We start from the raw sequence: 57,671 nt of genomic DNA, 5'->3' as shown, positions 1-57,671 counted from the left end.
AATAAATCTATGGGGCATGTCCCCTAAATATGATAAAGAGGCAGAAGCATACAAAAAAGACTCTTAGATCAGCACGATTGGCTTCTCCAAGAGTCTTCCCCATTATACACGCATTCCGAAAAAGCGTTTCACTTTTGTTAATAAGCCTGGGTCTTCCTCCAAATTAAGCAGAGGAACAGATTCTCCCAGAATCCTTCGGGCAATGTTACGGTATGCCAGAGACGCTTTAGTATCAGGCTTAAGAGCTACAGGCTCTCCTTTATTAGAGCCTTTAATCACTGCATCATCGTCCGTTACGATGCCGAGCAGATCGATGGATAGAATATTGACAATCTCATCTACATCGAGCATCTCTCCATTTTTCATCATATGAGTTCTAATTCGATTAATAATAAGTTTTGGTGCTTCCATGTCTTCCTGTTCAAGCAGGCCGATAATTCGATCCGCATCTCGGACACTGGATTTCTCAGGGGTAGTAACGACAATCGCTTTATCTGCGCCTGCTACTGCATTTTTGTATCCCTGCTCAATTCCTGCCGGACAGTCAATGACTACATAATCATAGTCCTGCTTCAGCTCTTCAATAATATTCTTTACAGCTTCAGGAGTAACCGAACTTTTATCTGATGTTTGAGCCGCCGGGAGCAGGTGCAGGCAGTCGAATCGTTTATCCGTAATTAAAGCTTGCTTTGTTTTACAGCGTTCCTCCACGACATCGACAATGTCATAAATGATCCGGTTTTCAAGTCCCATGATGACGTCCAGGTTTCTTAAACCGATATCAGTATCCACTAGACAAACCTTTTTATTTTGAAGTGCTAATGCAGTTCCAAGATTTGCGGTCGTTGTCGTTTTACCAACACCGCCCTTGCCCGAGGTAATGACAATCGCCTCACCCATTAAGCATTCTCCTTTCAAAGCTGACCAAGTCAGGCTTTCTTTTCACAACTTCCTGCAATGGGACTACACGAATTTTATTCTCTGTCTCATCTATGCAGCCGCATTCGATATATACACCTTCTTCATTATCTTCCGGTGCGCGTGACAGATGATCGGCTATCCGAAGCTGGTTCGGTTTCATATAAGAAGCCGCGATCACGGCTTCTGTATCTCCATTGATCCCTGCATGAGCGACACCGCGCAAATGTCCAAGTATAAAAATATTGCCTGTCGCTGTAACTTTCCCGCCCGGGTTTACATCGCCGATCAGCAGCAGGTCACCTTTTACTTCTACCACCTGGCCTGAGCGGACCGTTCGAACAAGCGGGGTAACATCTGTATTTTCCTTCCATTCTAACGCGTGGGCTTTTGTTATCACATTTGATTCAATGCGCTCTACCACTAATTTTTGCTTTTCACGGACAATTTCCCTTAGCTGTTCCTGCTGATCAACGGTTAAGAAACGATTTCCAAGTTGAATCGTTACCCGGATCATCGGCTCTTCCGCTTCTTCCCCGCCGCTTACGGATAACTTCTCCTCCAGCTCCTTAAGGATCGCCTGATAGGAGCACTGATCATTTAACCGTAGAGTTAACCCGTCTCTAGTTCCTTTAATTGTCACTATTTGCTGAGTATTAACTGACACAAACTCTCACCTCTAACCTTGCCCATGAATTAGTGTAATGTTAAGCATTCTCTAAAAAGATTCCCCATCGCTCCACTCGATTTTTTAACAATGGATATAAGATAACAAAAAAGATGACATTTGCAAGTATAGTTGGAAGCAGCCGTAATATAACGTAATTGCCTCCACTCATTTCCGTTATTTGAACAAAGGAATAAATGATATACAGGATCGTATCTGCTAACGCTACGCCGGCAATCGCCAACAGCAGCGAAGCGATAAAATTAGCATGAAATAGCTTTTGCAGACCATGGATCACGTAAGCAGTAAATCCGTAAGTCACCATATATACGCCAAGAACTCCCGTATAGACCACATCGATCAGGAGCCCGAACAGGATGCCGTACCATACACAATGATAGGTGTTATCTTTATCAAAAAATATCGCAATCAGCAGTAGCATGCAGAGCATCCAGTGGGGCGTGACGAGCAATTCCGAATAGACGATTTGAGAAGGCAGCAGGCTCATCGCCATGCCTTGAAGAGCTAATAAGATGATTAAACTCATTGAGATTAGAAAACGAATCATTGCTCTTCGCCTTCCTCACTGTCCGTATTCACTGTGTCCATTTCCCGGTCTACAACCATCACATGATTGATATCAAATAAATCGGCAAAAGGTTCTACATAAGCTGTCTTTGTTAAACCAGAACGGTCATTTTCCACTTTATCTACTGTACCAATCCGAAGATCGCTTGGAAACACTCCGCCAAGACCGGCCGAAATAACAACATCGCCTTCTTTAAGTTCTTCATCAAGATTAATTCCTTCAAGAAGCAGACGGCCGCTTTCACTGTCATAACCTTCGATTAAGCCAAATACATTATCCTCCCCTTCTCTTACAATATAGGAAGAGATTTTGTTCGACTCATCAAAACCGCTGAGCAGCTGTACATTTGAGTGAAAGGCGCCGGCTGACTGAACTTTTCCTACCATCCCATCACTCGTGATGACAGCCATATCCTTTTGGACCCCATGCTCTTCACCTCGGTTGATCGTCATCTGCTCAAACCACCGGTCAGAGCTTCGAGCAATGACGGTACCATGTATTGGAGTGTATTCTCTCATCGATTCTGCTTTATCTAACGTGGCTCTCAGCTCCCTATTATCTTTCTCGAGCTGCTGATTTTCCTGAATAAGCCCTTTATACTCGTCTAAACGATTCTTTAAAACTTCATTCTGTTCATATACATTCAGCATATTCTGTATATTTTGGTAAGTATTATCAACTATCTGGACGGGAGCATGGAAAATCGTTTGCACCCACCCTATGGAATCCTGTAAGAACTTTTCTGGAACCGAAAGTGAATCCCGGTCTCTCATAGAAAAACCGATAAGTGCCGCTAATATGATAAAACCGATTAAAACGATCATTAGTCCTCTTCTGCGAAACATTGATGGCATACGAAGACTCCTTAATCCGTATTAGGACGGGCGGCCACATTAGGCTGAGACCGAAAATGCTGAATGTATTCCAAAGATTTACCGGTTCCAATCGCGACACAGTCCAGTGGTTCATCGGCAATAAACACTGGCATGTTAGTTTCTTCACTAATCACTCGATCAATATTTTTCAGCAGGGCTCCGCCGCCGGTTAAAACGATCCCACGCTCCATGATGTCTGCAGCCAGCTCTGGCGGTGTCTTCTCAAGCGTATTTTTCACCGTTTCGATGATAGAATCTACTGTATCTTTTAAAGCCCGCACGATTTCTTCTGAATTAATCGTAATCGTTTTAGGAAGTCCGCTGAGCAGATCACGCCCGCGAATCTCCATTTCTTCTTTATCTTCAATGGCCCCTGCTCCGCCGATTTCCATTTTGATATCTTCTGCGGTACGTTCGCCAATCATGAGATTATACTTCTTGCGCACGTGCTGGATGATCGCATCATCCATTTCGTCACCCGCTACTCTAATAGATTGACTGGTTACGATTCCACCCAGTGAGATAATGGCAACCTCTGTAGTTCCGCCGCCAATGTCTACGACCATGCTTCCTGTAGGCTCCCAGACAGGAAGGCCTGCACCGATTGCCGCTGCAAATGGCTCGGCAATTGGGAAAGCTTCTTTAGCCCCCGCCTGTTTCGTTGCATCAATAACGGCACGTTCCTCTACCATTGTGATACCCGAAGGCACACACACCATCACATTAGGCTTGCTGGCGAAAGAAGATCGGTTTTTTAAAGCCTGCTTAATATAATATTTCATCATCTGAGCCGTCGTATCATAATCAGCGATAACTCCATCTTTCATAGGGCGAATGACAGATATGTAGTTCGGAGTACGTCCGATCATGTTTCTTGCATCGTTACCCACTGCTTCAATTTCACCCGACTGATTATTCTTGGCGACTACGGAAGGCTCTCTTAAAATAACACCTTTATTTCTTAAAAATACTAATGTATTGGCTGTTCCCAAATCTATTCCTAAATCCTGCTGAAAACCAAATAAACCCAATAAAATCTTCCTTTCTGCCAAACACTTCAATGTACGTAACGTTCACTATTTAATATATCACGAGAAGAGCGCCATTTTATAAGAATAAACCTTATAAATGGCGCTTATTTTTATACATCTATTCAATTATACGAAAAATATTTAAAAATAGATAGTCTTACAGATACCCTTTTTCTTTAAGAGAAATAAATTTCCGATCTCCAATAACGAGGTGATCGAGAAGTTCAATTCCGATCATTTTTCCGCATTCATTTAATCTTCTTGTTACTTGTATATCTTCCTGTGAAGGTGTAGGATCCCCTGATGGATGATTATGGGCACAAATAATAGAGGCTGCCGAACGCTTAACGGCTTCTTTAAAGACCTCTCTCGGATGGACGATCGATGCGTTTAAACTTCCGATAAATATCGTCTGCCGCTGAATCACTTGATTTTTTGTATTTAAAAACAGGCAGACGAAGTGCTCCTGTTTCAATTCTCTCATTTCTTCCATAATGTACTCAGCACCATCTTCAGGACTGCGAATTACATAGCGTTCCGACGGCTTCATCTGTTGTATCCTCCGGCCAAATTCGATCGCTGCCAGCAATTGGACCGCTTTAGCTGTTCCGATTCCTTTTATAGCCGTCAGCTCTTCCAATGTTGCCCCTTTTAACAGGTCAATTCCTTCAAAATGGACGAAGATTCTTTTGGCCAGCTCTGTTACTGATTCCTGCCTTGATCCGCTTCCCAGTATGATGGCGAGCAGTTCCTGGTGCGACAGATGTGCTGGACCATATTGCATAAACCTTTCCCTGGGACGGTCTTCTTTCGGTATATCACGAATCATTAAACTGTTTGTCACTTATAACTCATCCTCTCTTTTTCCGTTACCCTTTACAGGGGTATCTTCAGTTTATAAAAAGAGAACAGTTTGTTTTAGTCAGCTTTTTTCTAATATTGCTCTCTGTTAACCTGCTAAGTTTTAATTTTAAAAAAGATAAAGCATTACTTTCAAGCTCTCAGAGTAATAAAATTACTCATTCTTCATTGAATTTAAAGCCTGAGCAAATGCTAACCAGCTTACACCGTTCTCTTCACCGGTATTCCACTCTTTTAACGCTTCTAAAAATTGCGGAGCAGGCCCATCACTCTGCTGATAGGATAGTAACAATTGTTCCCTTTCTTCTGCAGGGACAGTGTGAAGACTCTGAGCTTGTAAATGTTCAATAATTGTCTCAACCACTGCTGACTGCCCATCCATAACAGAAACCTGCCCTCCGCTTACCTCCCATTCCTTCGTATAGGTTGGGATGTTCTTAGCAGAATAGTCTTCGGCTAATCCTTTCATATCTGAAGAAAGATCTTCACTTCCTGATAAAAGAAAATACTGATCATCTTTCTTCCATATAATGGATGATATCGACTGGTCTTGAAGGTTTGACTGCCATTCCTCTGCTTTTTCTGCACTAGAAAAAACACCGCTTTGGATAACTATGGTCTGCAGACCAGGAATTTCCAAAGTTACCTGCCCTGCTTGTCCGGCAGCTGTAGCCGTTCCTTCCGGCGTCAAGGGCTGCGACAATGTGCCGCCGTCTGTTGCTGCTACAAAGATCTTTAACAAAATAAAGCCCAGCACCAAGCTGACAACCAACGCGGTGACAATAGATAGAGTCACATGCTTAATCGAGGAGGGAGCCAAGCTTTTACGAAGGGTGGAAGTTAAAGGTCTCGCCTTTTTTACATGTGTCTTTGTTTTATGGTACTCTTCTATGCTTTTTATCTGTGCAGCCGCTTGTTCTTCCTTTGCCTGAATAATTTGCTGGTTTTTTTCTTTATCTTTGTAAGAAATGATAATTTTGTTTCTTTCACCCACACCATTCACTCCTCTTCTTTTTTCCAAATCTATCACAGCTTTCTTAAAAAAGTCGTTAGTTTTTGTCAATGAGCTTCGACAATCTTTTGCTTAAATATTTTTCACGAGAAGGTTTTCAAGTTCCAACGCTCGTAGAAAGGGAAGGGAATTGCGACATTCCTGCATTAAAAATGGGCTAGAGTCCCGCAAGCCAGGTAACAAGCGAGGAGGATTGACGGTTCGTCCGCTAAGATTCATCTCAGCCTAACCTTTAGTAAATAAAATTAGTGAGGTACTTATAGTGCCCTCACTAAATCTCAATCTCTCTATATTCTTACTCACCTTTCATGCAATATATGAGTATTTATGAGAGAAAGTATAAAAGATACCACCGCGCGATGAGTTCACCATAGAAAAAAGCAGCCATACCCCCAATTGCTATAAAAGGGCCAAACGGAAATCCGCTCTTACGGTTCGCACTTGTAAACGCCATAAGAAAAACACTGAGAAAGGTCCCTAGTAATACAGCTGTCAAAAAAGTTATGAGAAGAAGGTGCGGGCCAAGTATAAAACCGACGAGTCCCAGCAGTTTCATATCACCTCCGCCCATACCTCCTCTGCTGATTATAATAATAACCGCTATGCCTCCCGAACCGAGCAGACCCCCAACCAGGCTCAACCACCAGGGATCTAACGGATAAATCAATCGAAAAAGGAAGAAAACCGTAAAAAAGAATAGAAGTACCTTATTTGGTATCACCATATACTTTAAATCGCTGACAACAATAATATGAAATAGAGCATACAGCAGAAGGACGAGCAGGAGATCTTTATGTAGACCTATAATGGAATAAGAGAAGGTAAATATTAATCCGCTGAGAAGTTCCATGACGGGGTAAAGGATGGAGATTTTTGCAGAACAGTGGCGGCATAACCCTTTTTGATGGATGAAAGACCCAATAGGGATCAGCTCGTACCAGGAAAGGGTCGAATGACATGTAGGACAATGTGACCTGTGCTGGGTAAAAAGGGTTCGCTTTGGCACTCTAAGACCGACTACGTTATAAAAAGAGCCGAGCGTTATACCGATGAGGAAGAAATAGAACATGAACATTATGGCTTCATCACTCCCATTGAATAGACGTTTAGAAAAGGAATAAATAAGGGGCATAAAAAGAGGTAACACAAGCAGCTTATCGCTCTGCTGCTTGTGTCAGTAAATCATAACTGGCGACTTTGTCCCGTCCTTGCTGTTTAGCTCCGACATACATCGCCCGATCAGCATGGCGGGTGAGCTCAAGCAAGTCATCGCAATGCTCGGGATATGAAGCGACACCCATGCTGACTGTTATAGGTATGCATTTAGGCTGAGGGTCATTTAATATATGCTTCCAGGAGGTAAAAGGTGACTGATTTATGGCAGACTTAATTTTTCCGGCCACGTGAAGAGCTTCCACGCTCGCCATCCCAGGCAGCAAAACGGCAAATTCTTCACCCCCGTACCGTGCGGCCACACCACGGTCACCAATGAGAGCTTCAATCCGTGCCCCCAGCTCACAAAGAATCTCATTACCTGTTTTATGGCCATAATAGTCATTCACAGATTTAAAGTAATCGATGTCGAGCAGTATTTGAGAAACGGGCTGTACAGCTTCCTTCTTGTTTTGTGCAAGAGTATGCAGGTAGTTTTCAAAATATCGATAGTTATAAAGGGAAGTTAATGGACAGCGCTCGCTTTCATCTTTCTTTTTTTCATAGTATCTGGCATTCTCTATCGCTACCGCTAAATAACTCCCCAAAATATTGACGATCATGTATTGGTATTTGAAAAAAGCTCTATGCTTAGAGGAATACACAGTAATGACGCCTACAATTTCATTTCTTCTATACACCGGTACAGAAAGTACACTTTCGGCGTCTTCTGGAGTCAAGTCATCAACAAGGGGCTTCCATTTCTTTCGCTGATGAAAATGCTTGCCTGTTCCTTGTCGAAGCGTGTCTTCGCTTAGACTCTCTTTTGAAGCTCCATTTAACTCACGAAGTTTGGAGTCAGAACGACGATCATAAAAGCGAATCAGCTTCAGCACCTGCTTGTCTGTCACGTCAAATACATACATATAATCGATCGGCAAAAGCATTGTCAAACGTTTGGCAAAGACATCCAATACTTCTTTCACGCTCAAACTCCCCGTTAGTTCATGGCCAATATCACCCGTTTTTTTGAGGTAATCATTTAACTGGCTGGTTTTATGATACTGCCGCAGCATGATAGATATCAGCAAGAAAGGAAAGCCAATTAAATAGACAGCAGCTGAACCTGTTTGTGAATAGACGAAATAAAGAATAAGACCGACAGGAGCAATTAATAATGTTGTTACCAGCTCCCATTTAATTCCCTGATCAAAAAGCTTTTGCTTCTTCCCATAAATATATCGGCCGATCATCAGCAGGAAAAAATGATTCGCTATAATTTGAACGAAAAGATATGTAAGAACAGGGAGAATGTCATTCCCCTCGTCTATTGCTTCACTTCCATGATCTCCGCCTAACAGGAAATAGAGAGAGGCTGAAATGATAGATATCGCAAGAAACATCAGCATATTTAAAGGGATCCGAAAGAGTTCCTTTCTGCCGATTCCAATCTTCAGTAATAAACTAAACAGCGAAATTTGAATAACTATTATTTCTACTATTAATCCAAAGTACAAAAAAGCAGCAAAACTGACGCCGTTTGTAAGAAAAACTGGATGATCTCCCATTAGCAGAGGGAAAAAAGCAACGATCGAAGCTAATATGACAAATAAAAGAATATCTGTCTTATATTCGAAAATAGAGTAAGGGGTGTTCATATAAATATAATAGATGGTAAGAGGCCAGATTGCAGCCCACATCCCATAAACGGTCAGCTTCTTCCCAACGGAGATCAATCAGGCTCTCCCCCTTCCTCCATCCCATTAGTTGAAAATTCAAACTATTTATATGATAGCATAGTCCTGCTTTTTATTCAAAATTTTTCCTTATTTCAGAAATAAAATATAAAGAACCAGAAATCACTAGGACATCTTCCTTTGACATCTTTTTTAGAATTCTTTCTACAGCTGCCTGGCAGTTACTTTCAACATACGTCGGCTCAATCGGAGACTGATCCCCCAGCTCTTTTGCAGGAAGGACTCTTGGAAAATCAAACTGAGTAACCCAGGCTTCTTTTACGACAGGCTTAAGCTGGTTAAGCATTTTCCCTGCTGGTTTGTCAGCTAATGCCGCATACAAAAGATAAATAGTTCTGCCGTTATAGTGTTGTTTTAAAGTATTCGCTAAGGCTTCTGTCCCTTCTTCATTATGAGCTCCATCTATAATCACGACCGGTTCTCTCTTTATCGTTTCAAACCTGGCCGGCCAGAACGTGGAGCCAATCCCTTCCGGGTAGAAAGTTCGCTGAATCAAGAACCCTTGATCAATTAAAAGCTCAGCCGCAGCCAGCGCTAAAGATGCATTATTTACTTGATGAAGCCCCTTAAGAGGGGAAGTCATAGAAGGAGAAACATAATCAGCCATTTGAAACTTAAATTCTTCTCCGCGGTGGGTGCTCGCAATATGCTCCGACTTAAAATGCTTCTGATACAGGAATAAAAGAGAATTATTCTGCTCGGCTTCTTTTTTGATCACAGATAAGGCTTCCGCTTGGGTAACAGCAGTTAAAACTGGCACTTCAGGCTTAATAATGCCGGCTTTTTCGAAAGCAATTTTTTCATATGTGTTTCCTAAGATCGACATATGGTCTTTTCCGATATTCGTTATAATGGATAAGATCGGAGTGATGACGTTCGTTGAATCATACCTTCCCCCAAGCCCCGTTTCTACTATTGTAAAATCTACAGCTTTATCAGCAAAATAAAGAAAGGCCATAACGGTAATCGTTTCAAACTCTGTCGGTTCCCCTATCTCAGAGCCTCTCAGCTTCTCGACGAGCGGCTTAACCTTATCTGCCAGCATGGCTAACTCATAATCCGCGATTGCTTCTCCATCAATACTCATTCGTTCATTAAATTTAACGATATAAGGAGATGTAAACGTTCCAATAGAATATCCTTGTTTCTGAAGCAGATTCCTTAGGAAAGAAACAGTGGAGCCTTTACCGTTCGTTCCTGCTACGTGGATGGCTCTCAGCTTCTTTTCTGGATGACCTAACTGTTCAAGCATCCATTGCATACGCTTTAGACCTGGTTTAATTTTGAATTTTTCTCTTGAGTGAATCCAATCTATTGCTTCTGTGTAATTCATTAGGTTCTTCCCTCACTTCATAAAAGAGGAGAGTATTCAGATGAATACCCTCCGTTTTACTTTTAAGCCTTTAATTCTTTAATACGAGCTTCTACTTTACCACGTTTATCTAAATAATCATTTTCTTTTTGGCGTTCCTCTTCTACAACATGTTCAGGCGCTTTCTTAACGAAGCCTTCATTAGAAAGTTTCTTTTGAACGCGGGTAACTTCACTGTCCCACTTCTTCCATTCTTTTTCAAGACGCTGAATTTCATCGTTAATATTGATTAAACCAGCGAGCGGCAGGAACAGCTCAGCACCTGTAACAACAGCTGACATAGCTTTTTCCGGTGCTTTTACCTGTGTGGAAATTTGCAGTTCACTAGGATTACAGAAGCGTTCCAGGTAGCTTCGGTTATTCTCCAGCTCTTTTACAATCATATCATCTTTCGCCTGAATCAGAAGCTGAATTTCTTTGGACATTGGTGTATCCACTTCAGCCCGTATGTTTCTTACTGAGCGAATAATGGAAACAAGTCTCTGCATTTCCGTTACAGCCTTTTCATTATGAAGGTCTTTTCTTACTTGAGGCCAGGAAGCCTGCGTGATTGACTCTCCTTCATGCGGAAGGTGCTGCCAGATCTCTTCAGTAATGAATGGCATGAACGGGTGAAGCATTCTCATAATCTGATCCAGCGTATAAGCCAGAATAGAACGTGTGGTATGAATTCGGCCTTCATCTTCGCCATACAGAGGTAGTTTAGCCATTTCAATATACCAGTCACAGAACTCATCCCAAATGAAGTTGTATAGGTGACGGCCGGCTTCACCGAATTCATATCGATCAATATTTTTCGTTACCTGCTCAATCGTTTCGTTCAGGCGTGTGAGAATCCAGTCATCAGCTACCGACTTTTCACCAGTTAGATCAATATCTTCATATTTTAAATCTCCCATGTTCATTAAGGCAAAGCGGGAGGCATTCCAGATTTTATTTGCGAAATTCCATGTGGATTCTACCTTTTCCCATTGGAAACGAAGGTCCTGCCCTGGTGAAGAGCCTGTAGAAAGGAAGTAGCGTAAAGAGTCGGCACCGTATTTCTCGATGACATCCATCGGGTCAACTCCATTTCCAAGCGACTTACTCATTTTTCTTCCTTCAGCATCTCGTACCAAGCCGTGGATCAGTACGTCTTCAAATGGACGGCGGTCTGTGAACTCGATGGATTGGAAGATCATCCGGCTTACCCAGAAGAAAATAATATCGTATCCGGTTACTAACACGTTTGTAGGGAAATAGCGCTTGAAATCTTCACTGTTTTCATCCGGCCAGCCCATAGTGGAAAACGGCCATAAAGCAGAAGAGAACCATGTATCTAATACATCTTCATCCTGTTCCCAATTTTCCGCGTCTTTAGGAGCTTCTTTTCCAACAAAAATTTCACCGGTTTCTTTATGGTACCAGGCCGGAATACGGTGGCCCCACCAAAGCTGACGGGAAATACACCAGTCGCGGATATTTTCCATCCAGTTTAAATACGTTTTTTCAAAACGATCCGGAACAAAGCTTACTTTATCATCACCGTATTGAAGCTTGATTGCCTCTTTCGCCAACGGCTCCATATTAACAAACCATTGTGTAGACAAGTAAGGCTCTACTACAGCGCCGCTTCTCTCCGAATGTCCGACAGAGTGCATATGGTCTTCGATTTCAAAAAGAACGCCGCTTTCCTGAAGGTCTTTTACGAGCTGCTTCCGGCATTCAAAGCGGTCCATGCCTTGGTACTTGCCGGCATTCTCGTTCATCGTACCGTCTTCGTTCATAACAAGCACGCGCTCTAAGTTATGGCGGTTTCCGATCTCAAAGTCATTAGGATCATGAGCCGGAGTAATCTTAACAGCACCAGATCCAAAGTCCCTATCTACATAGTCGTCTGCTACAATTTCGATTTCACGACCGATAATTGGAAGAATGGCTTTCTTGCCAATCAAATGCTTATAGCGGTCATCTTTAGGATGAACAGCTACAGCTGTATCTCCAAGCATTGTTTCCGGACGCGTTGTGGCGATTTCGATGTGTCCTTCTTCGTCTTTAAGCGGGTAGCGCATATGATAAAAAGCACCCTGGACGTCTTTATATTCTACTTCAATGTCAGACAGTGCGGTCTTCGTTGAAGGATCCCAGTTAATAATATACTCCCCACGGTAGATCAGTTTCTTTTCGTAAAGCTTTATGAAAACTTCCTTAACCGCTTCAGATAAGCCTTCATCTAAGGTGAAGCGTTCGCGTGAGTAGTCTAAGCCAAGTCCAAGCTTTTCCCACTGGGTACGAATGAACTGAGCATATTCCTGTTTCCATTCCCACGATTTCACAAGGAATGCTTCACGCCCTAGGTCATAGCGCGACTGCCCTTGTTCCTTCAGCTTAGCTTCTACTTTTGCCTGTGTGGCAATACCGGCATGGTCCATACCCGGCAGCCATAATACATCATATCCCTGCATCCGCTTTACGCGTGTTAAAATATCCTGAAGCGTCGTGTCCCAGGCGTGCCCAAGGTGAAGCTTCCCTGTTACGTTGGGAGGCGGAATAACTACTGTATAAGGCTCCTTACTTTCATCTCCTGAAGCTTCAAAAAACTTGCCGTCGACCCAATACTGATAACGGTCTTTTTCAATTGACGATGGATCGTATTTAGTCGGCATTGATAAATCTTTATGTTCCATGATTGACTTCCTCCTTCACATACTCTGTGAAAAATAAAAAACCCCTTCATCCTAAAAAGGACGAAAAGGGTTTGCTTTTCCGTGGTACCACCTTTGTTTACAGAAATAAATCTGTACACTCATCGCAAATAACGGCTTTTAACCGGCTTCTTTTACTCATCTTTTCAAAGAAGCTGCATCCCGGGCGACCTTCCACTCACCTGATTCCTAGAAAACTCACAGCATTTGTTTTCCTCTCTGAAGGAACGGAGAATGTACTCTTCCCATTCACGGCATTTCACATATAGTAGTTAGTATTCATATTGTATATAGAATTCGCCGTTTTAGTCAACTCTTTTTGAAAAAATGTAGAAAGTCAGGTGTTGAGAATGAGCCGCTTTTACCGTTACCGGCTTCCACCATGGTGCCGCCAATTTCTGTATGTGATTGAAGTAGCCTGTGTGCCTATTTTGATTTATCAATTGCTGCGCACATTAATCTTCCCTACAACCTTGGACGTTCTTCTGCTTGGAATTTGGCTCGGTTTATGTTTAGCGTTCAAGTATAAGTGGATTTAGTTAGGAATATAAACAACCTGACCTGCCGTTACATCATCTTCTACTTGGTTAACCTTTTCTAATTGCTTAACGGGTACCTCATACCGCTCAGCAATCATTTCAATCGTTTCGTCTTCCTGAACAATATACATTTTCATTTGTGTATAGGTCTCATCACGGTTTGGGAATAGGTGTTGAAAAATCTGTTTAAATCCATTGACGGACGGAGGAGATTCTTCCTGTTCCTCCTGTTGGGTATCATCCCCTTCAGCGCCTTCCCCTTCTGTTTCTTCTTCCACGTACTCCTGCTCAACCTCTGCTTCAGGCTCTTTTGTTTGGAAAAAGTCCGCTAATGTCTGGTGTGTCTCTTTACGGCTGCTCTCCTCAAGCTCTGCGTTGACCGTGCGGATTTCGTCTTCCTTTTCCTCTTTATAAACGACAGGCCCTAACGTTATGATATCTTCCTGCTCTGCCTCTTCCCGGTTTACAGATCGTTCCTGAAGAATGCCGTTCATGACAAGTTCAGCATGTAAGCGAAGCTGATTCGACTCAGGAAGCTCATAGTCAAAGCTTTCAATATTAATAACGACATCTTCCATGTCAGCCACCCGGTCTTTTGAAACCGTAATTTCTACTGGAAACATATGAAAAAACTCAGAAACATCTTCGTCCTCCGCAGACCTTTCCACCTTCTGGATCATCCTTCCTGCCTGGCGCACATCATCATCTCTATACATCTCTTTCTGATCTTTTGCCAAATACTCTCCAGACAGCTGAACAAAACCATGTAAGCGAACGTCTTCGCCTAAATCCGATATGGACACTTGCGGCTCTAATGAGATGCCAAGCAGCTCATTAACTCCCTGTCCTTCCTTAAACCATAACGATTCCTCTAGAAAAAAAGTGAACTCCTGATTATTTTCCATTCCTTACGTCCCCTCCCTATTTCTTGCAATAAAAAAGTCATCTATTACACTCTATGCAATAGATGACTCGTTATACATCGGGAGAGAAAGAAAATAGACATAGCTTCTGCTTGATTTCCTCTCTACAATATTGTTTAACAAAATCTTAATTTATAAAGTCTGGAAAACTTTCTCCACGGCTTTAATTGTCGCTTCAATATCTTCATCTGTATGGGCAGCAGATAAGAAAATACCTTCAAATTGTGAAGGAGGGAGAAAAATACCTTCCTGCGCCATTCCCTGATAATAGGCCGCAAATCTATCTAAATCTGATGCATTAGCTGTTTCGAAGTTGATGACCGGCTCATCGGTAAAGAATAAGCCGACCATGGAACCTGCACGGTTAACAGTTAGAGGAATATTATATTTTTCTGCAGCATTTTCATAGCCTTCAATTAAACGATCGACCTTCTTATTAATTTGGCTGTAGGATTCTTCATCCATGGCATTAAGCGTTTCATAACCTGCAGTCATCGCAAGCGGATTTCCTGACAGCGTACCAGCCTGATAAATATCACCTACAGGGGCTACACGTTCCATAATTTCTTTCTTGCCTCCGTATGCACCAACAGGCAATCCGCCGCCAATCACTTTACCTAAACAAGTCATATCCGGAGTGACACCGAAATGACCTTGAGCACTGTTATAGCCGACACGGAAACCAGTCATTACCTCATCAAAGATAAGAACTGTTCCATTCTCTTCGGTTAATTGACGAATACCCTGTAAAAATTGCTCTTGTGGAGGGACGACACCCATATTCCCGGAAACAGGTTCCATGATTACAGCCGCCAGGTCATCTCCATAGTTTTCAAATACATAACGGACACTTTCAATATCATTATATGGAACCGTGATCGTATTTTTAGCAATTGATTCAGGCACTCCCGGTGAATCAGGCAGCCCAAGAGTTGCCACACCGGAACCTGCTTTAATCAATAGTGAATCCCCATGACCATGATAGTTTCCTTCGAATTTAAGAATTTTATCTCTGCCTGTGTACCCTCTGGCTACTCTCAGTGCACTCATTGTAGCTTCCGTTCCTGAGTTCACCATACGAAGCATTTCTATTGACGGAACACGGTCGATCACTAGCTGGGCAAGTTCGTTTTCAATTTCTGTCGGTGCGCCAAAGCTTGTACCCATTTCTGTCGTTTTCTTTAGTGCTTCTACAACTCGGTCGTCTGCATGACCAAGAATTAACGGACCCCAGCTTAGTACATAATCAATATACTCATTGCCATCGATATCATAGATTTTGGAGCCTTTTCCCCGTTCCATAAAGATCGGATCCATCTTTACGGATTTAAAGGCTCGCACCGGGGAATTTACTCCCCCCGGCATATAATTAACCGCTTTTTTATAAGCTTCGATTGATCGATCAAATTTCTTCATATAATGGATACATCCTTTCATCTACAGCTTTATTGTTGGTCAATGTATCTTGCAGCATCTTTTGCAAAGTAAGTGATGATTAAGTCTGCGCCGGCACGCTTCATGGAGGTGAGTTTTTCCATGACGATCTCTTGTTCGTTCACCCATCCATTAGCTGCTGCTGCTTTAATCATGGAGTATTCGCCGCTTACATTATAGGCGACTAAAGGTAAATGAAAACGATCTTTCACCTCGCGCATTACATCTAAATAAGACAAGGCCGGCTTCACAATTAGGAAGTCAGCTCCCTCTTCTACATCAGACTGTGCCTCACGAATAGCTTCCCTACGGTTGGCCGGATCCATTTGGTACGCACGGCGGTCTCCGAACTGCGGAGAGCTGTGGGCCGCATCGCGAAATGGGCCATAAAACGCAGAAGCATATTTAACGGCATAGGACATGATCGGGATATCGCTGTAGCCTGCGTCATCCAGACCTTGGCGGATCGCTGCAACGAAACCGTCCATCATATTGGATGGAGCAATAACATCAGCTCCTGCTTCCGCCTGGCTCACTGCTGTTTTCGTAATGAGTTCAAGAGATTCATCGTTGATAATCTCCCCATTTCTTACAACACCGCAATGACCATGATCTGTATACTGGCATAAGCAAGTATCCGCTACGACTGTTAAACTCGGGTGAGCTTCCTTAATGTGGCGAATGGATCTCTGAACAATCCCTTCTTGCTGATAGGCCTGGGTGCCGACTTCGTCTTTCTCACTCGGCACACCAAATACAATAACCGAACGCACCCCTAAGTCTTCCAGTTCATTCATTTCCTCAGACAAGTTGTCTAAGGACACTTGGTGGACGCCAGGCATTGAAGCTACAGGGTTTTTAATTCCCTCTCCTTCTAACACAAAAATTGGGTAAATTAAATCCTCTTTTCTTAAATGAGTTTCTTTCACAAGTGCACGCATCGAGTCTGTTCTTCTTAATCTCCGGTGTCTTTTAAATTCAAGGTCTTTCATGTTATTATCCTTCTTTCTGAAAGTACTCGAGTATTTTTTCTATTATTCCTTCAACTGTATACTCTTGTGGAACATATATGAAGTGAAAACCTTTAGCTTCTGCGGCTTCTGCAGTAGAAGGCCCAATGCAGAAACATGGAATTTTCATTGCTGTATTTTCATAAGAAGTGACCACTTTTACAAAAGCCTCGATAGTTGAGGGGCTCGTAAATGTCAGTGCATCTAAGTATGGCAGCTGCTCGGTAATTTCCTTTGATTCTTTTACTAGTAGGGTATCATATACGGTTAAAGAATCAAAAAGAATACGTTGTTGAACAAACGCTTCGGGCAGTACGTCTTTCGATAAATTCCCCCGGATGTAAAGGATTTTCCCCGGTTCCTTATACGTGGAGAAGAATTCAGATTGCATCGCCTCTGCGTGATAGCTCGACGGAACAAAATCTGCCTGTATTTTATACTCAAGGAGAGCCTGCTCTGTTTTTGAACCGACGACTGCCCACTTCAAATCAGGAGGGATCTGGACATTGAGCTGTTTGATCCAATCGAAAAAAAACTTCACGCCATTAAAGCTCGTTATAAAAACCCAGCTGTAGTCGTGAAGGTCTGTGAGAATTTTTTCAGTTTTTTCAGATCTGTGCCGCTGAAATTTAATAAGAGGTATATGGAGAGGCTCTGCCGCACAGCTTTTAAGCTTATGGACAAAAGCCTCTGCTTGGGGCAGCGCACGTGTGACGAGGATTTTTTTACCCTCTAACGGTCTGCTCATTACTCGCCATACTCCTCTTTAGCTTTCTCAACAATGTCTACAGCGCCTTGTGCTTTTAGACGGTCGGCTGCTTCTTTTCCTACTGCAATCGGATCTTCCCCGGTAACCGTCTCATGTAAAATCGTCTCACCGTCAGGCTTGCCAACAAGAGCTGTCAGGGTCAATTGATTCCCTTTCATATATGCATAGCCGCCGATCGGCACCTGGCAGCCTCCATTTAGATCATGCAGGAACTTGCGCTCAGCTGTTACCGTTTTTTCTGTATATTCGTCGTTAATTTTCTTTAATAAATCCACAAGCTCCTGGTCGCCTTCCCGGCATTCAAGAGCCAATGCGCCTTGCCCTACGGCAGGAACACATACGTCAGGCTCGAGGTATTCCGTTACGACATCATCATCCCAGCCCATTCTTTTTAAGCCGGCGGCGGCTAAAATTATCGCGTCGAATTCTTCTTCTCTAAGCTTTCGAAGACGCGTATCGATATTTCCGCGGATCCAGCGTATTTCAAGATCCGGACGGAACGCTTTAATCTGCGACCCGCGACGCAGACTGCTCGTGCCGACAACAGCCCCTTCTTTTAGATCCTTCAGCAGCACATTGCCGTTTGATACGAAAGCATCCCGGTGATCTTCGCGCTCTGGGATAGAAGCAATCGTTAAACCTTCGGCTACTACGGCTGGCACGTCTTTCATGCTGTGGACTGCCATATCAATTTCTTTATCGTACATGGCCTGCTCGATTTCTTTAATAAACAAGCCTTTTCCTCCGACTTTAGAAAGGGTGACGTCTAACACTCTGTCTCCCTTGGTTGATATCCTTTTAATTTCGAAATCATAGGAAGGAGCTATTTCTTTTAACCGATCGATCACCCATTCCGTTTGTGTAATAGCTAAATTACTTTTTCGTGATCCTATGACAATTTTTCGCATCTTACATCCTCCTCAAGCTAAAAATGAAAGTTCGATAATGATCCAAATAGTAGAAAATTTATGAGAAGAAACAAGAAAGCTGCACTATTAAATATGGAAATAGACCTTCCTTGGTATCCTTTGACTACCCTTAAAAATAAATAAATTCCGTAAACGAGCAGCACCAAAATGGAGCCCAGTGTTTTCGAATCATACCAGTAAAATGCATCACCGGACGTATAGCCCCAAGTGACACCGAGTATTAAAGCAATAAGCAGCAAAGGCACGCCTAAAATGACAGCAATGTATGAGAAATGATCAAGCTTTGTTAAATCACCCAATCTCAGCAGCTTCGCGCTCCATTTTTTCTGCTTGAGCAGTCGATACTGAAGCAGATACATAATAGAGAAAATAAAAGAAAACGTAAAGAAACCATATGAGATAAGAGCCAGCGTAATATGAACAACCAGCATCTCATGAACGAGAGCCACTCCCTGGTCCTTTAACGTGTCCTGTGCCCTGGTCGAAATATAAAGCAGCATCACCAGGAATCCCAGCAGGTTTGTAAAAAAAACGAAGAAATCGACTCGAAACAGCCGGTTGATAATAAGTGAAAAGGTAACTAATATCCACGCATAAAAATATAAGCTGTCGTACACATTAACAATTGGAAAATTTTCTTCAATAAAAACTTGAGCCAATAAAAAAAAGGTTTGTAAACCCCAAACCATACTAAGTAACCAGAAGGCCAGACGGTTAGCCTTCCGGTTATTTTGAATAAAATCAATAAAATATCCTATTAAACTTACACAATAAAGCAAAAGGATTAGTTCATAAATCCATTTAAGCTCAAACATTCGCTGCTTCCACCCTTATGAATTCACAATCTTGTGAAGTGCTGGGAGGGAAAAGCTTTCACTTGATTCAGGAGCTTGTGATTTTATGTTTTTTTTCTCTTGCTCATCAAGTTCCTTTTCCACTTCTTCTTCGATGCCAAAAATTTGAGTGAAGAGACGCAATGATTCTTCGGCATCCGGCTTGGCACTTAATTCCTTGGCTTGAAGAATTGGTTCTTTCAGCATTTGGTTAATAATGCTCTTTGTGTGTTTACGAAGCACTTTCTTTTCACGCTCCGTTAAGTTAGGCATTTTCCGCTCGATGCTCTGCATCGTTTCCGCCTGAATCCCCAAAGCCTTTGCTCTTAGTGCAGAAATAACCGGAACGACACCAATCGTCTGAAGCCATTCTTTAAACTCCACGATTTCAGCTTCAATCATAATCTCAATTTCTTCTGCAGCCTGCTTACGCACAGCTAAATTAGCATCGACAATTCCCTGCAAGTCATCAATATCGTACAAAAATACACTTTCTAAATCTTCCATTCCCGGGTCTAAATCTCTAGGAACGGCAATATCTACGAAGAAGAGGGGTTTCCCTTTTCGTTTTTTATGCACAGGCTCCATTTGGCTTCTTGAGATCACGTAATCAGAAGAACCAGTTGAGCTTATGACGATGTCAGCTTCTGTCAGGACATCTTCAAGGTCGTCCATCGTGCGGGCCTGTCCCTGAAACTGGTCTGCGACGACTTTCGCTTTTTCATGTGTCCGGTTAATGACAGTAACTTGCTTGACACCTGACCCGTGTAAATTCTTGGCTGCTAATTCTCCCATTTTGCCCGCACCGATAATGACGACATGTTTATGAACTAAGTCACCGAATATTTTTCTGGCAAGTTCCACAGCTGCATAGCTTACAGAAACCGCATTTTCCCCGATTCCTGTATCTTTATGAGCTTTCTTAGCTAAAGTAACTGCCTGTTTAAACAGCTGGTTAAATATGGTGCCTGTCGTCGAGGCTTGTTGAGCGGTTTGAAAAGCCTGTTTTATCTGCCCAAGAATTTGTGTCTCTCCAAGAACCATGGAGTCAAGCCCTGAAGTTACTCTAAACAAGTGCTCCATCGCTCCATCTCCCTCTGAAATAGAGAGAAAAGGAGAAAACTCTTCTTTGCTGATTTGAAACCACTCTGCCAGAAACTGTTTAATATAGTAACGGCCGGTGTGAAGCTGATCGACCACTGCATAAATTTCCGTACGGTTACACGTAGAGATGATGACGTTTTCGAGAACACTTTTTTGGTTATTAAGGTTCTGCATCGCCTCTACCAATCGATCTTCAGAGAATGTAAGCTTTTCCCGAATTTCCACAGGGGCTGTCTTATAGTTTAATCCGATTGCTAATACATGCATTATCTATACCCCCATTTAAAACGTCCTTTACAATCACATATGGCTCATTATAACATAAAAATTGCTGTAGTTTTATTAGATAATATGAACAGATTTTGAAATCCTTATGATAGGATATACATATATAAATTAATCCTGCTAACAAATTAGAACAATTCTAATTTGTAACCCGTCATTAATATATCAAATCACGACGTTATTCGCAAGACACACCTGTTATGTAGCTGTGGAGGAATGAAATTGAAGAAACAAAATTCTTTTGCCGGATTTCTGCTTATAGGGTTAGGAGCATATTTTCTCCTGCGTCAGTTCAATATTCCCTATTTGAGTGCATTATACTCATGGCCTACTATTTTAATTATTATTGGGGCCGCTCTATTATTACATAATTATTTTTCAAAAGATCCATCGACATTGCTTCCTGGAGTAATATTATTAGGCTTTGGCATACATTTTCACGGACTTGAGCAATATCCTAACTGGATTGACCATTGGGCAGTCTACACATTAATCATCGGCGCGGGGTTTTTGATCAAATATTTAAAAGCCAAATCTGGATTGGTCCCGGCGCTTGTCCTGCTTGGCCTTTCAATATTCGCCCTGTTTTCCACCTCAAATCCAGGGTGGTTCAGTTACATCTCCCGGCTGTTTACATTGATTGAACGTTTCTGGCCTATCGTCTTGTTAGTAGCCGGTTTTTACTTATTAAAGAAAAAATAATTATTCAACAAGCCGCGGCAGGTGACCGCGGCTTGTTGAATATTCATCTTATAACCGATGCTGGGCGCAGAAACTCAAACAAGTTATTTCTAGTGTGCGAACATCGAACTCCCCACATCATACGGGGGCGTGGAAAACGAGGATGATCGTTAATTAAAGAATAGAGCTTAAGAATGCACGGGTTCTTTCTTCGTGAGGGTGGTCAAATAAATCACTTGGACGTCCTTCCTCCACTATCTTTCCATCATGCATATAAATGACCCGATCAGCAACTTCACGCGCAAATCCCATTTCGTGTGTAACCACAACCATCGTCATTCCTTCTTTAGCCAGCTGCTTTATAACTTGAAGCACTTCCCCAACGAGCTCAGGATCTAAAGCGGAAGTAGGTTCATCAAACAGCATGATTTCCGGCTGCATGGCTAATGCTCTGGCAATGGCTACCCGCTGCTGCTGCCCACCTGAGAGCTTTGATGGAAAAGCATTTATTTTATCACTAAGACCTACTTTTTTGAGCATTTCCTTCGCTTCTTTCAGAGCTTGACCCCTGCTCACTTTCCGAACAAGCACCGGGGCTTCGATTACGTTTTCAAGCACTGTTTTATGCGGAAATAAATTGAACTGCTGAAATACCATCCCCACCTTCTGTCGTATGTCGTTTAAGTTATCTTTTTTGGGATGAATGGTATGGTTACGTATGGTAACTTCTCCGCTGTCAGGCATCTCTAAAAAGTTCAGGCATCTTAGAAGAGTACTCTTCCCAGAGCCGCTTGAACCAATTAGACAAACAACTTCATTTTCCTTAACGTTTAAATTGATATTTTCAAGAACTTTTGTCGTTCCAAAGGATTTATGGAGACTTCTCACTTGCAGAATGTCTTCAGACATATTTAACCTTCCTTTCCCGCGAAAAACACCACTCCTCTAAAGGAATGGTGTTTCTTTAAATTTCTAAATATTGACGCATGATATTCCAGGCTTTCTCTTTTCCTTCTCCCGTTTCCGAGGAAAAAGGAATTAAAAGGTCTTCTTCTTCCATTTCTAATGTAGAAGTTACAAGCTTAAGCTGCTTATTAATCTGACCTTTTTTAATTTTGTCGAGTTTAGTGGCAATCACCATTACCGGGAGATCGAAGTACTTCAAATAATCATACATCATGCAGTCTTCATCTGAGGGCTCATGGCGTATATCAACAACGAGGGCTGTAGCTCTCAGCTGCTCCCGCTCCGCGAAATACTCTTCCATCATCTTTCCCCATTTGGCCCGTTCCTTCTTAGATACTTTAGCGTAGCCATACCCAGGAACGTCCACAAAATGAAACGCATCATTTATTTTATAAAAATTCAGCGTCTGGGTTTTCCCCGGCTTTGATGAAGTCCTAGCCAGGTTTTTCCTGGCAATCATCGTATTAATAAATGAAGACTTTCCCACATTCGAACGTCCAGCTAATGCTATTTCCGGAATGGGATCACTTGGGTACTGCTTCTTACTTGCTGCACTTATTACGATATCTGCATGATTAACTTTCATGTTTTTCTGCCACCAATGCTTTCTCTAATACTTCATCCAAATGCTTAACCGGTATAAAGGTTAAACCTTCACGAACGCTTTCAGGGATATCCTCGAGGTCTTTCTCATTATCAGAAGGGATAATAATTGTAGTAAGCCCTGCTCTGTGAGCACTTAAAGACTTCTCTTTCAACCCCCCGATAGGAAGCACTCTTCCTCTTAAGGTGATTTCTCCTGTCATTCCTACTTCTTTTCTGACAGGACGGCCTGTCAAAGCAGATACAAGGGCTGTCGCCATCGTTATCCCAGCAGAAGGTCCATCCTTAGGAGTGGCTCCTTCAGGTACGTGAATATGAATATCATTTTTCTCAGCAAACTCCGGGTCTACTTTAAGCTCTTCAGCTTTGGAGCGAATATAACTGAATGCAGCCTGTGCCGACTCTTTCATTACATCGCCGAGTTTTCCTGTTAACGTTAAATGCCCTTTGCCTGGATAGATCGATACTTCAATAGACAGAGTGTCTCCGCCGGCCGTCGTATAAGCAAGACCAGTGGCTGCCCCTACCTGATCTTCCAGCTCGGCCTGGCCATATCGGAATTTAGGGCGTCCCAGCATGACCTCTAACTGCTTCTCACTGACTACTACACGTTTCTTCTCACCAGACACAATAACTTTCGCCGCTTTTCGGCAGACGCCTGCTAACTCGCGCTCAAGATTACGCACACCAGCTTCCCGTGTATACATACGAATTAATTTAAGCAGAGCTTCATCTTTCACCTGGATCTTGCTTTTCGTTAAACCATTCTCTTTAATCTGCTTAGGGAGCAGGTGTTCTTTAGCGATATGAAGTTTTTCAACTTCGGTATACCCTGCAATCGTAATAACTTCCATCCGGTCGAGAAGCGGCCCTGGAATCGAAGCCATCGTGTTAGCTGTAGCCACAAACATCACGTTTGATAGATCATAATGTTCCTCAATGAAATGATCACTAAACGTACTGTTTTGTTCAGGATCCAGCACTTCAAGCATCGCTGAAGAAGGATCTCCTCTAAAATCACTTGCCATTTTGTCAATTTCATCTAATAAAAACACAGGGTTAATCGTTTCTGCACGTTTCATCCCTTGAATGATTCGTCCTGGCATAGCGCCGATATAAGTGCGTCGATGACCGCGGATTTCCGCTTCATCACGTACACCGCCTAAGGAAATGCGGACAAATTTACGGTTAATTGCACGGGCAATCGATTTAGCCAGAGAAGTTTTACCGACACCCGGCGGGCCGACCAGACAAAGAATAGGGCCTTTAATCGATTGGGTAAGCTGCTGTACGGCTAAGTATTCCAGCACTCGTTCTTTCACTTTCTCAAGGCCGTAATGATCTTCATCTAATATTTTTTCAGCATGGTTTACATCAAGATTATCTTCCGTTTCTTCTGACCACGGAAGTGACACAAGCCATTCCAGATAATTTCGAATAACGGAACTCTCGGCCGAACTTTGAGGTACCTTCTCATAGCGCCCCAGCTCTTTTAAAGCTACCTTTTCTACACGCTCAGGCATATTGGCGTCTTCGATCTTCTCTTTAAGCTGAGAAACCTCACCGTTCTTGCCGTCCTTATCACCGAGTTCACTTTGGATGGCTTTCATTTGTTCTCGTAAATAATATTCCTTTTGGGTTTTCTCCATCGATTTCTTAACGCGCTGGCCGATTTTCTTCTCGATTTGCAGCACTTCACGCTCATTGCCGATCAGTTCAATTAAATGTTTTAAGCGTGCTTTAACACTGCTGGTTTCTAATACTTTCTGTTTATCCTTAATTTTTATAGGCAAATGCGACGTTATAATATCAGCAAGGTTTCCAGGTTCTTCAATATCGGCTACTGTGTTATATGTCTCTTTGCTGACCTTTTTTGAAACCTTTACATATTGTTCGAATTGTTCAAGAAGTGTCCGCATTAAGGCTTCTTCTTCTTTTTTGTCCTCATGTATATCTTCAAGCTTGGTGATTTCCGCTTCGTAGTAATCTTCACCTTCGCTTATGTGCTCTACAGTCGCACGAAAAAGCCCTTCTACTAATACTCTATTAGTTCCGTTAGGCAGCTTTACCATTTGTTTCACACGAGCCACCGTGCCACTTTCATACATATCTTCAATGGATGGATCATCAATATTTATTTCTTTTTGAGATACTAGGAAAATCTGATTATCATCCATCATGGCCTGTTCTAATGCGTTCACTGATTTATCTCTGCCTACATCAAGGTGGAGTACCATCGAAGGATACACCAACAGTCCTCTGAGAGGAAGGAGGGGGAGTTGTATTTTAAGGTTTTCAGACAATGTTTGCACCTCCGAATAATCCTAATCGTAAGTTAATCATATAGAAATCTTCAAACAAAGTAAAACGTAAGGAATAGTTCAAAATCCCTTTAAATTTCTATGGCATCCTGCTAGTACTTTTATTATGAACACCTTAGAAGGAATCATGCTCTTTCTTTGTCACATGTTATGCATAAGAGAAGCCGCGCTACACAAAAATGTAGCGCGGCTTCTTCATTGCATGCAGCCATCAGCTTAATTAATTCCCAGGAGCACCCAGGCTCCCCTGCAATTCAACCAATGACGTGCGCCATGACATGGTTTTAAGCACTTTCTGGTGTTTCTTTATTCTCGTCTTCTACCGTTCCGTCCGTCAGAATCAGTTTAGGATAGCTGTTTTCCTGAAGAACTGTATCCTTAGTAATGATACATTTCTCAATATCATCACGAGACGGCAGTTCATACATAACATCCAGCATAATTCCTTCAATGATTGAACGCAGACCACGGGCACCTGTTTTACGCTCAATAGCCAATTTAGCAATTTCACGAAGGGCCTCTTCTTCAAATTCAAGTTCAACGTGATCAATTTGAAGGAGTTTCTGATACTGTTTAACGAGAGCATTCTTAGGAGCCGTTAGGATTTCAACTAACGCATCTTCATCTAGCTGCTCCAGGCTTCCGATAACTGGAAGGCGGCCGATGAATTCAGGAATCAGACCGTAGCTGAGAAGGTCTTCTGGAAGTACTTTTGTAAGAAGCTCGCTCTTCTCTGCATCCACGTCTGTCTGGCCAGCGCCAAAACCGATGACTTTTTTACCAAGACGGCGTTTAATAATCTGCTCAATGCCGTCAAACGCTCCGCCTACAATAAAGAGTACATTTGTTGTATCGATTTGAATGAATTCTTGATGAGGGTGCTTTCTGCCCCCTTGTGGAGGAACACTAGCCTGCGTACCTTCAAGAATTTTCAGCAATGCCTGCTGAACACCTTCACCAGACACATCGCGTGTAATAGATGGGTTTTCTGACTTACGAGCTACTTTATCAATTTCATCGATATAAATAATCCCTTTTTCTGCTTTTTCTACATCATAGTCAGCAGCCTGGATCAGTTTAAGAAGGATGTTCTCCACATCTTCCCCTACATAACCAGCCTCTGTAAGTGAAGTAGCATCCGCAATTGCGAAAGGAACATTCAGAATACGAGCTAACGTCTGAGCAAGAAGGGTTTTACCGCTTCCTGTTGGTCCAAGCATAAGAATGTTACTCTTGGAAAGTTCAACTTCGTCATTTTTCACTCCAGCATTAATACGCTTGTAATGATTATAAACAGCTACAGACAAATTTTTCTTTGCCTGTTCCTGTCCGATGACATAATCATTTAAGATGCTGCGGATTTCCTGAGGCTTAGGAACCTCTTTGAATTCCACTTCTTCATCGTTACCGAGCTCTTCTTCTACAATTTCAGTACAAAGTTCAATACACTCATCACATATATAAACTCCAGGACCAGCTACTAATTTCCGTACTTGTTCCTGACTTTTACCACAAAAAGAACATTTCAGCTGTCCTTTTTCTTCATTAAATTTAAACATTCTTTTCACCCCTTCTTAAAATGACGCAATAGTTTGCAACTACATAACTATCCGTGGCACTTAACCTGTGCACCCACTTCTTTTGCTCATCATACCAAAATAACTACAAACAAAAAAGCAATATCTTTAGAGAGGTGTGCTTTTTACTATTACATCATCCTCATTATGTAGACATATCGCTTAGAAGTCAAACAATAGATACATCTATAGTATATGTAAAAATAGGAGTCCTTCATTCATAAAGTCTTCAATAATTTACTTGTATTGTTAAAAAATACAGGAGAAGACAAGGCCGACTCTAGCACCTTGTCTTCTCATTATATTATTCTGCTTTACTATTATCTACTAGGACATCAATTGCTTTACGGACTTTAAGATCTTCTTTCACCATATCTGTGTTTCCGCCAAGCATTTGAGTAAGCTGAGCTACATCTGTCTGGTACATAGATGCCATATTTTCTAGTTCAGCATTTACATCCTCTTCTGTAGCTTCCACATTTTCGGCCTGCGCAATTGCTTCAAGTGTTAGGTTTGTCTTCACTCGCTTGCCTGCATCTTCATTCATTTGCTCACGAAGTGCATCTTCGTCCTGGCCAGTGAACTGGAAGTACATGTCTTTTGTCATGCCTTGCATTTGCAGGCGCTGTTCAAATTCACTAACCATGCGGTCAAGCTCAGTATCAATCATAGCCTGTGGGATCTCAACCTCTGCATTTTCGCTGGCTTTTTGAACTAGAGTGTCACGTTTCTGGTTTTCAGCGTCTGTTTTCTTCTGCTCTTCCAGGCGCTCGCGAGTTTTCTTCTTAAGCTCGTCTAAAGATTCGACTTCTTCATCTACATCTTTAGCAAACTCATCATCTAGCTCTGGAAGTTCTTTTGCTTTAATTTCGTGAATTTTCACTTTAAATGTAGCTGCTTTACCCGCAAGATCTTCTGCATGGTATTCTTCAGGGAAAGTAACTTCAACCTCAGCTTCTTCACCTGACTGCTTACCTACTAACTGTTCTTCGAAGCCAGGAATAAATGAACCAGATCCGATTTCAAGAGAGTAGTTTTCTGCTTGTCCACCTTCAAATGCTTCGCCATCAACGAAACCTTCGAAGTCCATAACAACTGTGTCTCCTTCTTCAACGGCGCCTTCTTCTTTCACAACAAGTTCAGCCTGGCGCTCCTGCTGCTGTGTAAGTTCATTTTCAACATCTTCATCTGTTACTTCAGTGCTTTGCTCTTCATAAGTTAAACCTTTGTAGTCGCCAAGCTTCACTTCAGGTTTAACCGTTACTTCTGCAGTGAATACAAGCGGCTGGCCTTTTTCGATTTGCTGAACGTCAACTTCTGGACGATCAACCGGCTCGATTCCAGTTTCTTCAACAGCATCTGAGTATGCTTTAGGAAGCACGATATCAATCGCATCCTGATAAAGAGACTCTACTCCAAAACGCTGTTCAAACAATTTGCGTGGTACTTTACCTTTACGGAATCCAGGTACTTGCACCTGCTTTGAAACTTTCTTGAATGCCTCATCTAAGGCTTTGTTGAAATCTTCTACAGGCACTTCAACTGTTAATGTACCCTGATTTCCTTCTTGCTTTTCCCATTTTGCTGACATAAAAAATTCCCTCCAACATCTATTTTCCTCTTCGCCATGATGACGATCATCATCTGATTCTATGATACTATTGATACACGAATCTTTTTTGCAACCACTATATTATAACATAAAGTTTTGTGCTTTCAACAATTGTACTAGACTCAGAACTCTGAGGTTATGATTTATTCACCGACCAGTATCATATAGTGCTGCTCGCACAGTTCGATTTCTTCTTTATATTTTTGAACACGTTCATCTTCTGTTTTCTTCTGATAAGGAAGCTGTAAGTACTCATGCCCAAGCTGTTTGAGAGCTTCCACAATCGCCTCCACCTCAAGCTCCGTAGGATATAACGGATAACGCACAAAACAATAATGTTCCAACAGGCGCTGAACCATTTCATACATCGTGGGATTGTCTTGTTCAATAGCCCCAAGCCTCATTTGAATCTGCTGAATAATGTAATCCGATTGAAAAGAATTCAGCTGCTTTGGCACAATCTCAAGCTCCCTGCCAAATTTACGAACTATGATTGTATCCGAAAGCTCCCTATCTCTAAACCACATCATAATCCCCGTTTTAATCATAGGGTGAACCTTTTCTTCGGCTAACAGTTCTTTATAGAAAGTAAGATTCGATGGCAAAGGCTGCTTTTTCAACTGAGTAATAGCCGCCCATTGCTTATGTAGTTCATTTTTTCTTATGGCTTCTTCAAAATCTGCGGACAGCTGGTCGCTTTCTTCCTTATAAACATCCATTAAAAGCTTTTTACTGACTTCATACATCTGCCAAAGCTGTGTACGGTTCTGATGAGGCATATCTTCTGTTTCAAATACTTCATCTAATAAGTCAATTAACTCCTGATACCGATTATCCTGAAAAAGAATCGTTATATATATATGTAAATACTCATAGTAATGCTCTTCTTCATTCTTCATTTGAGTTTGACATAGATCTTCGGCTTTTTCATACTGACCCAGCTCTATTAAACTCATTAATAATGCGGTGATTACCTCATGAGAAGCAACCTTGTGATTCAATAATGTCGTAAAACTTTCCACAGCGTCTGTATAACGTTTTTCTTTAACAGCGTTAAACCCAACGTTTTCAAGGGTTGTTTTCCATTTAGGAAATAATACAACCTCTCCATTTTGTTTATCCATAAGACACCCTTCCTGCATATAAAAGTCCATCCAATCATTATTAACCAAAACCAATACTTTTAAAACAGGTACGTTTTGGAAAAAACAATTCTAAAATCCCCTAACCGTTGGCGGGCAGCGAATAATATAAGCATTCCTCCCCTTATGAAAAAATAATATTGAAGAGGCGTCTTTTATATGACGCCTCAGCTTGTAGAGAAACCTCGTGCTTTATAAACGACCGACTTCCTTTCGAAGGATAAGATGCAGCGAAGGGCTCCGGGAAACGGATCGCTTTCCATGGGCGTACGGTGAGCTTCCTTAAGGCTTCGCCTTTTAGGGGTCTCACCCTGTACGTTCCTCCCATAGGAGTCTCACCGTTTCCCTTCACCCCTATCCTCATAAGTTTTTCTCTCCCGTTCTATTAGCTCTCTTCCCGGTGTCTACACTCTTAAGGATGCAGGGTACCGGGTGAAAGGTCAGCTGATTCCTCTTCTCGCATGAGGAGGATTCCATTCACCTTTTTCTTGTAATGGGAAGGGAACAAGCGAGACTACTTTAGGGATGTGCAAGGCTTGCCGTCTTCCTCGTGGAAAGCGAGATGGTTCCCAGCCCATTCGTCCCCTTTTATGGCCAATGGAATCCTGCCTGCCACGCTAGGCTTTAACAGGAAACTCTATTAGAAAAAACTGTTGAGACCTTCTCGACAGCCTGAGGCGTCTTTTAAATGGCGCCTCTCTTTTATTTATGCTTATTACTATGTACTTCATTTTTATTATGCCTTATATTATAACACAGGGATCTCCGTGACCTCTCACGCGTTAAATAGGTAAATTGCTCTATCCACTTAAAGGAAATCCGGGCGTATATTATAAGAATAAAAATTTTTTTTTATGAATATATCATAGGACAGCCTGATTTTATCTGCAAAAGAAGGGGCATTATTCATGGAGATCGTACATTTAATTAAAGTCATTATCCTCGGAATGGTCGAAGGATTAACGGAATTTGCTCCGATATCTTCTACCGGCCATATGATCATTGTAGATGATTTGTGGCTTCATTCCAGCAGTTTTTTAACCGAGCATGTAGCGAACACATTTAAAGTGGTGATTCAGCTTGGTTCCATCTGTGCCGTCGTATTTGTTTTTAAGGACCGTTTCCGGAATTTGATTAATTCTTTTGCAAGCTATGAACCTCGTCCTGTGAAACAGTTAAAGATCATTCATATTGTCGTGGGACTGCTTCCGGCAGTTGTTCTCGGCTTTACGTTTGAAGATTTCATAGACGAGCATTTATTTTCAGCGGAAACCGTAATGATCGGTCTTGTTCTAGGTTCATTTTTGATGATTGCAGCAGATAGATTAAGGTGGAAGACACCTGCTTCTCCTACTGTTGACGATATCACATATAAGCAGGCGTTTATGGTCGGCCTCATTCAGTGTTTCGCCCTATGGCCCGGGTTCTCTCGATCAGGGGCGACTATTTCGGGCGGAGTGCTGCTCGGTATGAACTACCGGGCAGCTGCAGACTTTACCTTTATAATGGCCGTTCCGATCATGTTCGGTGCCAGCGTTCTTTCATTGATCAAAAACTGGTCATACTTTAGTTTTGAAGCTTTCCCTTATTTTGCAGCAGGGTTTATAACAGCCTTCCTGTTTGCGTTACTTTCCATTCGTTTCTTTTTAAAAATTATAGAAAAAGTAAAGCTTTTTCCTTTTGCGATTTACCGTTTACTGTTGGCCGCAGCTGTTTATATTGTCTATATAAATTGAAAAAACACGCTGAGGGCGTGTTTTTTAAAGTTCTTTTTTTATCAGTTCCGGCGGAGCCAGCACATATCCTTGGGCCATGGGTACACCTAAGTATTTGGCAATAGCCAGTTCATTCGGTTTTTCAACACCTTTAACAATTAATTGGGCCCCGAATTCATTACAATAGTTATTGATGCCTTCAACAATAAACTGCTTCTCTTTCGAAAGGTCCAATCCGCTTGTCAAGAACTTATCCAGCTTAAGGAAGTCAGGATTTAGCTCTACCAGCCGCTCCATTGCAGAATAACGCTTTCCAAAACAATCAATGGCAACCCTAATGCCCAGCGCTCTAATCGGTTCAAGCTTTTTATTGAAATCTGTGTAATCATTAATAAGTTCTGATTCACTTAATTCTAATATCAATTGATACGATGGATAATCTTTCGTCAGTTTTTTTATAAAGGGATAAAAGGAGTTGTTGATTATGGTGGAAGGGTAAATATTAAAAAATAACAGCCCATCTGTAGAGGTATAACCCTCATAACTGTAATATTTCACTGCTTTCATTATCGATAGAGTATCTAGTTCATAAAGTCTTCCTTCTAATCTGGCCTCTTGGAAAACTTCTTCGGGACTAGAAGGATCCTCGGTTCTTAACAACACTTCATACCCTGCTTTCTTCCAAGTAAACAAATTAAAAATCGGCTGAAAATGGTGAGAGAACGACCTGTCGGATAATAGTTTGTCTATGGAAGCCATTAATACACCCTCTAATAATAATTTTTCATCGGCTGAGATGTTTGAATAATAAAACTTACTATTATATTCAAAATACACGAACCTCTAAAAAAATTCCATATAATATAGTTAATTTTCATTACCTTACTATTTCCCGAGCAATAATTTAAACCTCTCTCCTTCCAATCTTATAACTGTGCTCACTGATTAAGGCGAAAAAGTCGCACTAAACAGCTATGAAGATTACTGGGGTGACAACCTTGACTCTGTAACATTCAAGGTTGTTTTCCGTACATATTGAAAAGATTAAAGCTGTAGAACTGCAGCCTATCTGAAATATTGGTCTACCTTCCTATTATAGTAAGGGTATACCTTTTTGCTTTAAAACGAACCTTTTATCCCATCTCCGTCCCCTTACTCTCTTCCCCCTGTCTGCTGCTTAAAGAGCATCAGACAATAATCACTACATTTTCGACATATCTCTTCATGTATTTACAATTCAATATAGGTAAAAAGCACCCGCCCCCTCTCTTACTTTATCACGTTCCTGAAATCTTAATTTTCCATAATATAGTATAATATGGAAGCAACTTCAAAACATTAAGGAGGAATATGGATGTCTAAGAAAGCGATTACAATGATGTTGGCAGCAGGATTAGCTTTGAGCTCCGCACCATCCGCCGTCCTGGCTGATCCACCTGCACCCAGCCAAAATGCGGACCATGCTTTTGACAACAAAGTCATTAAGAAAATCAGCCCCGAGCGTTTATATGACCGTGTGGCACTGCTTTCTCAAACACCTCGTGAAGCAGGAACACAGGGAGAGTATAATGCTGTACAGTACATTAAAGGTGAATTTGAAAGCTACGGCTATGATACGGAACTCCAGCCTTTCACCTTTCAAGCTTGGGATGGCGGTACGGCTTCCATAGCTATCAACAGTTCTAACTTTTCCGGTGATGTGCGAACTTTTAACGGTTCAGTGAATGGAACTGTTGAAGCACCGCTGGAATATGTCGGTTTGGCCACACCTGAAGAAGTTCCAGATTCCATGAATGGAAAAATTGCTTTAATTGAAAGAGGTTCTATCCCTTTTTATGACAAGTTAGAAAATGTATTAGATAAAGGTGCCGTTGGAGTGATTATGTTTAACGGAGAAGGACAACAAGGTAATGGATTTGGCTATACATATGAAGGACAGGATATACCTGCTGTGGCTATCGACCGTGAATCCGGCCTGTCAATCGTGGAAAAGCTTAAGTCTGAAGACATTATTGCAAACCTTACAGTGAAAGGGGCAGGTACAATTGATAAAACATCCTATAATGTCATTGCCACTAAGAAACCTCACAAGAATAAAGATACCGGACAAATTATCACTATAGGGGCCCACCATGACTCCGTTGCCGGAGGTCCTGGAGCTAATGATGATGCATCGGGCGTCTCCGGGGTTTTAGAGCTGGCTGAAATTATGGCTAAAACTCCTTCAGATACGGAATTACGATTTATGACATTTGGAGCTGAAGAAAAAGGTCTTGTTGGATCATATCACTATGCAAGTACATTAAGTGAAAGCGAAGTCGACCGGATGGCCGCCCACTTTCAAATGGATATGATCGGCAGCCGCGATGCCGGTGATCTTATCATGTTCACACCAGATGGAAATAAAAATCTCGTAACAGACCTTGGCGCCTCAGCAGGAGCAAGGGTAGCTGAAGTCGTAGAGTATGGCCAGCTCGGACGCAGTGACCACGTTCCATTCTTTGAGCGCGGAATCCCTGCTGCTTTGTTTATTCATGCTCCACTCGAGCCATGGTATCATTCTCCGGAGGATACCATCGATAAAATTAGCAAAGAAAAACTGACAGAGGTTACGGAAATCGTCGGCTCTGCTGTCTATCAAGTGGCAAGACCTGATACACCGGCTTTAGAAAATGCGGCTGTTGCTCCAGGTCCCGTTCACTATGAATTTGATGATCGTCCACTATAATAGTAAGAGCCAGCCTTCCTTTATAGGAAAGCTGGCCTTTTTGTTATCCTCTCTTTCCTGCCTTTGTAATATTACGCCCCTTCCAGGTCGACTGTTTGAACAAAAACGTCCTAAGAATCGAGTAGGCAAACAAAAAAACAAAAAATGCAAAATGCAGCGGTAAAAGGAAAGCGTCATACCATTTAAAATTTCCAATATCTTTTAGAATTCGATACAGCCACAAGACAATTGCAAGATAGCCCGCCAAGCTCCACCAGCCCGCCTTTGAAATATTAGTAAGGAAAGAAACAATGGTCGTAATCCATACGATATTGGCAGCCGTCATCAGCGGGGATGCCGATTTCGCGCCAGAAGCGAAGCTTTTCGACCAGCCATTGATAACGGCTTTAAGGCTGGCTGGATACATCCGCATATTCACTACATTTTTACCGCTGAAGGCATAGGTTTTTATGCCTTTAGATTGAGCCCGTCTTGCCATAGAGAGGTGCTCCACAATTTCACGGCGAATGGCTTTATGCCCGCCGAGCTTCCAATAGGTATCGGCATCAATGACTAAACATGGGCCAAATCCGCCGCGAGCCCCCATTTTCCCTTTAAATATCGTTGTAATTCCGGAGGAGGCAAAAACAACTAAATGAAAAACGGAAGAGAGCTTCTCCCAAAAGGAATACATGTAATGGTAAGGATGGACCGTAATTAAAGCATCTCTTCCTTTCGTTTCTAAGTATTGAATAAGCTTGGTTGGGCCGCTTGGAGAGAACCATGTATCAGCATCGAGGAACATTAGAACCTCCCCAGACGCTTCTTTAGCTCCGGTATAGCAAGCCCAGGATTTCCCCATCCATCCTTCAGGTAACGGTGGATTATTTATGACTCTTACTCCATGCTGGGCCGCTGTTGCATATGTCTGGTCATCTGAATCATCATCAACCACGATAATCTCTCTCTGTTTATCATCATTCGGCGTCAGAGACGACAGAAGCTTCTTTAAATTCTCTTCTTCATTTCGAGCCGGGATAATAATTGTATAAGTACGCGTACTCGTATGTTTTACATTAGGAAAAGATACCCGGTGCCAGAAAAGAAAAAGGGTTACGGCGACAGCTGTTAACATAAACCACATTGGTTTCACCTCGTTTTAAGGTCTCTACCCTTTTTTACGGGTACATAGTCTTGAGTGATGGATGGATTACCTTGCTTTTAATAAGGGTACCCTGTAATTAAAAAAGGGGCATCACCATGTTCACTCATTTAATTGCAAAAATTCTTCGTCTATTGCCAAACAAAGCTGTAATAAAGCCGATGTTGCATCCAGAGGAAGTAAAGGAAGTAAAAGAAATCCTGATTGAAACAAGCGTGAAGGATACATATATCTCATGTTATTATCCGCTTGAAGCAGGAGATAAGAAACTCCCTGTGTACATTAACTTACACGGAGGCGCCTTCATTATGCACAGTAAGGAAATGGATGATCCCTACTGCCGCCGGCTTGCGAATCATACAGGATGTGCGGTTATTAATGTTGATTATGCGAAAGCACCGGAATATCCTTTCCCCCAGCCGATTGAACAGTGCTATGAGATTTATCAGTGGATAAGAGTTCATGGGGATCTCTTGAATATAGATTCAGAAAAAATCATGATTGGCGGGCAGAGTTCCGGTGCTAACATTGCAGCTGCCGTCTGTTTAATGTTAAAAGAGCGCAATGAACCGCTGCCGCTGCTTCAAGTTTTATCCTGTCCGATGCTCGACTTTGTTACGCCTCATACGGAGAAGCCGGAGGCCGATCCAATGCGCAGGAAATATCCTCAGGCTGCTCATTTTATTCACAAATGTTACGTCCCTGAACCCGGACAGGCTGAACACCCGTTTGTATCCCCGGTTTTAGCTGAGGATGTAGAAGGTATTCCAAGAACCGTCGTCCTTTTTGCGGAACATGATGCCTTTTCACTAGAAGCTGAGAAGTATATTGAGAACTTAAAGCAAGCAGGTGTGTCTGTCCGCAGAGAAAAATTTAACGACTGTTATCACGCCTTTACTCATTTAGGTCCTAAGGAAAAAGCTGAGAAAGCCTGGAAAGTAAAAGAGGATGAAATAACAAAAGCTGTGAGATAGAAAAATCGGAATCTCTCTTGGTGGAGATTCCGATTTTCTTAATCGTGTTTTCAATTGCATTTGCTCCAGGCGTCCAAAATCTCCATCCGTTTTTGGCAGCTTTTTCAGTTAAAATTTCTATTATATTTGAATAGTTCAGTACTTTTTATTTGTATTTGCTTTAATCTACTCGTTATAGTTTTATCACAAGAAATATCCAATATGAGGCCAAGCGAGGTGATTAACATAAGTGACCAAATGAGCGTAAAAAAAACGATTGTACGATATAATGAAGGTCTTTTCCAAACGGTGGAAGATGACATCGTTACCGAATTCCCACTAACCATTTACATAAACAATGAGGAATTCGCCACAATGGTCTGTACCCCTGCTCACTTTGAGGAAATGGTGATCGGCTTTTTAGCATCCGAAGGTGTCATACGCTTCAGGAGGGAAATTAAGAGCTTAAAGATTGATGAAGAAGCTGGGTTTGCCTATATTAAAATCGATGGAACCATCAACACTCAACGAAATTTTTCCAAACGCTTTATTGGATCCTGCTGCGGGAAAAGCAGGCAGTTTTACTTCCAAAATGATGTCCAAACAGCTAAAACTTCTACTTCTACTGTGAAACTCACAGCGCAACAGTGTATCAAGCTGATGGAGAAGATGCAGGAAGTCAGCCAAGTATTCAAAGGTACGGGCGGGGTTCATAATGCAGCCCTCTGCACGAACGATGAAATGATTGTCGGACGGGCGGATATAGGCAGGCATAATGCACTGGATAAGCTCTATGGGCATTGCTTATTAAATAAAATCGCAGTACGTGATAAAGTCCTGGTTTTCAGCGGTAGAATTTCTTCTGAAGTCCTAACGAAAGCAGCAAAAATCGGTGTAGGAATTGTGTTATCTAAATCAGCTCCTACCGAATTAGCCATTGAGCTCGCCGAGGATTTGAACATAACTGCAGTCGGCTTCATACGAGGCAAATCTTTCAATGTGTATACTCATCCTGAGCGAATTATCCAGGAGCCAGAAGAGTGAAATTTTTTCGGGTTACAAAAAAAGCTCTTGATTATCAAGAGCTTTTTTATTTAGCGTCCCGGGAGAAATTTAAACTCCCATCCCCCAGCTTAGAAGGCTTGGGGAGTAATATTTAATACCGGGGCAATATCTTTTCCATTCATACCTTTTCTTTCATCAACTTATGATGATTTTAAAAAAGATAGTTCTTCTCCTAGCGGAAATTGCAGGTCCGATCTAGTCTAAAAGTTCAATAGGGAATGGGTTACTTCTGCCGAGGACAACTATAAAACCTGTCTCAAAAACTAAGAATAAGTGGTGATCACCTTTATGCTTTACCAGCAGTTTTAATAAGATGATTGACTATTTGAGTTGCAATTGGATGGTTATTGTAGTGATTTAAGACTTGCCAGGTAGTAAGAGTCAGCCTTCCTTTTCCTGCTTGTTTTTTTATCATGGAGGCTCCTCCTTGGCCAATCCAACCCTCAAAATACCCAGATAAAATGTCAGCTGATTTAGGTAATCCGCTGTTCCCAAACATATATACGGTTCTACCTGTCGTTCCTCCCTCTTTATGGTAGGCACTCAATGGAATAATATACCGAGGGATGATACCTTCCACTTCCCAGCCCATTTCCTTTCGAAGAGGTATGTCTGGGAATTCATTTTGATTTACAAAATTAAAAGAGGCCGTACGCTGCCAGCTTTCTCCTTCTGGAAGATGTCGGAAAGTAAACGAGCCTTTAGCGGCCAGCTGATCTCCTTCTTCAGCTAAAAAGATGACTTCGCCGCCATGATGTGCAAACTCCTCTACGTTTTTGTCAAAATTGCTTGTAATCACAATCCCAGCATCATGAAATTCATTTTTAATTTGAAAGCCATTTTCTTCTAAAGACCGGACAAATCTTTCATCCATTGAATAAGGATAAACCGAGATGTTATCAGCCTTTTCTTTAACTGAAATTGTTAGTTCCTCGTAATTTTCAGCCACCGTTTCACCGTCAATTAGCAGCTCTAGTTTTATTTTATAAAAGTCTGATTTCTTTATTTCTGGAACGTTAAATGTAATCGCCTGCTCTAAGCGAATGTAATCATCCCCTTGTAAGCTTACTGGTATTTCACCAGAAAGCTCTGTACCTGAAAGCTCCCAGGTAACGACTCCCCTCCTGTTACATAAACGGTGATTAGATATCACAACATCCCAGGATGCTTGTTCATTGCACCAAAGATTATGGTTTACATTGTCTAGCATGACCACTAGATCTCCATTGAAATCTATTAATCTTTCAAAGCCTTCCTTTGGATTTCGTAAATAGTCTAACCAGCCATTGGTTTCCCATTCGATATCCGTAAATTCGGTGACAATATAACCTTTGATTGCCGGACGCTTTCTCATTTCTTCAATAATGGATTTAATCCCGCGAAACATTCTTTTCTGTGAGGATACTGCCAACTCTTCAAAGGAGTTAAATGTTTTGTTAAGCCCATAATTTTGGAAGTTCTTCTCAGCCGTAAGGGGACTCTTATAATCTGCCTTATGGGTATTATCACCCTGATTAATAAACCACCAGGGCTGTCCCTGATAATATTCTTCAAGCTTCTTAACACCAGGCAGTCCCCAAATACCGAACTCTGACACAATGATTGGTTCACGGTTTGATTCTCGGCCATCCACAAAGTTTTTGCCAGGGTCCCCCACGATAAATTCATCTAAATCCTGCTGCCATGCATCTATTTGATCTGGAGCCACAAAATATCTATGATAATCATTGATATCGGTCTTTACATGTCTCCAACCGGAATTATCACAAATCAGCCGTGATGAATCTAATGTTTTTATTTCATCATATAGTTTTTCGACATGAGACTGCTTTTCCTTATCATTTGCTAAATCCCATTCAAGTCCCCATTCCTCATTATACAGAGACCAGATCAGAATAGATGGATGGTTATAATCCCTTTTAACCATCGAAACAAGATCATTTGTAAAACGATCACGTCCTTGTTTAGTCCACTTCACATAATTTGGAGGCTCTTCCCAAATGAATAACCCCATACGATCGGCCCAATAAAGATATCTTGGAATTTCAATTTTGATATGTTTTCGCAGCATATTAAAGCCCATCTCTTTTGCTAGGCGAATTTCTTTTTGGATAAACTCATCGGAAGGGGCCGTATATATGGTATCCGGATAAAAAGCCTGATCCAAAGCCCCTCGTAAGAAGAGTTCTTTTCTATTAAAAAGGATTTTCCCCTCTTGATAGGCCACCTCACGCATACCAAACGTTTCCGTTTTTCTATCTTCTTCACCTTTGTCACTTGTGAGCCTTATCGATAGATCGTAAAGGTGGGGATTTTCAGGTTCCCATAGAATTGGATCCTTTATAGGGAGGTTAAATGATAAAGTCTTATCGTTTACCTTTTCTATTCCTTCGTGGACCACCGTCTCTGTATCGAGATGATTCGTCACTGTAAAGGTGAAGCTGGCCGGCTGATCTGGTTTCTTGTTTAATTTAACAAAAACGTCGGCTTCCTCACGATCGAGGTTCGGGGTGATAAAAACACTTTCTATAAAGGTCCTGCTTCGTTCTTCCAAATAAACTCTTTGCCATATGCCACTGACTCTCGTGTACCAGCTTCCTTGTTTACCAATAGGAATTTCTGCGTTATCTTCAGGATCATAAACCCTTACAGTCACGAGGTTTTCCCCATCTATTAAATGGTCAGTTACATTGAATTCAAACGGGGTAAAGCCCCCTTCATGTTCTCCCGCAAACTTTCCGTTCACCCAGACACGAGCATGAAAGTCCACAGCTTCAAAACATAGATATAAATCTTTTGTCTGATGAAGTTCCTCAACGAAGAATTTCCGTTGATACCATGCCGTTCCGCAATAATTCACGAGTCCCTCTTCCCCACTCTGCCAAATATGCGGAACTATTACTTCCTTCGCTTCTTTTAACCGCTCACGATACCAGTCTTCCGTTTCTCCTTTATCCAGGGGATCGATTTGAAAATCCCAGGCTCCATTTAAATGCTTTTTTTCTCTCATGCTTTCTCCCCCTATTACTTAATGCCCGTCATTGTAATTCCTTGAATAATGTGTTTTTGGAAAATCAGGAAGATAATTAATGCGGGTACACTTCCTATTACGTTGGCTGCCATTGGAACAGAAAGGTTTGTTGCAAAGGCGCTTTGGAATGTCGGAATTCCGACCGGCAGTGTCATCATCGAGGAGTCAGTCGCCACAAGGAGCGGCCATAAAAAGTTGTTCCACGACTGGACAAAAACAAAAATCGCCAATGCTGCCATAGACGTTCGGGATAGTGGTAAAAAGATCTTATACCAGATCGTAAAGAGGCTCGCTCCATCCATTTTGGCTGCTTCCACGAGCTCTGTTGGAATGCCATCGAAGAACTGCTTCAAAATTAATACTCCTAAAGGCAGCGCAATTCCAGGCAGAATAAGTGCCTTAAATGAATTCACCCATCCGAGATCGGCAATCATGGAAAACAACGGGACGATCGTGGCTTCCACAGGAACCATCAATCCTGCCAAAATAATTAAAAAGATCACATTCTTTCCTTTAAAAGGAATTCGTGAAATAGCAAAAGCAGCTAAGGAGGAAACTAAAAGCGTGCCGGCTGTTTGAACGATGCCTACAAAGACACTGTTTAGCGTCCACCTCCAGATCTCAGAGGTTTCATTTACTTTAAGATAGCTTTCTAATGTAAATGGGGGTTTGAGCAGCTCACTAATGACCGTAACTACTGCACCTTCTGGCTTGAAGGATGTTACCAACATCCAGATCAAAGGCACAAGCATGATAAAAGCAATGATATAACTGATCATATAGACGCTAAATCTGCTGTAATTCACTGGTTTTCTATGTTTTTTCATATTTATCACCTCTCTTAAGTGCTTATTTTTCCTTCTTCACTAACAGCTTGTATTGAAGGGCAGCAAAAATGGCCATAACCCCAAATAACACATAGGACACAGCAGAGGCATATCCTGGATCCCACTGAATAAATCCTAGTTCATAAATGTACTGTACAAGTGGTCGTGTCGCATCTCCAGGTCCTCCTCCGGTCATTAACCACGGCTGACCGAAGAGCTTGAAGGAAGCCACAGACTGCAGAATGACTACAAGCGTAATAACCCCTTTTAAAGAAGGAAGGGTGATATGGAAGAACTTGGCCCAGGAACTGGCTCCATCGATATCCGCCGCTTCATACATCTCTTCGGATATATCCTGCAGCCCTGCCAGAAACAGCACCATATTGAATCCTAACGTCCACCATAACGTCGCAACTAAGATAGAAATCCAGGCCAGATGTTCATTTCCAAGCCAGAAGATTTCCTGGGATACACCCAATTGTTGTAAAATCGCGTTCAAAAAACCTGTATAAGGCTGTAAAATAAACACCCAAATACTTGCCATAACGGAGATGGACAGCATGTAAGGCATGAAGAAAGCTGATCTCAAAAATGTGGTGCCCTTAAGTTTCGCATTAACTATAAGTGCTAGAATCAATCCAAAAATAACAATCGTCGGTGTTGAAATAAGAACAAAATAGATGGTGTTCCAGAGCGACTGCCAAAAATCATTATCACGCAGTAACCGCATGTAATTATCTACACCTGAAAACACTCTTGGTGCTCCGAAGCTTCCCGATGTCAAGCTAATGAAGAACCCTTGAATGATCGGATATAACATGAACCATGCATACAAAAGCATAAAGGGAAATAAAAACAACCATGCAGTTAGATTGCTTTTTATCGTTTCTTTCCTCTTCACCCTGTTCGGTTTTTTAGGGCATCGAACAACTTTATGTTTAGCATTGGGATCTTTTTGATCTTTCGGTTCCCGATTTAATGCATTCATTTTTTCACCCGCCTTTTAAAAAAGAGCGGAATGCTTGTTGAACATTCCGCTGTTAACTTTTCACATTTAATTAGCTAATAAATTGTTTACTTCTTTCTCCGCCTGGTCAAGGGCTTCTTTTACAGACATTGAACCATTCATCATAGAATTAAAATTCTTTTGCATAATGTCATTAGAAGGCCATAGCTGCGGAGTTCTTGGCATGTAGTTAATATCCTCGGCTACATCCGCATAGCTTGGACGATACTCAAGCTCCTTGAATTCATCCGATTGTACGACTTCTGTATTAGCCGGTACGTGACCCGCACCTGCCCACATGACACTGTTATCCGATAACCACTTCACAAATTCCATCGCTGCTTCCTGCTTTGCTTGATCATCCTGCGTGGGAAGAACTAATGTGTGGGAATCTCCCCATGTTTGGGATTGATCGAAAAACTCAGGAAGTGAGGAAGCTCCAAAGTTTAAATCTTCATTTTGTTCATAGTTTCCTGTGGCCCATACACCTGTGAAGTTAATGGCTGCTTTTCCTGTTTTAAATAAATCGTACCCATTGGTGACATTCTTCGGCCATAATCCCTTTTCCGTTAAATCAGCCAGCACTTGCAAAGCTTCTTCTCCGGCCGCATTGTTAAAGGAGGCTTGATCATCTGTAATATATTCGCCGCCATCTTCCATTTGGCTGTAAAGCGCATACCAGATCCAGAATGGGTGGACATCATCCGTCTGAGAGGCAAACGGGAACACACCATCAGGAAGACTGGCTTGCAGTTCTTCCAGCATAGAGACAAATCCATCTACTCCTGGTTCCATTTTGATATTCTCATTTTCATCAAGCAGACCAGCCTCTGCTAAGTAATCTTTGTTGTAATACATAATCAATGCATGGGAATCCAGTGGAACTGCGAAATTTTGATCATCAAAAACGGTAGCCTCCAGCTGGTTTTCCGAAATATTCGACCAGTCAAAATCTACGGCTTCCGCTACTTCACTTAAATCTGTAAGCGATCCTGTCGGTACTAACTCTGCTAACTTAGAAGCATGGGCAATCGAAACGTCAGGTGCTGTATTGGAAGCAAGCGAGGTACGAAGCTTTGTATAGTATTCTCCCCACTCAATATTCAGCATGTTTACTTTAATACCATCCTGAGAGGAATTAAATTCATCGACCATCTCTGCCATGTATTCTCCATCACCACCACTAAATGGCACCCAATAATCCAATTCGACCGTACCCGAAGCACCGGCATCAGAACCTTCTGAATCACCCGAACTACTACATCCCGCTAAAAATGTAACCGCTAACAATAATGCCGTTAAAAAAAAGCTAATGTTCCTTTTCATTTGAAATCCCCCTTTTTAAGTTTTTAGAATTATTTGAATTCAAATCTATTATAATACTATTATATGTTTTATTTCAACTTTTTTTGTTATAAAAATTAAAAAGTAAATTTTTCCTCTTTTTCTATTTTCACTCTTGTTAAAAAAATAGAAGTTTTAGTGGATAAAGACTAGGTACCTTATCCACTAAAACTTCTCTATTTCCAATGCCTTGTTTCTTCTTTTAGTATCTCCATTTTTTGCTGAAACTTTCGTTCTTTCTTAAGTGAAGATTCCTTATCTTAAGATAGAGCTTATTTAAAAGCTCTCCCATTTATTTACGATAGTGGACTTCCTGATCCTTAGCTTATCGCTTCGATCACACCAAAAAAGGAAGAAAACTATGATTCAGTTTTCTTCCTTTTCATCCTTATTCTTATATTTTATATTCAACTTGAGACCTTGCTCGTGATTACCAAAGCGGGGACCAAATAAATTCATCCCGCCTGCGTGTACTGCATCTTTTTTCACTCCTAATCGGAATGAAATAAATAGTTGATCGTCTATCGTTAAATCATGTATAGTCAGCTCCTCATTTACTTTTACATCATCTATAAAGCACCCCTGTTCATTCACTTTCCATTTTTTTAATATTCCATATTGAGTATAATTTTTCAGCCACCAATTGGGAGTTAGAATTCCCCGTTCACCACCAAAATCACTGGGCGATGTCCATGTGCCCACTTCCCTATCATTGATCCAGAGCGTAATATCTGATGGCCAGTCCAACTTATGATTAGGAGCTTCGGAACAGATTTCTGCACTTAAACAAATTTCTGAAGCAATGGAATCATCAGGAATTCGATTCGGAATACGATATTCTACATAACCAGCACGGAAAAACAATAACTGTGCTCTCATTCGCTCAGGCTCATAAAAAGAACGAGGGTCATCCTGCATTCCAATATAATCATTTTCATCAACTAGTCCACAGCCAGGTTCAATATGGAAATCCACATAATCACCAATAGATTTCTCATATTCAATCGAATGATCGTTCATATTTTTTTCTGATGGAGACAGATTGATAACGATACGATCAAAGTTATTTGTATTCACTTTTTGAGTGCCACGACCTGGAACAAGTTCTGTAGAGATCAGATTTACCTTTTCTAATTTTTTTACATTGACAGCTGTTGTAGAAAAAGGGATACCCAGCTTTTCTGCCAGTTCATTTACATTATGAGGCCTTTCACTTAAAATACGGAGGATTTTCATTCTATGTTTATTTGAGATCGCCTTGCTTACTTCCAATGCTTCCTCAAGTGTGAATTCTATGGTTTTCATTTCTTTAAGTCCTCCTGTTTTTTATTACAATATATATTGCAATAATATAATAATACATGTAAAAGAGAAAGTCCCTATTTCATCTCATTCATAGAATGACGCAGTTTAGAAAGGTAAAGGTAATCAAAAGACAAATAAAATAAATTCTTTTTTTGAACAGGATTTGTAACTTACCAATATACTGGAAGGCAGCTACGACAATGACCGCGAGTAATATCGTTTCTACTTCACCCGCCTATAAATAAGTCAGTTCTCCAGTCAAAAATTAATGAGGAAGCTATTGACTAATCCATAGTTAAAATCATAGATCAGGACTCACAAAATTCAAAGAACAGCCGTTGATAGCAAGACCGGCTTACAATAGATCTTCTTCAAAAAGTGCACCCACCGTTAAATACAGAGAATTTTTAATGAATTCCTAATAACAGGGTCATTGAACAAAGGGATGTAATTTTGATCCCAATGAGATCATTTGGCAAAAATAAAAGGGCATTATCACTAGCACTCCTTAAAAGAAAATGCTTTGACAATGCCGTCATTATAGGGGTTCCTACTCCATACAAAAGAAGAAAACTTTAGTTTTAAAGATCCTACTCACACTATCTATTATGAGCTCTTTAATCTATCCTATTTCCACCTTACTCACAACTTTATTAATCGATTTTTCTACTAGTACTTCGTTCATACTTCCTGTTCTATAACCTTCAAGGTCAATAGATACGTATTGGAACCCAAGGGATTGGAGTTTAGAGCGGATCTGCTCACGATAGGCAATCAATTCTCCAACCTTATCCGGAGTTACTTCTATTCTTGCCACATTCCCATGATGACGGACACGAACGGGATCAAAACCAAGCTGTGTGACAAACTTTTCAGCCTGATCGACCTGCTCAATTTTTTCCTTATCTAGTTCCGTTCCATAGGGGATCCGAGAAGCCAGACTGCAGGAAGCAGATTTACTCCAAACGGGCAAACCAAGATGTTTGGATAGTTCGCGAACTTCATGCTTATACATGTTTGATTCCTGAAGTACACTTCGGATGCCTAATTCATTTCTCGCTTTTAAACCTGGGCGGAAATCTTCTTCATCATCCATAATCATTCCGTCCAGAACATAATCATAACCCCATTCATCAGCTAATTGATTCAAATGCGTGTAGAGGAGTTTCTTGCTATAATACCAGCTGTCAGAATTATTGGCGACAATTGCTTCGTCATCGAGTTCACTTATTTCCGTTTCGTGAACCCTAACCCCCATATCCTTGGCCAATTGCACTGCACCTTCAAATTCCTCTTTTCGGAATAATTCAGAGGCGACGACCACCGCCAGCACATTGGAAGATCCCAGCTCCTGCTGAGCGCGCTTTAACACTAATGTACTATCCACTCCACCTGAGAAGGCCACAAGAACTCGATTCATCTTAGAAAAAACTTCGCTTAAATAGTGATTCTTCTCTTCAAGAGCAGTATTCATAGATCTTACCACCTTTTCTTTATTTATTCTTCTACAAAGGGGATCGTCAGCGGACCTAATGGAAGCACGGCTATACTCATATCTTCCCCATACGTTTCCTTCAGATCTTGTATCGTCTGTTCAATTGAATCTATTGGATGCAGCATCGCCCCTCTGACTTGTTCATCCGTAAGAGTTGAATAAATGTATACGTCCGCCCATACCTGAACAACGGCTTGCTTCTGCACCTGCCATTGATCAAACATTTTGAACTCAGGGTCATTAATCATGTCCAGCAATTCTTGAGGAGTTTCCGCCATATCAAAAATCTTCGAGTAGTTACCATGATCAGGGAGTCCATCGGAACACTCGGCAGCTACAATGATGGCTCCCCCTTCTTTAACTATTTTGTGGGCGGCACTCATGCCTTTTACTGCCTGATATAAGTTCTGATCCAGCGGATAGCCGGAGTTGGATACAAGGGCAACATCGAACCGGTCTTCACACTTATACATCGAATGTTCTTTAGCAAACGCACAGCCTCTATCATGAGCTTCATATAATTCACCAGCGAAAACTTGCGTAATGTCTTTCTCGCGGTTCAACGTGACGTTAAGCATGAAATCAGGTTTACAATAGCTGTTGATTTCACGGGTCATATCCTGAACTGGATTATTCACCATGTTGCCCCAAGTCGATAAGGGATCCCCAATCATCCGGGCATTATGGAAGGTCATAATAGTTTCAATTCCTGCAATTCCCGGCATAACTCCTTTTGGACCTCCTGAAAATCCTGCAAAAAAATGCGGCTCAATAAAACCGGTTACAATTCGAAAGTCAGATTCTACATAATCTTTGTTTAAATAGATATCACATCCAAACTTACTCTTTCCAAGATTGACGAGCTGCTCCTTATCATGACATTTATTGTTCACAATTCGGATATTATCGACGACCCACTCGCCCAACATCTGAACAAATTCATCTCTTGTTTGGTCACGATGAGTCCCCGTTCCGTTAATAATGACGAAATTCTCTAAGGGGACGTGATCCATTTCTTCAATCAATAATGGGACAAGGATATGGTTCGGGGTGGGACGTGTAATATCACTAATCACAATCGATACAATGTCCGTAGATGCAACCAGATCTTTTAAAGGAGCTGTCCCAATTGGCTCCCTCAAAGCCTTTCTCACAGCTTCCTTTTCATCTTCCATTTTCGGTAAATTTTTTGGCTCTATAATTAATGAATCGTCTGGTAAATTAACTCGCAAACCGTCTTTTCCATACAGAATCTCTGTTTTCATAGCTTCCCTCCTTACATTTACTTAGTGTAACATAATACAGCGTTTACATTTCTGAAAAGAGCAAAAAGTCAGATAACCAAATCGGATCACTGTACTTGATTGCCAGTTCGACTATGAAGGTGAAATATTCGGGTATGTGGTAGAAAAAGCCTTACATATGGGAGCGCTTAATAAAAGATTTGTTATCAATGAATTCGCTTCCTAAACGACAAAACGCTGAATCCATTGATACACAAGGGTTTCAGCGTTTTGTTAGTTAGCGTCCCAGGAGAGATTCGAACTACCGACCCACAGCTTAGAAGGCTGTTGGGGGGACCCTAATTAAAAAGCACTGAATAGCTTAAAACCCTGTTAATTCAATCATCTCTGGTATCTAACCCAATTTAAAATAAAGAATTTGGGGCACAAATAATAAAATTCTGCCCCAAATCTGCCCCAAGAGTTAGTTTCGTTATTATTCTGTTAAAACCCCCTCGTATAATACTAATAAGAGCTCTTCCTAGAGGAATTTCCAGTTTGATCCGGAGTCCCAGAAAGACACTTTGTATGTTTGATCCAAGCATGTAGATCATGACCCTGAGTTGGCACTTGCTTCCTCATTCACACCCGATTTAATTTTGGCTGTTGGCCCTCGTGAAGGAGGAAGCGAAGCCTCTCTACTTTTATAAATTTTAATTCTTCTCTTGAATTAAGTGTATTTACATACACCAACTCGAAAAAAGCCTTGGGAACACTACCCTTGGCTTCTTTTTGGTAATTTATTCTATTCCGAAGAAATATCAACATTTCCCATTACTTTTCCATATTGATGTTCCTTCATTTTTTCCCAAAATTTTTTCATAGAATTGCAATATTTTTTAAAGGATATTTTATTAACAGCCAATACCCTTTCTAAGTTAGTTGTACGGTACAAATCCATAAGACGAGTTTCATCTACTTTTTCAAAGTATTGGGGATATAAATCATATAAATTTGAAGCAGCACCACCACTGCCATGTTTAAATGTATTTGATAACAGATTACATTCCCGGATAGTTTTCCATATGTCTGTTTCTACAATAAGTTCTTCATCTCCAAACAAATCCGTAAATGTTAACTTTAATTCTCTAAGTAAATTAGTAAGTTTCCTGAAATTACTGTAAAACTCACCATAGACATCTTCACCCTTATTATTTTCAAGGTAAAATTTAACTTGATTTATAGACTGATTTTCATTATGAGTCATTTCTTCAAATAGCCATTGCCTTATTTGTTGTTCAAATACTTGGTATAGATTACTTAAAGACATTAGTTCAAATTGATAGTGCATAAGGAATTGTTCATCAAGTCGTTCAAATACATAATCTTGTACTGCTTCCATATAATCACCATAATCAGTGTACTTCGGAATGCTGGTATTTTGTCCACTTAATGCTTCTTCCTTAAATTCGTCTGCTACCTCATTCGTATGAGTCTCCAACCTTTCGTATACCGCTTTATACATACGGGTATGGTTATCTGCTAAAACATTGAAAATACGTATATAGTCTTCTTTTAAACTAGGGCGTAAATGTAAATGAAAGTGTAATTCTCTTTTTTCAATATTAGCGTTATTTGATTTACCTTTTCGTTTATCCAATATCCACGACAACCTTTCTATCCTAATTCGATGTCCTTTCCGAAAAGCTGTTTTAACCTATGTTGAAGCATTTTATCTTTTTGGGTGATTTCTAAGCTAGAAATATAAGCAGAAAAAACTCCAAAATAACCCGCTTGACCCCAATTTTGTTGAATAGTTGCTATAAGACTAACAATGAGATGACACCATTGCCATTGTTCGTCGGTAATCTTCCCTGAAGGGACCGGAAAAAAGAAATCATTGTCATCTAAACTTTTTAATACGTTATTTTGAATTGAACTTACCTTAGTTGAACTTATCGAATCGGCAAGTTTTCTTAAATAAGAATAATTTTGGTACGACTTTTGATCAAAGGAATCTTTTATTTGGTTTAACAACTGGTCATAATATTCAGCTTTTATTGCTTCGTTTATCAACTTAAAGACAGTTTTTGCTTCTTCACTTTCAACATGAAACTGCCATAAATCAATTTCATTTTCGTAAATAGTTTTTTCTATGTTGATATGATTAGTAATATTCGTTTTTACCCTATTTACGATTTCCTCATTACTAATCCCAAACTTAATAGACAGTATCTCACACCAAGGAAAAGCAGTTTGGAGATTTGAAACAATATCATCTATGGATTGAGTTTCGTCTAGATTTTTAATATACTCTCTTGAATGGTTAATAACTTCTACTATTTCCTCTTCGGATGAATAGAAATTTTTTGGCTTCTCTTCATAACTATTAATTAAATTAATTAACCTTATAATATTTTCTTTTGAAAATGTACCCGAATCATACCAGTCTTTAATAAGGTGTAAAACATTCTTACTCCTAACATTATCTAAAGAATTTCTTAGAATATAATTATCTAAGTATTCTACGACTCCACTTTTGTCCTCTGTATAATAAGCATTCATAATTTTGCTATTATCATTATTACTATTTAGTAATTTCATTTCACCTTTTTGTTCAATTTTAAAAAACACAGTTGCAAAGCACATTCTGTAAACATCATCTTTTGTAAATTTATCAGTAAAATCGTCTTCCCCAATAACTCCAATTACTTCTTTAAGAAATAGGTTTGTTTTTTCAAATGTCCTCAAATTACTAAAATCAAAGTTTTCCGCTAGTTTACCTATCACCTTCCATACTTCTTCACCAAGAATATTAATGGGAGCTTCATCTGCATATTCCTCTATTGTATAAGTCCTATCAATGGCTTTTTCCTTATAATTATTAAAGGTTTCTTCATCTTCTTCAAGCTGGTCAGTAGCTGCAATTAGCACCGTTTTTATATTTTCTATTTTAGCAAGACTATCAATCAATCCCAATATTTCCTTAATATCTAAGTCATGATGTTTTCTTTCTAAATCATCAAATATAATTACATATGTACCTTTCTTGTCTAACTCTTTATACAAGGTTGAATGCAATTTCTCTATAAGAGGAACTGAAATAGTCAAGCCATGAAATGCGATATCGACATTATTAAATTTTTCCCTTACCTTCCTATAGTATTTTTTAAATTTACCGTTTGGAACGCTATCAATAATCTGAAAATATATTTCTTGAATTATACTTTCTATATCTTTTTTTCCAAATAAGGATACATAACATGCATCTGAATGTGCATCCTTAAAATCTAAAACATATTTTGTCTTCCCTATTCCCCAAGTACCATCTATAAATACCCTTTGATAACTTGAATCTTTAAAATTATTTAATACTGAAACTATTTCATTTGCTTTCATAAACAGCCTCCAAATTAAAGTTACTATGGACACTAATAAAACCACTAAATATGGAAAGTAATTCCACTCTTAATGATATCATAATTTTATTTGTACTAATATACCGAACGAATAGTGCATAAAAAAAAGGAGATAACCCGTTAAGGATATCGCCTATATTTAATTTTCGAAAAATCTAACTGGTATCTCAATTTCAAGTCTTACAGGTAACTCCCTCTATAAAGAAAGGAAAATCTTACGATTTCTCCAGTTTTCTCAGAATTTCATAGTCGTTCGTATATAGACTGTATTTAAATGATGGAATTCAGTTGTATTTATGTATAATTATGGATTTTCAGAGCCTGACAGTGTACACCCAATTGCTAGTTTCTTTAAATTTTGGGTTGTGATTAACTTATAATCGCATTTATGGATGTCCACAATTTTCATGGAGGTGAACCCTCCCATGTCTCACAGAGTCAATGCTCTAAAATTCCTTCGTACAACCTTTCCATGAGGTGGATGTCAGTAAATGCTGCCCTGCAGGGTCAATGTCCGTAGGTTAGTTGGTTTGACTGACTAATTCGTGCTTCAAATGTCTATATAGCTAAGATAACTATGACTACAAAAAATTAAGCTGCTGTCTGCAATTCTTTCATATGAGGAATATCTCTTAACATCTTCTCTTCACTAAACTCAAATTGTTTCTTACTGATGGCAAACAATATTCTTATCAGTTTATTACACAAGGCAATCATCGATTGCATCTTTTTCAGAGGATTGTTGGGTCGGCATTTCTCATTCGTTTGAGTTGCACCTTTGATTTATTCAGGTATTCTTCCGTTTTTAAGAGCTGCACAAGCTCACCCATTGCGTTAGTTACAAAATAAAAAGCCCACCATTTAGGTGAGCTTTCTATTAATATTTTCTTTCAGTGGCATATAATCTCTGGGCAAGAAGATTATAAGTATCATATTTTCCTGAATCAATGTCAGGCAATTTGCTAAGTAAGAAGCTTTTTGCGTGGTTATCTAGGTTGGGGATTTGCGATTGAAGGACTTTGCAGAAGGGGTAATTCGGCAAGTACTCCATAAGAATGTAACGATCATTTTCTCCCTTTTTAATCTTCTTAATTGTAAATAAAATATTGATATCTCCGTTAACCGGATAGTCCAAAGGATATCCAAAACCTGAATCCATAGTTACTCTTTCCAATCTCACACCTCCTTTAGAACTATATATTCTACAAAACCTTATGTAATCCTTTTAAATAAGTAAAAAATATAGTCTTTTTTCTTCTATTTCTCTAACAAAGCAAAAAGCCTCACCCAATACGATGAGGCTCTTTCTGTCTACTTACATCATGCCGCCCATTCCCTGAGTGGAATAAATACTTAATGAAGAGAGTAAAAATCGCCTATATAGTAGGTATTATAACCGATCTATCTTAAAATCAGGCAAAATAAGATATCAATATTTATGAACCATATCCAGTCAAAATCCAGTCATAAAAAAATAACCTACCAGATTATCCTATGGAACTCCTCACACTGCGTTATTAGCTTTTGATTTGATAAGCGTTTTTTAAATCATTAAAGGATATGTATATTCCCACTTGTTTCAAACCTTCTATTTTTTCTTCAAACAAATTCTCCAAAGCTGTTTCACGTTCTATATCTAAGGCATGATGCACTAGACGGTGAGCATAGGGGGATAGACAAACAATATTCTCTACTTGATCTAGACTTACCGCAAACTCACTTTGTAGGTGCATAGGGACTAAGTGATGTGCTTCCATAAAAGGATAGCCAGTTTGTTTAGAAGTAAAAGACGGCAAAGAAGGGACAAGCTCACATTGATAAGAAGCTTGACGAATTGCTTCTGCAGCAATAGTTGCATTTCTTGGCCAGCATTCTTTTCCACCTTTTTGCACAACAGGTTCAGGTCTTGGAATAGGTTCTCCTTTGTTAACTAAATCCTTATCTGCGCCTGTGATTAAGTGTTTTTGAACTGTTCTTTGATAGGCTTCCTCTTCCTCTTCATCAAACTGCCCATCATCATTCATAAGTAAATAATCATTGAATTGATCAACGCTCCTCCCCTTAATCAGAACATCTACTTCACGATATACCACTAATAAGTCCTGTAGGTCTCGTATGATTTCCTCTGAACTTGGAAAAGCATCCTTTGAGTAAAAGCGCCCTATGATATGACCTTTCTCATATCCCCTACTTAATGGACCTTCTCCTTTTAAATCGATCATTGATAAGGTCAAGCGATCCGGTACCATATGTAACTTATCTCGAACTGCGTTTGCTACAGTTTTTATTTTTCTTCCACCTTGTTTACTCCCGTATTTCTCTTTAAAGTAAGTCCATCCTTGATTCAAGCTTACATATACACCACTCATTGGAAAAAGGTATACAACATCATATCCTTTTGTCGCCGTGGTTGTAATTTTTTTTAAGAAGATACCTATCCAGGGAACCTCAGCCCATTGCCCTTGTCCTACCGAACCAGTTACTAAATATTCTTGAGTGTTAATATTTGCTTCATCTACCAGTTTGGCTGTCAACCGTTGACGTACATGCGATCCTATTGGATGCTCTTTAAACTGCTCAGTCTTTGCAGGTAAATATTTGTCGAGAACATATACAAATGCCTCATGTAAATTATAGTTTGTGTTCATGTGCTCCCTCCCTTCCCCTTTCTTATTCCAAGTCTTTTCTCTTCAACTCATCAAGGGTTTGTTTGTCTTTATTTTTCCATGCTGTCCACCCATTTGCAGCTCTTCCTAACACCACGGCAGCTGCTTGGCTGGGAGAAGTGAACTGATAATCTTCATTAAACTCATACCATCCTAAATCGTTCTTGAACACTACACCGTCATTTATTAATGCCTCTCTTTTTGTAATTAGGTAATTATGAATGCTTTTTGTTACCTCAGGTTGCATCGTAGAACCCTTAAAAATCACAAATCCTTCATCATTGTACTCTCCTTTTGCTTCGATTCCTTTCCCTTTACAATAAAAGACATTTGCAGCGTCGTTCACGGAAGATTTCCTCATCTCTTCAAAAACAGGATAACCTAAAGTAGATAATAGAATTTTCAGCGTATCAAAGATATCGTATAGATCAACTTGCCGCCATTCAGGAACAAAAGATGCTTGCGGAACGGTTTGGTCAATTTTATATCTCCCAACTCGTTTTACTACCTCATAAGATAAATGTTCTAAAAACTTTACATCTGTCTTGGTAAATTGGTTTTGCTGATTATTCGTAACAAAAACAACTGCCCCATCCCAAAACTCTTTCTTTTGATGATGCTGCTTTAGCCGTGTTAAGCAATTTTCTGCTTCTCCTACGTAAACTTGAGGTTTGGAATCTTTAGCGTGTTGTCCAAATAAATAATAAACTCCTACACTTTGAACCTCCGGACGCTCTGCAGCTTTATGTAATTCATTTCTTGGAATATAAATTGCTTGAACAGTGCGATTGGTGATCTCCGCAATTTTCACCCCACGGGGGGAACCAAACGGAAGGAAAATTTGTATCGTACGACCTGTGTAACCCATAAGACACCCCTTTTTATCTTTTCTTCTTATTGTAAAGGTTATTGAATTGAAGTCGAACTAAAACCATCTATAATCTCAATTCTATAAAAATTGCAAGGAAATATACGAGAGCATTTTCTAGAGAACTTTATTCTCTTGTATAATTAAAAAGACGTATTTAAAATACAATGAGACACTGACGTAAGGAGAGTGAATATGAAAGACTCATCAATTACTACCAGTAATCGTGAGGCATTAGAGCAATTTCTAATGGACATCGAAATTTTAGATAGAATAGACGCAAAGCTTGCACCCTTTAATGTCTTTGAAACTTTAGGAATAATTAATACTGAAATTCGCCATAGTAACGTCCTCAGTTGGTTACTAGCACCTTACGAAAATCATGGCTTAGGGGACTATGTACTTAAAAAAGTAATTCAGTCTATTGTTTATCAAAACCATAACGATAACTCAACCATTACATATACTCCTCTGGACATCTCCTTGCTAAATTACAATGATTTTGTAGTTCGCAGAGAGTGGAGAGACATGGATGTTGTAGCTTTTTCTAATAAGAGCCAATTTGTCGTAACGGTTGAAAATAAAGTGTGGAGCAAAGAATCAAAGCACCAATTACAAAAATACCGCTACATTATTCAAGAAGAGTTTCCTGATTACCAAAAGATCTTTATTTTTTTGACACCTTATGGGGAGCCTGCTAGCGACAAAGATAATTGGCTTAGCTTTGATTACGATCAATTCATAAATATTGTAGAGCAAGGAATGGAACTAAAAGGAGACATTATAAGTAATCGTGTTAAACATTTTTTAGATCAATATATAACAACTATGAGGAGGTATATTGTGGGGGACGAAGAATTAGAAAGAGTATGCAGAGAAATTTATTATAAGCATAAGAAAGCACTAGATCTTATTTTTGAATACAAACCTGATATATACTCTGATATCGCCAAGGATCTGAAGGAACTTATCAAACAAGAACCAGAATTGATTTTAGATACATCCTCTAAATCTTATACTCGATTCTCTACAAAAGAAATAGATACTTTGATAGAAAAGAAAGGGAACGGTTGGACATCTTCCAAACGCATCTTGTTATTTGAGTTTCAGAACAGAAACAACAAGTTAGTTCTGAAACTAATTATAGGTCCTGGTGACCAAGCTATTAGACAGAAGATTTATGAGGTTATTAAAAACAATAAAAGTTCTTTTCGGGGTAAATTAGGAAAGCACAACAATCAGTATACAACGATCTACACGCGTGAGTTCCTTCCGAAGAGTTTCGAAGAAGAAACCAATTATGAAGATGCTCTGAAAAAAATATCTAGTAAATTTATTGATTTTCTTAATCATGACCTCATTAGTATTCATCAAACTTTCAATGATAACAGAGAACACTTAAACCACTAATGCATAAATGCAATCGGGACAACTAGATAAGCTAAACAAAAAACCTATACATACGAGGCTTTCCTAAATGAAATTGGAAAAGAAAAATTTATAATTGAAGATAAGGAATTAGTTAAGCATTGCCAAATAAGGTCCCCCCTTTATGGAGGGCGGGGGACCTTATATAATTTATATTACTTCTCCGTTAAAACTCTCTATGAATTTGCTTTACCTAAACAAGCATCTGTTTATAACTGTTGAGCGAACTTGCATAATGCCGCCCATGGATTCGTCTAAATAAATAGGAAACAATAGCATACAAATAACCAAGTCGGAGAAGCTTCTGTATCCTCAAATCAAATGTTATATTCAGGGAAACCTAAGCAATTATGAGATGCAGTATGTCAAAAAGTATGTCATACCTTTGCATGGTATAATCGACATTTCCTACGATATATAGTTTCAAAAATTTCATACTATAATCGTCTCATATTAAAAGGATTTAGGTATATCCCATCTGACACTGGACGTTAGCCTTTTTTACCAGAAGGTTATTAATTAGTTGATTTTCCACTACTCTTCTAATCTTAATATACTTTCTTATCGCTAACCATTAAGATCCTATTATTTCCCGGTTGTGTTGGAATTTTCCGCAAAACTAATAACCTCTTTTTGTCCTAATTCAAAAAGACAACGATCTATATCTTCTTCTTTGAAACCTTCAATAACCAAATAATGAGTCAAATCCCTAACATTGTTTACTTTAAAATCTAAATTGTGTTGAATTTTCTTGAGCATTACTTCACTACAATAATGCATTTCATTACTCATTGCCTAAATCTCTCCATTTATATTTTAAATTTCTATTACCCATCAAATCATTGGCGACCAATTAGGAATTTAACAGCTAAATTACGTAACCCTGAAGAACCAGAAAAGTTGAATCCAACTATTCTCACTTGAATTGTAGCCAGCAAAGGTACCTTCTGAATAATGAGGTCAAAAACTGGGATACATTCATTAAACTTAATAAGTTTACCCGTAACTACTCTACAATTCACCATAAATCAATCTTAATTTTACAGTCGGTCATGTGAATAACACTTTCATCTTAGGTACTTGGACGTTTAGCAGATACTAAAGCGTTTAAAGCTTTTTTTATGATTTCGCGTGTTTCCAATTAACCATACCTCTTTCACAGGCACATAGAATCAAAGTTCGACATTCTACCATTCTTCCCCTTTAAAAATATGGTATTATTTTAAGTAATTAGATTTATATATCTGATACATAAGTATTGTGTATATGTATAAGGAGGATTTTAATGAATAAAACTTACTATGAGCTAATGAATCAGATTTCACAGGGTGATTTATACGAAGGTCTGTTAGCTTATGGTTTATTTAATGATAATTTGCCGCCATTCTTAACTTCCAAACCATTTTTTGACTACTGCGAAACTAACACCCCTTCTTTCAATAACACAAAAAAAGAGCGCTCCTATATATATTATGAGAATATGAGAAACATTAATATACCTAGGGCGTTAGGTATCCCTAACCCAATGGCCTACCAAATACTTTGTAAACATTTAAAAGAGAATTGGGATAAAATATTAAATCATTTCAAACAAAATACAGAGGGAGACAGCCATAAAAGAAGCAGAATTCATATTAGAAAACTAAAAGACACAAAAAAATTATTCGAAATGAATTATAAGAAGTATTATATTGACGGAAGCCCAGAACCAGACTTGTTAATCGGAAAGAAATACATAGTAAACGCAGATATATCCACCTGTTTTCCAAGTATATACACGCATTCTCTACCATGGGCTCTAGTAGGAAAGA

At 40.2% G+C, this 57,671-nt stretch carries 47 protein-coding genes, 1 pseudogene and 1 other annotated feature (1 of these 49 cut by a window edge); of the genes and pseudogenes, 8 read left to right on the top strand and 40 right to left on the bottom strand.

All coding sequences use genetic code 11. From position 1 onward, the window contains the following. Positions 1–102 precede the first annotated feature (102 nt). The 11 genes from minD to HUS26_RS04430 form a co-directional block, all read right to left on the bottom strand. The gene (minD, locus tag HUS26_RS04480) at positions 103–900 is read right to left on the bottom strand and encodes a septum site-determining protein MinD (protein ID WP_173916011.1); all 798 of its coding nucleotides are present in this window, start codon (positions 898–900) and stop codon (positions 103–105) included. Beyond that, a complete protein-coding gene (gene minC / locus HUS26_RS04475; protein WP_173916010.1) occupies positions 893–1,585 on the bottom strand; it encodes a septum site-determining protein MinC in 693 nt (230 codons plus the stop codon). The genes minD and minC overlap by 8 nt, the downstream gene beginning before the upstream one ends. Before the next feature lie 40 nt (positions 1,586–1,625). Continuing rightward, positions 1,626–2,153 (bottom strand): rod shape-determining protein MreD, encoded by a 528-nt coding sequence (gene mreD, locus HUS26_RS04470; RefSeq protein ID WP_173916009.1) that lies wholly within the window; start codon positions 2,151–2,153, stop codon positions 1,626–1,628. Beyond that, the gene (gene mreC / locus HUS26_RS04465) at positions 2,150–3,028 is read right to left on the bottom strand and encodes a rod shape-determining protein MreC (protein ID WP_173916008.1); all 879 of its coding nucleotides are present in this window, start codon (positions 3,026–3,028) and stop codon (positions 2,150–2,152) included. The genes mreD and mreC overlap by 4 nt, the downstream gene beginning before the upstream one ends. A gap of 11 nt (positions 3,029–3,039) precedes the next feature. Beyond that, a complete protein-coding gene (locus tag HUS26_RS04460; protein ID WP_173916007.1) occupies positions 3,040–4,080 on the bottom strand; it encodes a rod shape-determining protein in 1,041 nt (346 codons plus the stop codon). 157 nt (positions 4,081–4,237) lie between these two features. Next, positions 4,238–4,909: a DNA repair protein RadC gene (gene radC, locus HUS26_RS04455; protein ID WP_173918741.1), complete on the bottom strand. Its 672-nt coding sequence runs from the start codon at positions 4,907–4,909 to the stop codon at positions 4,238–4,240. A 186-nt stretch (positions 4,910–5,095) separates the two neighbouring features. Further along, positions 5,096–5,935, bottom strand: a complete 840-nt coding sequence (locus HUS26_RS04450; RefSeq protein ID WP_173916006.1) for a hypothetical protein — start codon at positions 5,933–5,935, stop codon at positions 5,096–5,098. A 343-nt stretch (positions 5,936–6,278) separates the two neighbouring features. Further along, the gene (locus HUS26_RS04445) at positions 6,279–7,028 is read right to left on the bottom strand and encodes an A24 family peptidase (protein WP_173916005.1); all 750 of its coding nucleotides are present in this window, start codon (positions 7,026–7,028) and stop codon (positions 6,279–6,281) included. Positions 7,029–7,107: 79 nt separating this feature from the next. Beyond that, positions 7,108–8,841, bottom strand: coding sequence for a sensor domain-containing diguanylate cyclase (locus HUS26_RS04440; protein ID WP_173916004.1), 1,734 nt, complete (start codon positions 8,839–8,841; stop codon positions 7,108–7,110). Positions 8,842–8,914: 73 nt separating this feature from the next. Next, positions 8,915–10,195, bottom strand: coding sequence for a folylpolyglutamate synthase/dihydrofolate synthase family protein (locus tag HUS26_RS04435; protein WP_173916003.1), 1,281 nt, complete (start codon positions 10,193–10,195; stop codon positions 8,915–8,917). Between the two features lie 62 nt (positions 10,196–10,257). Next, the gene (locus tag HUS26_RS04430; RefSeq protein WP_173916002.1) at positions 10,258–12,900 is read right to left on the bottom strand and encodes a valine--tRNA ligase; all 2,643 of its coding nucleotides are present in this window, start codon (positions 12,898–12,900) and stop codon (positions 10,258–10,260) included. Positions 12,901–12,953: 53 nt separating this feature from the next. Beyond that, positions 12,954–13,180 (bottom strand) — a binding site (T-box leader). Positions 13,181–13,268: 88 nt separating this feature from the next. On the opposite strand from HUS26_RS04430, the gene HUS26_RS04425 reads away from it, so the two are divergent. Beyond that, positions 13,269–13,457 (top strand): hypothetical protein, encoded by a 189-nt coding sequence (locus HUS26_RS04425; protein ID WP_173916001.1) that lies wholly within the window; start codon positions 13,269–13,271, stop codon positions 13,455–13,457. Here the strand turns inward: HUS26_RS04425 and HUS26_RS04420 are convergent. The 7 genes from HUS26_RS04420 to hemA all read right to left on the bottom strand — a co-directional run bounded on the left by HUS26_RS04420 (position 13,454) and on the right by hemA (position 20,726). Continuing rightward, entirely contained in the window at positions 13,454–14,362 is a 909-nt protein-coding gene (locus tag HUS26_RS04420; protein WP_173916000.1) for a LysM peptidoglycan-binding domain-containing protein, read from the bottom strand. The two genes, HUS26_RS04425 and HUS26_RS04420, sit on opposite strands and share 4 nt — an antisense overlap. Positions 14,363–14,512: 150 nt before the next feature. Continuing rightward, the gene (hemL, locus tag HUS26_RS04415) at positions 14,513–15,796 is read right to left on the bottom strand and encodes a glutamate-1-semialdehyde 2,1-aminomutase (protein WP_173915999.1); all 1,284 of its coding nucleotides are present in this window, start codon (positions 15,794–15,796) and stop codon (positions 14,513–14,515) included. A gap of 29 nt (positions 15,797–15,825) precedes the next feature. Then, the gene (gene hemB / locus HUS26_RS04410; RefSeq protein WP_173915998.1) at positions 15,826–16,806 is read right to left on the bottom strand and encodes a porphobilinogen synthase; all 981 of its coding nucleotides are present in this window, start codon (positions 16,804–16,806) and stop codon (positions 15,826–15,828) included. Positions 16,807–16,810: 4 nt separating this feature from the next. Further along, positions 16,811–17,572 carry a uroporphyrinogen-III synthase gene (locus tag HUS26_RS04405; RefSeq protein ID WP_173915997.1) on the bottom strand — a complete coding sequence of 254 codons (762 nt, stop codon included), beginning with the start codon at positions 17,570–17,572 and terminating at the stop codon, positions 16,811–16,813. Continuing rightward, complete coding sequence (gene hemC, locus HUS26_RS04400; protein ID WP_173915996.1) at positions 17,572–18,501, bottom strand: hydroxymethylbilane synthase; 930 nt, start codon at positions 18,499–18,501, stop codon at positions 17,572–17,574. The genes HUS26_RS04405 and hemC overlap by 1 nt, the downstream gene beginning before the upstream one ends. 17 nt (positions 18,502–18,518) lie before the next feature. Then, a complete protein-coding gene (locus tag HUS26_RS04395; RefSeq protein ID WP_173915995.1) occupies positions 18,519–19,337 on the bottom strand; it encodes a cytochrome c biogenesis protein in 819 nt (272 codons plus the stop codon). A gap of 15 nt (positions 19,338–19,352) precedes the next feature. Further along, positions 19,353–20,726 carry a glutamyl-tRNA reductase gene (hemA, locus tag HUS26_RS04390; RefSeq protein WP_173915994.1) on the bottom strand — a complete coding sequence of 458 codons (1,374 nt, stop codon included), beginning with the start codon at positions 20,724–20,726 and terminating at the stop codon, positions 19,353–19,355. A 234-nt stretch (positions 20,727–20,960) separates the two neighbouring features. Here hemA and HUS26_RS04385 point away from each other — a divergent pair, with 234 nt between their 5' ends. Continuing rightward, positions 20,961–21,446 carry a LiaI-LiaF-like domain-containing protein gene (locus HUS26_RS04385; RefSeq protein ID WP_371809549.1) on the top strand — a complete coding sequence of 162 codons (486 nt, stop codon included), beginning with the start codon at positions 20,961–20,963 and terminating at the stop codon, positions 21,444–21,446. A 153-nt stretch (positions 21,447–21,599) separates the two neighbouring features. Here HUS26_RS04385 and HUS26_RS04380 read toward each other — a convergent pair whose 3' ends face one another. From HUS26_RS04380 to HUS26_RS04355, 6 genes are all read right to left on the bottom strand, one after another. Further along, on the bottom strand, positions 21,600–22,334 hold the full coding sequence (locus tag HUS26_RS04380; RefSeq protein WP_305791999.1) for an amino acid ABC transporter ATP-binding protein: 735 nt from the start codon (positions 22,332–22,334) through the stop codon (positions 21,600–21,602). Positions 22,335–22,389: 55 nt separating this feature from the next. After that, positions 22,390–22,977, bottom strand: coding sequence for a ribosome biogenesis GTP-binding protein YihA/YsxC (gene yihA / locus HUS26_RS04375; protein WP_173915992.1), 588 nt, complete (start codon positions 22,975–22,977; stop codon positions 22,390–22,392). Further along, positions 22,967–25,231, bottom strand: coding sequence for an endopeptidase La (gene lon, locus HUS26_RS04370; RefSeq protein ID WP_371809547.1), 2,265 nt, complete (start codon positions 25,229–25,231; stop codon positions 22,967–22,969). Before lon ends, yihA begins: the two co-directional genes overlap by 11 nt. Before the next feature lie 368 nt (positions 25,232–25,599). Continuing rightward, positions 25,600–26,874, bottom strand: a complete 1,275-nt coding sequence (gene clpX / locus HUS26_RS04365) for an ATP-dependent protease ATP-binding subunit ClpX (RefSeq protein ID WP_173915990.1) — start codon at positions 26,872–26,874, stop codon at positions 25,600–25,602. A gap of 322 nt (positions 26,875–27,196) precedes the next feature. Next, positions 27,197–28,483 (bottom strand): trigger factor, encoded by a 1,287-nt coding sequence (gene tig / locus HUS26_RS04360; protein ID WP_173915989.1) that lies wholly within the window; start codon positions 28,481–28,483, stop codon positions 27,197–27,199. A gap of 164 nt (positions 28,484–28,647) precedes the next feature. Beyond that, positions 28,648–29,628: a hypothetical protein gene (locus HUS26_RS04355; protein WP_173915988.1), complete on the bottom strand. Its 981-nt coding sequence runs from the start codon at positions 29,626–29,628 to the stop codon at positions 28,648–28,650. Positions 29,629–30,554: 926 nt separating this feature from the next. Here HUS26_RS04355 and HUS26_RS04350 point away from each other — a divergent pair. After that, positions 30,555–31,382 (top strand): undecaprenyl-diphosphate phosphatase, encoded by an 828-nt coding sequence (locus HUS26_RS04350; protein ID WP_173915987.1) that lies wholly within the window; start codon positions 30,555–30,557, stop codon positions 31,380–31,382. A gap of 24 nt (positions 31,383–31,406) precedes the next feature. On the opposite strand, the gene HUS26_RS04345 is transcribed toward HUS26_RS04350, so the two are convergent. Further along, the gene (locus HUS26_RS04345; protein WP_173915986.1) at positions 31,407–32,120 is read right to left on the bottom strand and encodes an EAL domain-containing protein; all 714 of its coding nucleotides are present in this window, start codon (positions 32,118–32,120) and stop codon (positions 31,407–31,409) included. Positions 32,121–32,715: 595 nt separating this feature from the next. Between HUS26_RS04345 and HUS26_RS04340 the strand changes: the two genes are divergently transcribed. Then, positions 32,716–34,089, top strand: a complete 1,374-nt coding sequence (locus tag HUS26_RS04340; RefSeq protein ID WP_173915985.1) for a M28 family peptidase — start codon at positions 32,716–32,718, stop codon at positions 34,087–34,089. A gap of 43 nt (positions 34,090–34,132) precedes the next feature. Here the strand turns inward: HUS26_RS04340 and HUS26_RS04335 are convergent, their stop codons facing one another. Next, positions 34,133–35,212: a glycosyltransferase family 2 protein gene (locus HUS26_RS04335; protein WP_173915984.1), complete on the bottom strand. Its 1,080-nt coding sequence runs from the start codon at positions 35,210–35,212 to the stop codon at positions 34,133–34,135. A gap of 116 nt (positions 35,213–35,328) precedes the next feature. Here HUS26_RS04335 and HUS26_RS04330 point away from each other — a divergent pair, with 116 nt between their 5' ends. Together HUS26_RS04330 and fdhD are read left to right on the top strand one after the other, a co-directional pair. Further along, the gene (locus tag HUS26_RS04330) at positions 35,329–36,204 is read left to right on the top strand and encodes an alpha/beta hydrolase (RefSeq protein ID WP_173915983.1); all 876 of its coding nucleotides are present in this window, start codon (positions 35,329–35,331) and stop codon (positions 36,202–36,204) included. A gap of 237 nt (positions 36,205–36,441) precedes the next feature. Next, on the top strand, positions 36,442–37,227 hold the full coding sequence (gene fdhD / locus HUS26_RS04325; RefSeq protein WP_371809614.1) for a formate dehydrogenase accessory sulfurtransferase FdhD: 786 nt from the start codon (positions 36,442–36,444) through the stop codon (positions 37,225–37,227). 307 nt (positions 37,228–37,534) lie between these two features. Here fdhD and HUS26_RS04320 read toward each other — a convergent pair whose 3' ends face one another. The 13 genes and pseudogenes from HUS26_RS04320 to HUS26_RS04260 form a co-directional block, all read right to left on the bottom strand. Then, positions 37,535–40,258, bottom strand: coding sequence for a glycoside hydrolase family 2 protein (locus HUS26_RS04320; protein ID WP_173915982.1), 2,724 nt, complete (start codon positions 40,256–40,258; stop codon positions 37,535–37,537). Between the two features lie 14 nt (positions 40,259–40,272). Beyond that, complete coding sequence (locus HUS26_RS04315) at positions 40,273–41,106, bottom strand: carbohydrate ABC transporter permease (RefSeq protein ID WP_173915981.1); 834 nt, start codon at positions 41,104–41,106, stop codon at positions 40,273–40,275. 22 nt (positions 41,107–41,128) lie between these two features. Beyond that, complete coding sequence (locus tag HUS26_RS04310; RefSeq protein ID WP_173915980.1) at positions 41,129–42,094, bottom strand: carbohydrate ABC transporter permease; 966 nt, start codon at positions 42,092–42,094, stop codon at positions 41,129–41,131. A 66-nt stretch (positions 42,095–42,160) separates the two neighbouring features. Continuing rightward, a complete protein-coding gene (locus HUS26_RS04305; protein WP_173915979.1) occupies positions 42,161–43,438 on the bottom strand; it encodes an ABC transporter substrate-binding protein in 1,278 nt (425 codons plus the stop codon). Between the two features lie 384 nt (positions 43,439–43,822). After that, on the bottom strand, positions 43,823–44,761 hold the full coding sequence (locus tag HUS26_RS04300; protein WP_173915978.1) for a transcriptional regulator: 939 nt from the start codon (positions 44,759–44,761) through the stop codon (positions 43,823–43,825). 622 nt (positions 44,762–45,383) lie between these two features. Further along, on the bottom strand, positions 45,384–46,235 hold the full coding sequence (gene larE / locus HUS26_RS04295) for an ATP-dependent sacrificial sulfur transferase LarE (protein ID WP_173915977.1): 852 nt from the start codon (positions 46,233–46,235) through the stop codon (positions 45,384–45,386). 23 nt (positions 46,236–46,258) lie between these two features. After that, positions 46,259–47,521 carry a nickel-dependent lactate racemase gene (larA, locus tag HUS26_RS04290; protein WP_173915976.1) on the bottom strand — a complete coding sequence of 421 codons (1,263 nt, stop codon included), beginning with the start codon at positions 47,519–47,521 and terminating at the stop codon, positions 46,259–46,261. A 763-nt stretch (positions 47,522–48,284) separates the two neighbouring features. Continuing rightward, positions 48,285–49,139, bottom strand: a complete 855-nt coding sequence (locus tag HUS26_RS04285) for a hypothetical protein (protein ID WP_173915975.1) — start codon at positions 49,137–49,139, stop codon at positions 48,285–48,287. Between the two features lie 17 nt (positions 49,140–49,156). Then, the gene (locus HUS26_RS04280) at positions 49,157–50,878 is read right to left on the bottom strand and encodes a P-loop NTPase fold protein (RefSeq protein ID WP_173915974.1); all 1,722 of its coding nucleotides are present in this window, start codon (positions 50,876–50,878) and stop codon (positions 49,157–49,159) included. A gap of 611 nt (positions 50,879–51,489) precedes the next feature. Further along, positions 51,490–51,648 (bottom strand): annotated as a pseudogene (locus HUS26_RS04275) (IS110 family transposase); the annotation flags it as partial. 127 nt (positions 51,649–51,775) lie between these two features. Continuing rightward, complete coding sequence (locus tag HUS26_RS04270) at positions 51,776–52,072, bottom strand: hypothetical protein (RefSeq protein ID WP_173915973.1); 297 nt, start codon at positions 52,070–52,072, stop codon at positions 51,776–51,778. A 343-nt stretch (positions 52,073–52,415) separates the two neighbouring features. Beyond that, entirely contained in the window at positions 52,416–53,546 is a 1,131-nt protein-coding gene (locus HUS26_RS04265) for a DUF3578 domain-containing protein (protein ID WP_173915972.1), read from the bottom strand. A gap of 22 nt (positions 53,547–53,568) precedes the next feature. Further along, positions 53,569–54,432: a GIY-YIG nuclease family protein gene (locus HUS26_RS04260; protein WP_173915971.1), complete on the bottom strand. Its 864-nt coding sequence runs from the start codon at positions 54,430–54,432 to the stop codon at positions 53,569–53,571. A 195-nt stretch (positions 54,433–54,627) separates the two neighbouring features. Here HUS26_RS04260 and HUS26_RS04255 point away from each other — a divergent pair, with 195 nt between their 5' ends. Continuing rightward, positions 54,628–55,842 (top strand): PD-(D/E)XK nuclease family protein, encoded by a 1,215-nt coding sequence (locus HUS26_RS04255; RefSeq protein ID WP_173915970.1) that lies wholly within the window; start codon positions 54,628–54,630, stop codon positions 55,840–55,842. A 603-nt stretch (positions 55,843–56,445) separates the two neighbouring features. Here the strand turns inward: HUS26_RS04255 and HUS26_RS04250 are convergent. Continuing rightward, on the bottom strand, positions 56,446–56,652 hold the full coding sequence (locus tag HUS26_RS04250; RefSeq protein ID WP_173915969.1) for a hypothetical protein: 207 nt from the start codon (positions 56,650–56,652) through the stop codon (positions 56,446–56,448). Between the two features lie 493 nt (positions 56,653–57,145). Here HUS26_RS04250 and HUS26_RS04245 point away from each other — a divergent pair, with 493 nt between their 5' ends. After that, positions 57,146–57,671, top strand: the start of a protein-coding gene (locus tag HUS26_RS04245; protein ID WP_173915968.1) for an RNA-directed DNA polymerase. 977 nt of this gene lie beyond the right edge of the window; the window shows 526 of its 1,503 coding nt (coding positions 1–526); it begins with the start codon at positions 57,146–57,148; the stop codon falls past the right edge of the window.

Origin of the sequence: Halobacillus sp. Marseille-Q1614 (genome assembly GCF_902809865.1) — a bacterium.
Lineage (GTDB): Bacteria > Bacillota > Bacilli > Bacillales > Halobacillaceae > Halobacillus_A.
Note: the sequence above shows the minus strand (reverse complement) of the source record. Positions and strands in the feature narration are given on the sequence as shown.

What these genes read in the sequence shown, in the direction of transcription:
- HUS26_RS04320 (WP_173915982.1), bottom strand. Translation starts at nt 40,258, where the DNA reads ATGAGAGAAAAAAAGCATTTAAATGGAGCCTGGGATTTTCAAATCGAT.
- HUS26_RS04250 (WP_173915969.1), bottom strand. Translation starts at nt 56,652, where the DNA reads ATGAGTAATGAAATGCATTATTGTAGTGAAGTAATGCTCAAGAAAATT.
- yihA (WP_173915992.1), bottom strand. Translation starts at nt 22,977, where the DNA reads ATGAAAGTTAATCATGCAGATATCGTAATAAGTGCAGCAAGTAAGAAG.
- hemL (WP_173915999.1), bottom strand. Translation starts at nt 15,796, where the DNA reads ATGAAGAAATTTGATCGATCAATCGAAGCTTATAAAAAAGCGGTTAAT.
- larE (WP_173915977.1), bottom strand. Translation starts at nt 46,235, where the DNA reads ATGAATACTGCTCTTGAAGAGAAGAATCACTATTTAAGCGAAGTTTTT.
- HUS26_RS04355 (WP_173915988.1), bottom strand. Translation starts at nt 29,628, where the DNA reads ATGGATAAACAAAATGGAGAGGTTGTATTATTTCCTAAATGGAAAACA.
- lon (WP_371809547.1), bottom strand. Translation starts at nt 25,231, where the DNA reads ATGGTACTCCACCTTGATGTAGGCAGAGATAAATCAGTGAACGCATTA.
- HUS26_RS04435 (WP_173916003.1), bottom strand. Translation starts at nt 10,195, where the DNA reads ATGAATTACACAGAAGCAATAGATTGGATTCACTCAAGAGAAAAATTC.
- HUS26_RS04280 (WP_173915974.1), bottom strand. Translation starts at nt 50,878, where the DNA reads ATGAAAGCAAATGAAATAGTTTCAGTATTAAATAATTTTAAAGATTCA.
- HUS26_RS04310 (WP_173915980.1), bottom strand. Translation starts at nt 42,094, where the DNA reads ATGAATGCATTAAATCGGGAACCGAAAGATCAAAAAGATCCCAATGCT.
- HUS26_RS04405 (WP_173915997.1), bottom strand. Translation starts at nt 17,572, where the DNA reads ATGAGCAGACCGTTAGAGGGTAAAAAAATCCTCGTCACACGTGCGCTG.
- HUS26_RS04445 (WP_173916005.1), bottom strand. Translation starts at nt 7,028, where the DNA reads ATGTTCATGTTCTATTTCTTCCTCATCGGTATAACGCTCGGCTCTTTT.
- clpX (WP_173915990.1), bottom strand. Translation starts at nt 26,874, where the DNA reads ATGTTTAAATTTAATGAAGAAAAAGGACAGCTGAAATGTTCTTTTTGT.
- fdhD (WP_371809614.1), top strand. Translation starts at nt 36,442, where the DNA reads ATGAGCGTAAAAAAAACGATTGTACGATATAATGAAGGTCTTTTCCAA.
- minD (WP_173916011.1), bottom strand. Translation starts at nt 900, where the DNA reads ATGGGTGAGGCGATTGTCATTACCTCGGGCAAGGGCGGTGTTGGTAAA.
- HUS26_RS04430 (WP_173916002.1), bottom strand. Translation starts at nt 12,900, where the DNA reads ATGGAACATAAAGATTTATCAATGCCGACTAAATACGATCCATCGTCA.
- HUS26_RS04385 (WP_371809549.1), top strand. Translation starts at nt 20,961, where the DNA reads ATGAAATTGAAGAAACAAAATTCTTTTGCCGGATTTCTGCTTATAGGG.
- mreC (WP_173916008.1), bottom strand. Translation starts at nt 3,028, where the DNA reads ATGCCATCAATGTTTCGCAGAAGAGGACTAATGATCGTTTTAATCGGT.
- HUS26_RS04300 (WP_173915978.1), bottom strand. Translation starts at nt 44,761, where the DNA reads ATGAAAACCATAGAATTCACACTTGAGGAAGCATTGGAAGTAAGCAAG.
- HUS26_RS04425 (WP_173916001.1), top strand. Translation starts at nt 13,269, where the DNA reads ATGAGCCGCTTTTACCGTTACCGGCTTCCACCATGGTGCCGCCAATTT.
- HUS26_RS04315 (WP_173915981.1), bottom strand. Translation starts at nt 41,106, where the DNA reads ATGAAAAAACATAGAAAACCAGTGAATTACAGCAGATTTAGCGTCTAT.
- larA (WP_173915976.1), bottom strand. Translation starts at nt 47,521, where the DNA reads ATGAAAACAGAGATTCTGTATGGAAAAGACGGTTTGCGAGTTAATTTA.
- HUS26_RS04260 (WP_173915971.1), bottom strand. Translation starts at nt 54,432, where the DNA reads ATGGGTTACACAGGTCGTACGATACAAATTTTCCTTCCGTTTGGTTCC.
- HUS26_RS04380 (WP_305791999.1), bottom strand. Translation starts at nt 22,334, where the DNA reads ATGTCTGAAGACATTCTGCAAGTGAGAAGTCTCCATAAATCCTTTGGA.
- HUS26_RS04255 (WP_173915970.1), top strand. Translation starts at nt 54,628, where the DNA reads ATGAAAGACTCATCAATTACTACCAGTAATCGTGAGGCATTAGAGCAA.
- HUS26_RS04340 (WP_173915985.1), top strand. Translation starts at nt 32,716, where the DNA reads ATGTCTAAGAAAGCGATTACAATGATGTTGGCAGCAGGATTAGCTTTG.
- hemB (WP_173915998.1), bottom strand. Translation starts at nt 16,806, where the DNA reads ATGAAAGACCTTGAATTTAAAAGACACCGGAGATTAAGAAGAACAGAC.
- hemC (WP_173915996.1), bottom strand. Translation starts at nt 18,501, where the DNA reads ATGCGAAAAATTGTCATAGGATCACGAAAAAGTAATTTAGCTATTACA.
- HUS26_RS04330 (WP_173915983.1), top strand. Translation starts at nt 35,329, where the DNA reads ATGTTCACTCATTTAATTGCAAAAATTCTTCGTCTATTGCCAAACAAA.
- mreD (WP_173916009.1), bottom strand. Translation starts at nt 2,153, where the DNA reads ATGATTCGTTTTCTAATCTCAATGAGTTTAATCATCTTATTAGCTCTT.
- HUS26_RS04395 (WP_173915995.1), bottom strand. Translation starts at nt 19,337, where the DNA reads ATGTTTGAGCTTAAATGGATTTATGAACTAATCCTTTTGCTTTATTGT.
- tig (WP_173915989.1), bottom strand. Translation starts at nt 28,483, where the DNA reads ATGTCAGCAAAATGGGAAAAGCAAGAAGGAAATCAGGGTACATTAACA.
- radC (WP_173918741.1), bottom strand. Translation starts at nt 4,909, where the DNA reads ATGATTCGTGATATACCGAAAGAAGACCGTCCCAGGGAAAGGTTTATG.
- HUS26_RS04345 (WP_173915986.1), bottom strand. Translation starts at nt 32,120, where the DNA reads ATGGCTTCCATAGACAAACTATTATCCGACAGGTCGTTCTCTCACCAT.
- HUS26_RS04265 (WP_173915972.1), bottom strand. Translation starts at nt 53,546, where the DNA reads ATGAACACAAACTATAATTTACATGAGGCATTTGTATATGTTCTCGAC.
- HUS26_RS04305 (WP_173915979.1), bottom strand. Translation starts at nt 43,438, where the DNA reads ATGAAAAGGAACATTAGCTTTTTTTTAACGGCATTATTGTTAGCGGTT.
- HUS26_RS04335 (WP_173915984.1), bottom strand. Translation starts at nt 35,212, where the DNA reads ATGTGGTTTATGTTAACAGCTGTCGCCGTAACCCTTTTTCTTTTCTGG.
- hemA (WP_173915994.1), bottom strand. Translation starts at nt 20,726, where the DNA reads ATGCATGTATTAGCAATCGGATTAAACTATAAGACAGCCCCTGTGGAA.
- HUS26_RS04350 (WP_173915987.1), top strand. Translation starts at nt 30,555, where the DNA reads ATGGAGATCGTACATTTAATTAAAGTCATTATCCTCGGAATGGTCGAA.
- HUS26_RS04420 (WP_173916000.1), bottom strand. Translation starts at nt 14,362, where the DNA reads ATGGAAAATAATCAGGAGTTCACTTTTTTTCTAGAGGAATCGTTATGG.